The 57,671-nt window shown below is 67.4% G+C and carries 51 protein-coding genes and 2 pseudogenes (1 of these 53 running past the window's edge); 17 read left to right on the top strand and 36 right to left on the bottom strand.

Annotation, left to right across the window (positions count from 1 at the left end; translation table 11 throughout):
• On the top strand, positions 1–3,289 hold the end of the coding sequence (locus ACZY0X_RS22150) for an amino acid adenylation domain-containing protein (protein ID WP_463773467.1). Its footprint begins 3,935 nt before the window's first position; the window shows 3,289 of its 7,224 coding nt (coding positions 3,936–7,224); its start codon lies beyond the left edge, outside the window; the stop codon is at positions 3,287–3,289.
• Positions 3,286–5,820, top strand: coding sequence for an FAD-dependent monooxygenase (locus ACZY0X_RS22145; protein WP_463773465.1), 2,535 nt, complete (start codon positions 3,286–3,288; stop codon positions 5,818–5,820). The genes ACZY0X_RS22150 and ACZY0X_RS22145 overlap by 4 nt, the downstream gene beginning before the upstream one ends.
• Before the next feature lie 93 nt (positions 5,821–5,913).
• On the opposite strand, the gene tsf is transcribed toward ACZY0X_RS22145, so the two are convergent.
• Both tsf and rpsB read right to left on the bottom strand, forming a co-directional pair.
• Positions 5,914–6,729: a translation elongation factor Ts gene (gene tsf, locus ACZY0X_RS22140; RefSeq protein WP_463773464.1), complete on the bottom strand. Its 816-nt coding sequence runs from the start codon at positions 6,727–6,729 to the stop codon at positions 5,914–5,916.
• Between the two features lie 2 nt (positions 6,730–6,731).
• Positions 6,732–7,610: a 30S ribosomal protein S2 gene (gene rpsB, locus ACZY0X_RS22135; protein WP_463773463.1), complete on the bottom strand. Its 879-nt coding sequence runs from the start codon at positions 7,608–7,610 to the stop codon at positions 6,732–6,734.
• 307 nt (positions 7,611–7,917) lie between these two features.
• Here rpsB and ACZY0X_RS22130 point away from each other — a divergent pair, with 307 nt between their 5' ends.
• Positions 7,918–8,409, top strand: a complete 492-nt coding sequence (locus tag ACZY0X_RS22130) for a M23 family metallopeptidase (RefSeq protein ID WP_463773462.1) — start codon at positions 7,918–7,920, stop codon at positions 8,407–8,409.
• Here the strand turns inward: ACZY0X_RS22130 and ACZY0X_RS22125 are convergent.
• The gene (locus ACZY0X_RS22125; protein ID WP_463773460.1) at positions 8,398–9,192 is read right to left on the bottom strand and encodes an alpha/beta fold hydrolase; all 795 of its coding nucleotides are present in this window, start codon (positions 9,190–9,192) and stop codon (positions 8,398–8,400) included. The genes ACZY0X_RS22130 and ACZY0X_RS22125 overlap by 12 nt on opposite strands.
• A gap of 140 nt (positions 9,193–9,332) precedes the next feature.
• Between ACZY0X_RS22125 and ACZY0X_RS22120 the strand changes: the two are divergent.
• Positions 9,333–10,303: pseudogene (locus ACZY0X_RS22120) on the top strand (TIGR03621 family F420-dependent LLM class oxidoreductase).
• 14 nt (positions 10,304–10,317) lie between these two features.
• Here the strand turns inward: ACZY0X_RS22120 and ACZY0X_RS22115 are convergent.
• On the bottom strand, positions 10,318–11,235 hold the full coding sequence (locus tag ACZY0X_RS22115; protein WP_463773459.1) for a tyrosine recombinase XerC: 918 nt from the start codon (positions 11,233–11,235) through the stop codon (positions 10,318–10,320).
• 236 nt (positions 11,236–11,471) lie between these two features.
• Here ACZY0X_RS22115 and ACZY0X_RS22110 point away from each other — a divergent pair, with 236 nt between their 5' ends.
• Positions 11,472–12,875, top strand: coding sequence for an HNH endonuclease signature motif containing protein (locus tag ACZY0X_RS22110; protein ID WP_463773458.1), 1,404 nt, complete (start codon positions 11,472–11,474; stop codon positions 12,873–12,875).
• Here ACZY0X_RS22110 and ACZY0X_RS22105 read toward each other — a convergent pair.
• From ACZY0X_RS22105 to ACZY0X_RS22075, 7 genes are all read right to left on the bottom strand, one after another.
• Positions 12,872–14,032 carry a lactate 2-monooxygenase gene (locus tag ACZY0X_RS22105; protein WP_463773455.1) on the bottom strand — a complete coding sequence of 387 codons (1,161 nt, stop codon included), beginning with the start codon at positions 14,030–14,032 and terminating at the stop codon, positions 12,872–12,874. The two genes, ACZY0X_RS22110 and ACZY0X_RS22105, sit on opposite strands and share 4 nt — an antisense overlap.
• A 23-nt stretch (positions 14,033–14,055) precedes the next feature.
• The gene (locus ACZY0X_RS22100) at positions 14,056–14,907 is read right to left on the bottom strand and encodes a siderophore-interacting protein (protein WP_463773454.1); all 852 of its coding nucleotides are present in this window, start codon (positions 14,905–14,907) and stop codon (positions 14,056–14,058) included.
• Positions 14,908–14,945: 38 nt separating this feature from the next.
• Positions 14,946–16,070, bottom strand: a complete 1,125-nt coding sequence (gene dprA, locus ACZY0X_RS22095) for a DNA-processing protein DprA (protein ID WP_463773453.1) — start codon at positions 16,068–16,070, stop codon at positions 14,946–14,948.
• On the bottom strand, positions 16,070–17,575 hold the full coding sequence (locus tag ACZY0X_RS22090) for a YifB family Mg chelatase-like AAA ATPase (protein ID WP_463773451.1): 1,506 nt from the start codon (positions 17,573–17,575) through the stop codon (positions 16,070–16,072). Before ACZY0X_RS22090 ends, dprA begins: the two co-directional genes overlap by 1 nt.
• Positions 17,575–17,946, bottom strand: a complete 372-nt coding sequence (locus tag ACZY0X_RS22085; protein WP_463773450.1) for a YraN family protein — start codon at positions 17,944–17,946, stop codon at positions 17,575–17,577. The genes ACZY0X_RS22090 and ACZY0X_RS22085 overlap by 1 nt, the downstream gene beginning before the upstream one ends.
• A gap of 93 nt (positions 17,947–18,039) precedes the next feature.
• Positions 18,040–18,633, bottom strand: coding sequence for a sigma-70 family RNA polymerase sigma factor (locus ACZY0X_RS22080; RefSeq protein ID WP_463773449.1), 594 nt, complete (start codon positions 18,631–18,633; stop codon positions 18,040–18,042).
• Between the two features lie 253 nt (positions 18,634–18,886).
• Complete coding sequence (locus ACZY0X_RS22075; RefSeq protein ID WP_463773447.1) at positions 18,887–19,468, bottom strand: GNAT family N-acetyltransferase; 582 nt, start codon at positions 19,466–19,468, stop codon at positions 18,887–18,889.
• Positions 19,469–19,722: 254 nt separating this feature from the next.
• Here ACZY0X_RS22075 and ACZY0X_RS22070 point away from each other — a divergent pair, with 254 nt between their 5' ends.
• Positions 19,723–20,151: a DUF732 domain-containing protein gene (locus tag ACZY0X_RS22070; protein WP_463773446.1), complete on the top strand. Its 429-nt coding sequence runs from the start codon at positions 19,723–19,725 to the stop codon at positions 20,149–20,151.
• A gap of 52 nt (positions 20,152–20,203) precedes the next feature.
• On the opposite strand, the gene ACZY0X_RS22065 is transcribed toward ACZY0X_RS22070, so the two are convergent.
• Positions 20,204–20,587: a heme-binding protein gene (locus tag ACZY0X_RS22065; RefSeq protein WP_463773445.1), complete on the bottom strand. Its 384-nt coding sequence runs from the start codon at positions 20,585–20,587 to the stop codon at positions 20,204–20,206.
• 234 nt (positions 20,588–20,821) lie between these two features.
• Here ACZY0X_RS22065 and ACZY0X_RS22060 point away from each other — a divergent pair, with 234 nt between their 5' ends.
• From ACZY0X_RS22060 to ACZY0X_RS22040, 5 genes are all read left to right on the top strand, one after another.
• On the top strand, positions 20,822–21,106 hold the full coding sequence (locus ACZY0X_RS22060; protein ID WP_463773443.1) for a hypothetical protein: 285 nt from the start codon (positions 20,822–20,824) through the stop codon (positions 21,104–21,106).
• A 105-nt stretch (positions 21,107–21,211) separates the two neighbouring features.
• Positions 21,212–22,231 (top strand): iron ABC transporter substrate-binding protein, encoded by a 1,020-nt coding sequence (locus tag ACZY0X_RS22055; protein ID WP_241399784.1) that lies wholly within the window; start codon positions 21,212–21,214, stop codon positions 22,229–22,231.
• Between the two features lie 12 nt (positions 22,232–22,243).
• Positions 22,244–23,815 (top strand): ABC transporter permease, encoded by a 1,572-nt coding sequence (locus ACZY0X_RS22050; protein WP_463773442.1) that lies wholly within the window; start codon positions 22,244–22,246, stop codon positions 23,813–23,815.
• Positions 23,812–24,873, top strand: a complete 1,062-nt coding sequence (locus ACZY0X_RS22045; protein WP_463773440.1) for an ABC transporter ATP-binding protein — start codon at positions 23,812–23,814, stop codon at positions 24,871–24,873. The genes ACZY0X_RS22050 and ACZY0X_RS22045 overlap by 4 nt, the downstream gene beginning before the upstream one ends.
• A complete protein-coding gene (locus tag ACZY0X_RS22040; protein WP_463774079.1) occupies positions 24,873–27,515 on the top strand; it encodes an AMP-binding protein in 2,643 nt (880 codons plus the stop codon). The genes ACZY0X_RS22045 and ACZY0X_RS22040 overlap by 1 nt, the downstream gene beginning before the upstream one ends.
• Here the strand turns inward: ACZY0X_RS22040 and ACZY0X_RS22035 are convergent.
• From ACZY0X_RS22035 to rplS, 8 genes and pseudogenes are all read right to left on the bottom strand, one after another.
• Positions 27,396–28,202, bottom strand: a pseudogene (locus ACZY0X_RS22035) (acyl-CoA thioesterase); the annotation flags it as partial. The gene ACZY0X_RS22040 and the pseudogene ACZY0X_RS22035 overlap by 120 nt on opposite strands.
• Positions 28,199–29,404 carry a CoA transferase gene (locus tag ACZY0X_RS22030; protein ID WP_463773439.1) on the bottom strand — a complete coding sequence of 402 codons (1,206 nt, stop codon included), beginning with the start codon at positions 29,402–29,404 and terminating at the stop codon, positions 28,199–28,201. The gene ACZY0X_RS22030 and the pseudogene ACZY0X_RS22035, both read right to left, overlap by 4 nt.
• 71 nt (positions 29,405–29,475) lie before the next feature.
• A complete protein-coding gene (locus ACZY0X_RS22025; RefSeq protein WP_463773437.1) occupies positions 29,476–30,249 on the bottom strand; it encodes an HAD-IIA family hydrolase in 774 nt (257 codons plus the stop codon).
• Positions 30,250–30,270: 21 nt separating this feature from the next.
• The gene (locus ACZY0X_RS22020; protein ID WP_463773435.1) at positions 30,271–31,083 is read right to left on the bottom strand and encodes an SDR family NAD(P)-dependent oxidoreductase; all 813 of its coding nucleotides are present in this window, start codon (positions 31,081–31,083) and stop codon (positions 30,271–30,273) included.
• A gap of 2 nt (positions 31,084–31,085) precedes the next feature.
• Positions 31,086–31,391, bottom strand: a complete 306-nt coding sequence (locus ACZY0X_RS22015; RefSeq protein ID WP_066983311.1) for a DUF2469 domain-containing protein — start codon at positions 31,389–31,391, stop codon at positions 31,086–31,088.
• On the bottom strand, positions 31,388–32,167 hold the full coding sequence (locus tag ACZY0X_RS22010) for a ribonuclease HII (protein WP_463773434.1): 780 nt from the start codon (positions 32,165–32,167) through the stop codon (positions 31,388–31,390). Before ACZY0X_RS22010 ends, ACZY0X_RS22015 begins: the two co-directional genes overlap by 4 nt.
• Before the next feature lie 11 nt (positions 32,168–32,178).
• The gene (gene lepB, locus ACZY0X_RS22005) at positions 32,179–33,072 is read right to left on the bottom strand and encodes a signal peptidase I (RefSeq protein WP_463773433.1); all 894 of its coding nucleotides are present in this window, start codon (positions 33,070–33,072) and stop codon (positions 32,179–32,181) included.
• 121 nt (positions 33,073–33,193) lie between these two features.
• On the bottom strand, positions 33,194–33,535 hold the full coding sequence (gene rplS, locus ACZY0X_RS22000; protein ID WP_163798073.1) for a 50S ribosomal protein L19: 342 nt from the start codon (positions 33,533–33,535) through the stop codon (positions 33,194–33,196).
• A gap of 299 nt (positions 33,536–33,834) precedes the next feature.
• On the opposite strand from rplS, the gene ACZY0X_RS21995 reads away from it, so the two are divergent.
• The gene (locus ACZY0X_RS21995) at positions 33,835–34,779 is read left to right on the top strand and encodes a serine hydrolase (protein WP_463773432.1); all 945 of its coding nucleotides are present in this window, start codon (positions 33,835–33,837) and stop codon (positions 34,777–34,779) included.
• Here ACZY0X_RS21995 and trmD read toward each other — a convergent pair.
• From trmD to ACZY0X_RS21955, 8 genes are all read right to left on the bottom strand, one after another.
• On the bottom strand, positions 34,776–35,474 hold the full coding sequence (trmD, locus tag ACZY0X_RS21990; RefSeq protein WP_463773430.1) for a tRNA (guanosine(37)-N1)-methyltransferase TrmD: 699 nt from the start codon (positions 35,472–35,474) through the stop codon (positions 34,776–34,778). The genes ACZY0X_RS21995 and trmD overlap by 4 nt on opposite strands.
• Positions 35,475–35,484: 10 nt before the next feature.
• Positions 35,485–36,012 (bottom strand): ribosome maturation factor RimM, encoded by a 528-nt coding sequence (gene rimM, locus ACZY0X_RS21985; RefSeq protein ID WP_463773429.1) that lies wholly within the window; start codon positions 36,010–36,012, stop codon positions 35,485–35,487.
• An 11-nt stretch (positions 36,013–36,023) separates the two neighbouring features.
• Positions 36,024–36,266: an RNA-binding protein gene (locus ACZY0X_RS21980; RefSeq protein ID WP_056548932.1), complete on the bottom strand. Its 243-nt coding sequence runs from the start codon at positions 36,264–36,266 to the stop codon at positions 36,024–36,026.
• Positions 36,263–36,742, bottom strand: a complete 480-nt coding sequence (gene rpsP / locus ACZY0X_RS21975; protein ID WP_463773427.1) for a 30S ribosomal protein S16 — start codon at positions 36,740–36,742, stop codon at positions 36,263–36,265. Before rpsP ends, ACZY0X_RS21980 begins: the two co-directional genes overlap by 4 nt.
• A gap of 216 nt (positions 36,743–36,958) precedes the next feature.
• The gene (locus tag ACZY0X_RS21970) at positions 36,959–37,375 is read right to left on the bottom strand and encodes a nuclear transport factor 2 family protein (protein WP_354524969.1); all 417 of its coding nucleotides are present in this window, start codon (positions 37,373–37,375) and stop codon (positions 36,959–36,961) included.
• 25 nt (positions 37,376–37,400) lie between these two features.
• A complete protein-coding gene (locus tag ACZY0X_RS21965) occupies positions 37,401–38,636 on the bottom strand; it encodes an osmoprotectant NAGGN system M42 family peptidase (protein WP_241399802.1) in 1,236 nt (411 codons plus the stop codon).
• 79 nt (positions 38,637–38,715) lie between these two features.
• Complete coding sequence (gene ngg, locus ACZY0X_RS21960) at positions 38,716–40,422, bottom strand: N-acetylglutaminylglutamine synthetase (RefSeq protein WP_463773426.1); 1,707 nt, start codon at positions 40,420–40,422, stop codon at positions 38,716–38,718.
• A gap of 11 nt (positions 40,423–40,433) precedes the next feature.
• Positions 40,434–42,251, bottom strand: a complete 1,818-nt coding sequence (locus tag ACZY0X_RS21955) for an N-acetylglutaminylglutamine amidotransferase (RefSeq protein WP_463773424.1) — start codon at positions 42,249–42,251, stop codon at positions 40,434–40,436.
• A gap of 144 nt (positions 42,252–42,395) precedes the next feature.
• Here ACZY0X_RS21955 and ACZY0X_RS21950 point away from each other — a divergent pair, with 144 nt between their 5' ends.
• Together ACZY0X_RS21950 and ACZY0X_RS21945 are read left to right on the top strand one after the other, a co-directional pair.
• Positions 42,396–43,271: a D-alanyl-D-alanine carboxypeptidase family protein gene (locus ACZY0X_RS21950; RefSeq protein WP_463773422.1), complete on the top strand. Its 876-nt coding sequence runs from the start codon at positions 42,396–42,398 to the stop codon at positions 43,269–43,271.
• Positions 43,272–43,426: 155 nt separating this feature from the next.
• Complete coding sequence (locus ACZY0X_RS21945) at positions 43,427–44,260, top strand: D-alanyl-D-alanine carboxypeptidase family protein (protein ID WP_463773421.1); 834 nt, start codon at positions 43,427–43,429, stop codon at positions 44,258–44,260.
• Here ACZY0X_RS21945 and ACZY0X_RS21940 read toward each other — a convergent pair.
• Positions 44,257–45,174, bottom strand: coding sequence for a cyclase family protein (locus ACZY0X_RS21940; RefSeq protein WP_463773419.1), 918 nt, complete (start codon positions 45,172–45,174; stop codon positions 44,257–44,259). The two genes, ACZY0X_RS21945 and ACZY0X_RS21940, sit on opposite strands and share 4 nt — an antisense overlap.
• 84 nt (positions 45,175–45,258) lie before the next feature.
• On the opposite strand from ACZY0X_RS21940, the gene ACZY0X_RS21935 reads away from it, so the two are divergent.
• Positions 45,259–46,887 (top strand): diflavin oxidoreductase, encoded by a 1,629-nt coding sequence (locus tag ACZY0X_RS21935; RefSeq protein ID WP_463774078.1) that lies wholly within the window; start codon positions 45,259–45,261, stop codon positions 46,885–46,887.
• Between the two features lie 24 nt (positions 46,888–46,911).
• Here the strand turns inward: ACZY0X_RS21935 and ACZY0X_RS21930 are convergent, their stop codons facing one another.
• The gene (locus tag ACZY0X_RS21930) at positions 46,912–47,286 is read right to left on the bottom strand and encodes a nitroreductase family deazaflavin-dependent oxidoreductase (RefSeq protein ID WP_463773417.1); all 375 of its coding nucleotides are present in this window, start codon (positions 47,284–47,286) and stop codon (positions 46,912–46,914) included.
• A gap of 116 nt (positions 47,287–47,402) precedes the next feature.
• Between ACZY0X_RS21930 and ACZY0X_RS21925 the strand changes: the two genes are divergently transcribed.
• On the top strand, positions 47,403–48,053 hold the full coding sequence (locus tag ACZY0X_RS21925) for a TetR/AcrR family transcriptional regulator (RefSeq protein ID WP_463773415.1): 651 nt from the start codon (positions 47,403–47,405) through the stop codon (positions 48,051–48,053).
• Positions 48,054–48,070: 17 nt separating this feature from the next.
• Here ACZY0X_RS21925 and ACZY0X_RS21920 read toward each other — a convergent pair whose 3' ends face one another.
• The 6 genes from ACZY0X_RS21920 to ftsY form a co-directional block, all read right to left on the bottom strand.
• A complete protein-coding gene (locus tag ACZY0X_RS21920; RefSeq protein ID WP_463773414.1) occupies positions 48,071–49,171 on the bottom strand; it encodes an amidohydrolase family protein in 1,101 nt (366 codons plus the stop codon).
• A gap of 1 nt (position 49,172) precedes the next feature.
• Positions 49,173–50,744, bottom strand: a complete 1,572-nt coding sequence (gene ffh, locus ACZY0X_RS21915) for a signal recognition particle protein (RefSeq protein ID WP_463773412.1) — start codon at positions 50,742–50,744, stop codon at positions 49,173–49,175.
• 66 nt (positions 50,745–50,810) lie between these two features.
• Positions 50,811–53,306 (bottom strand): [protein-PII] uridylyltransferase, encoded by a 2,496-nt coding sequence (locus ACZY0X_RS21910; RefSeq protein WP_463773411.1) that lies wholly within the window; start codon positions 53,304–53,306, stop codon positions 50,811–50,813.
• Positions 53,307–53,384: 78 nt separating this feature from the next.
• The gene (locus tag ACZY0X_RS21905) at positions 53,385–53,723 is read right to left on the bottom strand and encodes a P-II family nitrogen regulator (RefSeq protein ID WP_163798060.1); all 339 of its coding nucleotides are present in this window, start codon (positions 53,721–53,723) and stop codon (positions 53,385–53,387) included.
• Positions 53,724–53,775: 52 nt separating this feature from the next.
• A complete protein-coding gene (locus tag ACZY0X_RS21900) occupies positions 53,776–55,149 on the bottom strand; it encodes an ammonium transporter (RefSeq protein ID WP_463773409.1) in 1,374 nt (457 codons plus the stop codon).
• A gap of 141 nt (positions 55,150–55,290) precedes the next feature.
• Complete coding sequence (ftsY, locus tag ACZY0X_RS21895) at positions 55,291–56,646, bottom strand: signal recognition particle-docking protein FtsY (RefSeq protein WP_463774076.1); 1,356 nt, start codon at positions 56,644–56,646, stop codon at positions 55,291–55,293.
• A gap of 56 nt (positions 56,647–56,702) precedes the next feature.
• Between ftsY and ACZY0X_RS21890 the strand changes: the two genes are divergently transcribed.
• The gene (locus ACZY0X_RS21890; RefSeq protein WP_463773407.1) at positions 56,703–57,494 is read left to right on the top strand and encodes a class I SAM-dependent methyltransferase; all 792 of its coding nucleotides are present in this window, start codon (positions 56,703–56,705) and stop codon (positions 57,492–57,494) included.
• Positions 57,495–57,671 lie beyond the last annotated feature (177 nt).

Raw genomic sequence — 57,671 nt, 5'->3', positions numbered from 1 at the left:
CGACGCCGTCCGGTACTCGGGCGTCGAGCACGTGCCGGTCAAGGCCGTGTACCTCGCCGCGAACCTGCTCGTCGTCGGCCTGTTCGCAGGACACTCCGACGTCACCTGCGGCGTTGTGACGCATGCACGTCCCCAGCTCACCAACGCCGAACTGACCGCAGGCCTGTTCCTCAACGCCGTACCGGTGCGCGTCGACACGGCCGCCGCGACGTCGCGCGCAGTCGTCCAGGCCGTCTTCGAGCAGGAACGGGAGAGTGCCGCCCACACCGCGTACCCGCTGGCCGATATCCAGCGCGATGCGGACCTGGCCGTCGACGTGGCATTCAACTACGTCAACTACCACCAGGCCGGCGCGCTGGTGCAGTCACTGGACATCGAACTGGTCAACGTCGAAGCCCACGAGGACACCAACTTCGCCCTGTTGGTCACGGTGTTTCGGGATCCCCGCGACGGAACGATGACGCTGCAGCTCGACGGTGACCCGGCGATGTACACGGGCGAACAGCTCGACCTCATCGGTGCCACCTATCTGGCCACGCTGGCGAGCATCTGCGCCGATCCCGCCGCACCGATCGAATTCACGCAGCTCGCACCCGCGGTAGCAGATGAGGTCGCCGGCGCTGTCACTCGCAGTGTCACAGACACCGTCGTCGACCTCTTCCTCGACCGTGTCAACCGCCACCCGCAGGCCATCGCGCTCGAATTCGGCACTCGCACCGTTACTTACGGCGAACTCGCCGAGATGTCAGCGGCTGTCGCCGCCGGGTTGGTCGAACACGGCACCCGCCCGGGCGACCTGGTGGCATTGACCGCGGCCCGCGGCCCGGAACAGATCGCCGCCGTGCTCGGCATCGCACGCGTCGGAGCGGCCTGCGTGCCGGTCGATCCGGCCTATCCGGCCGCGCGACGGGCTGCCATGCTCGCCCAGGCCGGGCGTGTCACCGTCATTGCCGACGCTGACATCAACGCGCTCCTCGCCACCGGCCGTGCACATCCCGTGGCGCTGCCGGCCGTGAATCCGGAGCGACCCGCCTACGTGCTGTTCACCTCCGGGTCCACCGGCCTGCCCAAGGGCGTCGTGATGCCGCACCGCGCGCTGGCGAACCTGATCACCTGGCAACTGTCCACCAGCAGCGGGCGCAGCAGGGACTCCGACGGGGCACCGTCGACGTTGCAGTTCGCCCCCTTGTCGTTCGACGTCTCATTCCAGGAGATCTACTCGACGCTGTGTGGCGGCGGTCGGTTGATCCTGTTGTCGGAGGATGACCGTCACGACCTTCCGACACTGCTGCACACGCTCGACGACACCCGCACCGAACGGGTCTTCCTGCCCTACGTGGCGCTGCAGTCGCTCGCTGAGATCGCCGCGGCGCGCGCAGTGGTGCCCGCCGGGTTGCGGATCATCGTCTCCTCCGGGGAACAACTGCGGATCACCGACGAGATCCGGGCGCTCTGCACCGGCATCGGCGGATCCGATCGCGAAGGCCTCATCGTCGAGAACCAATACGGCCCCACCGAGACTCACGTTGTCAGCCACCACACCATGACCGGCGACGCGGCTCTGTTCCCGGCGCTGCCACCGATCGGCGTACCCATCGACAATGTCGCGGTAGTGGTTCTCAACTCCGAGGGCCACCCCGTCGCCGACGGTGTCCCCGGCGAGATCTGGGTCGCTGGCGCTGCCCTGGCCGACGGCTACCTGGGCAGCCCCGATCTCGCCGCCCAGGCGTTCCAGACAGTTCCGGCGCTCCACGGGACCCGGATGTATCGCACCGGCGACATCGGACGCCGCCTGCCCGGCGGAGCCCTCGTCATCGGCGGACGGCTCGGCACCCAGGTCAAGGTGCGCGGACATCGCGTCGAACCGATGGAAGTCGAGCTGGCAGTGGGCCACGCGGCGGCTCCGCACAGCGGTGTAACCGAGGTCGCCGTCGTTGCCCGACCCAGCAGCGACGGATCAAGCGCCGGAACCCAACTCATCGCATACCTGGTGGGCCGCCCAGACGACGGCGTGGTGACCGCGATCAGCACCGCGATGTGCGACGTCCTACCCGGCTACCTGATTCCCGCCCGGTTCGAGTGGCTCGACACTATGCCACACACGCCGAGCGGTAAGCGCGACGATCGTGCGCTCGCCACGATGGCGAAGGCGATGGCGACGCGACATGTCGATCACGTCGCACCACGCGACGAACACGAAACCGTGATCGCCGCACTGATGGCCGACGCGCTCGGCGTCAGCGAGGTCGGCGTGCTCGACGACTTCTTCGCCCTCGGCGGAGATTCGCTCTCGGTCATTCGGTTGGTGGTCGGAATCGAGCAGCGGTACGGAATCAGCATCCCGATGTCGACATTCAGCGCCGGATCGACTGTGGCGGAGCTGGCGCAGCGGGTGGCGCACCGCCGCGTCTCGGCCTTCGACCCCGTGGTTCCCGTCAAGCCGACCGGAGACCGTCCGCCACTGTTCCTGGTACACCCCATCGGCGGAAATGTGCTGTGCTACAACGAACTCGGGCGCGCACTTCCTGACGATCAGCCTCTCTACGCCCTGCAGGCATCCGGTATCGAGGTCGGCACCATCGCCAGCGAATCGATTCCACAGATGGCCCACGACTACCTGGAGGCGATCCGGCGCATCCAGCCCGAGGGCCCCTACCATCTCGCGGGCTGGTCGCTGGGCGGTCTCATCGCCTTCGAGATGGCCCGCCAGCTGGAGGAAGCCGGCACCGAGAAGGGCTCGCTGGTGTTGCTGGACACCATCACCATGCGACCGGAGGCGTCAGCCGAACTTCCGGCGTCCAAGCTGTACTCCTATTTCCTGTGGGAGCTGCTGTGGGGCACGCTCGGCGCCGACACCCCGGTCAACCCGCTCCCAGACGACCTCGAGTCCGACGACGACGCGCTCGACGTCATAATCTCCCGCGCGGCCGATCACGGTGTACTACCGCGCACAGGATCTCGAGAACTGGTTCGGCGACTGCTCGATGTCTTCCGCGCGGCCTGGCGGGCGGGGGCGGCCTACCGACCCACGCCGATCGCGTTGGACGTGACACTGCTGCGCGCCTGCGAGCCGCTGCCCGAGATACTGCGCTCCGCCCATGACGTGGGTGGATCCCGCTATGCCGAGCCCACCTACGGCTGGGACACCCTGGTCGGCGGCCACCTCGACGTCATCGACGTGCCCGGTGATCACCTCACCATGGTCACCGAGCCGCACGTCGCGGTGCTGGCAGCCCATCTCGCCGATCACGTGGAGCGGCAGTCGAACTACCTCGGAGTGACGAATTGAGTAACGCGGCGGGCAACCGTTCGGCGATCGTGGTCGGCGCAGGCATCGGCGGGCTGACCGCTGCGGTGGCTCTACGGCAGGCCGGCTTCAAGGTGACGTTGTGCGAACGCTCCCCCCACCTGCGGGCCGCCGGGTTCGGGTTGGCGGTGCAGAGCAACGCGATGCACGCGCTGCGCACCCTGAACCTCGGGCTAGACGATGAGATGCTGCGGGCAGGCGGGCAGGTCACGACGTTCAGCTTCCGAGACACCAAGGGAAAGCTGCTGCGGCGGCTCGACCTGACCCCGATCGACGATGCGCTGGGCGCACCTTCGGTGGTGTTGGCGCGCAAGGATCTTCACGACATCCTCCTGCGGGACGCGGGCAGCGGACTGCGAGTCGAGGCCGGTGCCGAGGCTGTGCGTTTCACCGAGACCGATGACGCCGTCGTACTGCACCTGGCCGACGGTCGCGCGCTGGAGGCCGATGTTCTGGTGGGTGCCGATGGCATCAACTCGGTGATCCGCACGCAATTGCACGGCACCGCGGCTCCGCGTCCCGGCGGGTTCGTCTGCTGGCTGGCACTCGCACCCTTCATGCCGACCTCTCTGCGCGAGGGCGAATCGATCCACTACTGGGGACGCGGTTCGCGGTTCGGCCTGCACGACTGCGGGAACGACTCGATCTACTGGTGGGCCACCATGCCGGCCGAGCCCGAGCTCGCGGCGAACTGGCCGCATGGCAAGGATGACCTGCAGCGTCGCTTCGCCGACTGGTGCCCGGACGTCAACGAGATCATCACCCGCACAGACGAATCCGCTATCCTCGCGGTGCCTGCCCTGGATCGCCCACCCCTGAGCCGGTGGGGAACCCGCCGAGTGACGCTGCTCGGTGATGCCGCACATCCGATGCTGCCGAGCCTCGGGCAAGGGGCCAACTCCGCGATCGAGGACGCGGTGGTGCTCGGGCACGCGCTGGCCAGCCACCGCGATCCCCGGTCGGCTCTGCAGGCTTACGAACGGCGCCGGCTCCCCCGGACGACGAATCTCGTCGACGGTTCGCTGTCCCTGGGGCGCATCGAGCAGAGCAGCAACCGCGCTACGGTCACCACCCGCAGCCGAATCATCCGGCATGCACCTGATAGCAGGGTGCTCGACTTCATGTCGAAACCGATGACGTGGCCCGGATTCGGCGACGGTGGTCCGGGTGCGGGCCTTCCGCGCCCGTTGTCGACGCTGGAGCGCTGGCACTGGACGGCCGACCGGGTATCGCCGCTGAACATCGGTGCCAGGGTCCGTATCGAGGGTCGCGTCGACCCCTCCGAGGTACGCGCAGCTCTGGACGCGCTGGTGCGCCGCCACCCGCTGCTGCGCGCGGCGGTTCGCCCTGGCAAGGGCGGCCTTTCGTTCGTCCCAGGGGTGCCGCGTGCCGTTCCGCTGCGCCTCGTCGGCGAGGGGTCGTGGCGCACGGAGGTGGACCACGAGCTGCGCGAGCCACTCGATGCCGACGGCCCACTGCTGCGCGCCACGCTGATAACCGTCGAACCCGATGTGCACGATCTGATTCTCACGTCGACATATGCGCTGGCCGACGGGATTTCCATCGTGGCGCTGTGCCGTCAGGTACTCGAACTCGCCACCGACGGCGACCCCGGTGGCTGGCGACCCGAGATCGCCGCACCTGCCGGCCCAGAAGACCTGATGCCCAACCCGTTTCGGGGACTTCGCGGAAAGTGCCGCGCCCTGGGCAGGATGGCTGCCGACGCCACCGCCGGGAGCGGCGGCGTCTCGATGGAACGGCTGCCCGCCGAGACATCCGTGCCACCGCGCGACAGGCGCACCCGGCTGGCGAATCGCGTCATCAGCGGCGACGAGTTCACGGCCTTTCTCGAAGGGTGCCGCACTCGACGCATCCTGCCCGAGGCCGCAATCGCGACGGCGCTCGCGATGGCGGCGGCGGTCGACACCGACGCCCCCTCAGCAGGTTTCGCGGTCAGCGTTTCGGTGCCGTTCCGAGCCCATCTGACGAAATTGCCCGACCCCGATGCGACTGGCAGCTACCAGGCCATGGTGGCGCTGCCCGTTGCGTGCGCACCGGGACGGTCACTGTGGCAGACCGCCACACCGTTCGATGGCCGGCTGCGCACCGCGATAGACGCACGCCACCATCTGGCCAACCTCCCGCTGCTTGGCGCCATGGCGGCGGCTACGCCAAAGCACACCGACCGGGTCGTCGCCGGATTGGACGGCCACGGCCCGGGCAACCTGTGCACCAGCGTGGTGGACACCAGCGGTTTTCCCGCGCGCCTCGGCGACTGGTCGCTGTCAGGCGTTCAGGTCGTCTCCGGGATGTCCATCAGCGGTTACCTCATGCTGTACGCCACCGTGGGACGCGACGAGCTGTCGTTGAACCTCGGCTACGTCGACGGCATCATCTCGCGAGGGCGCGCAGAGGAACTGATCGAGAACACCGCCGCTGCACTGCGTGGGGCTGTCTCCGATACCGCGATGGCCGAGACAGCCGCGCCGATCGGCGTCGACACGCGTCGGTGAAACTAGAAAACCCCGCGCCGCCGGGATCACCGGGGTTGGCGCGGGGTTTTCCGTGTTGAGCGGTTGGTGCGCCGCTCAAGTTCGTTTCGGCTCCTAGGCCTGGCCGACCTCGAAGCGGACGAACCGCGTCACGGTCACGCCGGCCTCGTCGAGCAGTGCCTTGACGGACTTCTTGTTGTCAGACACCGACGGCTGGTCGAGCAGCACGACGTCCTTGTAGAAGCCGGTGATACGACCCTCGATGATCTTCTGCAGCGCCTGTTCGGGCTTGCCCTCGTTGCGGGCAGTCTCCTCGGCGATGCGGCGCTCGTTGGCCACCAGGTCGGCGGGGACGTCGTCACGCGTCAGGTACTTGGCCTTCAGCGCGGCGATCTGCAGAGCGACCGCGTGTGCGGCCTCCTTGGAATCGCCGGTGTACTCGACGAGCACACCCACCGCGGGCGGCAGGTCGGCGGCACGCTTGTGCAGGTACGTCTCAACCTGGCCGTCGAAGTACGCGGCACGCCGCAGTTCGAGCTTCTCGCCGATCTTGGCGCTCAGCGCCGCGACGGCCTGCTCGACCGTCGAGTCGCCTGCCTTGGCCGCCTTCAACGACTCGACATCGGTCGCCTTCGCCGCGGCTGCGGCGGTGACGACGAGGTCGGCGAGCGCCTGGAACTCGGCGTTCTTGGCGACGAAGTCGGTCTCGGAGTTGAGCTCGACCAGCGCGCCGTCCTTGGCGACGACCAGACCTTCGGCAGTGGCACGCTCAGCGCGCTTGCCGACGTCCTTGGCGCCCTTGATGCGCAGCAACTCGACGGCCTTGTCGAAGTCACCATCGGCCTCGACCAGTGCGTTCTTCGAGTCCAGCATGCCGGCGCCGGTCAAGTCGCGAAGCTTCTTGACGTCGGCAGCGGTGTAGTTCGCCATTCTCAGCTCTCCGGGGTCGGCTCGGTCGGGGTTTCGGTCGCTGCAGCAGCGGCCTCGGGTGCGGCGGCCTCGGGGGCAGCAGCCACCTCCGCTTCGGCGGGGGCACTCGCGGTAGCGCCCTCGAGCAGCTCCTGCTCCCACTCGGTGAGCGGCTCAACCACCGCGGCGTCGGACTTGTCGCTGGCACCCGCGCCGGCCCGTGCCTTCAGACCCTCGGCGACCGCGGAGGCCACCACCTTGGTCAGCAGTGCAGCGGAGCGAATGGCGTCGTCGTTACCCGGGATCGGGTAGTCGACGAGGTCGGGATCGCAGTTGGTGTCCAGGATCGCGATGATCGGGATGTTCAGCTTGCGAGCCTCCGCGACGGCGAGGTGCTCCTTGTTGGTGTCGACGATCCAGATCGCCGACGGCACCTTGACCATGTCGCGGATACCGCCGAGGCTGCGCTCAAGCTTGTTCTTCTCGCGGGTCAGCATCAAGATTTCCTTCTTGGTGCGTCCCTCGAAGCCACCGGTCTGCTCCATGGCCTCAAGCTCCTTCATACGCTGAAGACGCTTGTGCACGGTGGAGAAGTTGGTGAGCATGCCGCCCAGCCAGCGCTGGTTCACGTAGGGCATGCCGACGCGGGTCGCCTCGTCAGCGATCGACTCCTGCGCCTGCTTCTTGGTGCCGACGAACATGATGCTGCCACCGTGGGCGACAGTCTCCTTGACGAACTCATACGCCTGATCGATGAAGGTCAGCGTCTGCTGCAAGTCGATGATGTAGATGCCGTTGCGGTCGGTGAAGATGAACCGCTTCATCTTGGGATTCCAGCGACGGGTCTGGTGCCCGAAGTGTGCGCCGCTATCAAGCAGCTGCTTCATGGTCACTACGGCCATGTCTAGTCCAGCTTTCATTGTCGGTTGTCGTCCGGAGTCGGGGTGACGCCGGACCCTGGCGCCTGTTGCAAGCCGGACCCATCTCGAATCGTTCGAGGCGGGACCGCCCGGCGTGCGAATGCGAACCCTGGAACTACGGGGCTGCGGTGCAGGCGCGCGAAGTCAATCCACAGTTGCGGATTGCGGGACTGAGTTTACACCGTTGACGTGCATGCTTTTGCCACGGCGATATCCACAGTGGCGAATTCGTCCACAGCGGGCGGTTTCGGCCCTTGGCATCGCTGTCTGCACCCACTGAACTGGGACTATGCGAATACTAGCCCTGTGCTGGCTGCTCTGCCTGGTGTGCGCGACCCCGGCCTGGGCGTCCGACGGACGGTTGGAGTGGCCGCTGCGGCCCCGGCCTGCGGTGGTCCGTGAGTTCGACGCACCGTCGCCCAACTGGACGCGGGGCCACCGTGGTGTGGACCTCGCCGGGTCCGCCGGTCAGATCGTCCACGCCGCCGGCCCCGGGACCGTGGTGTTCGCGGGAGAACTCGCCGGTCGGCCGGTGGTGTCGATCGCACACCCCGGTGGGCTGCGGACCAGTTATGAGCCGGTGCGCGCGTCGGTGCGACCCGGCACGCTGGTCACCGCCGGCACCTCGCTCGGCGAGTTGATCGCCGGTCACGCGGGCTGCCCGGTATCGGCGTGCCTGCACTGGGGCGCGATGTGGGGTCCGGCGGCGCGGGCGGACTACCTCAATCCGCTGGGACTACTCGCCACGGCGCGGGTTCGCTTGAAACCCCTACATCCCTAGTCGTCCGAGGAAGCCGAGCATCGCGTCGACGACGACATCGGGTTGGTCCCGCTGCACCCAATGACGGGCGCCTGCGACGACGTTGAGTTCCGCGTCGGGGATCAGCGACGCCGCCTGTACCGCGTGGGCGACCGGCACGCCTGGGTCGCAGCTGCCGTGGATGATCAGGGCCGGGGATGTGAAGCTCGGCAGTTGCGCGGTGTAGTCGGTCGCGAGTCGATTCCATCGCACCTGGTCTCGCTGCCAGCTCTCGAACGCCTCGAAACCATCACCACGCGCGGCCGCCGACGCGACCTCCGCCATCAGCGCGTCGGTTCGTTGCGCGGGGTCACCGATGAGCGCCGTCATGCTCCACGCCATGGCCCGCGGGCTGCGCGCCATCCATTGCGTTGTCGCACCGAGCAGTCCGGTGCGCAGTGTCGCCCAGGTCAGCATCTGTCGCGGTAGCGACATCGGTCCATCGGACAACCTCGGCATGATCCCGTAGCTGCCGAGCAGCATCGCGCCGGCGACCCGGTGTGGCCGGTCCAGTACGTGGCCGATGGTCATACCGCCGCCCAGCGAGAGGCCGCCGAGCACGTAGGAGTCCAGCGCCAGCGCGTCGGCCAGCTCCCCGACGTAGCCGACGAGGCGCTCCTGGGTGACCTGCCATGGCGCGGAGGCGCTCTCACCGAAGCCCGGATGATCGGGGGCAATGACGCGGTAGCCTGCGGCCGCGAGCCGTGGTCCGACGCCACCCCATGACAGTGACGCGTTGTCGACTCCACCACCGTGCAACAACATGACCGCCGGCGCCTGCGGACTCCCGGATGACCATTCAAGGGCCGAAACCGAACCCCAGGACATATCGATAGTGGACCGAATGACGCTGATAGAGGGCTCCTCTGCTCCCCCGTGATCCTACGCGGGCTTACCGTCGAGACATGGGCTCGGCATCGCAGTCGCACACCTCTCGTCCGATGCGCTTCGGATTGACCACGGCGCTGCCGCGCGGTCGCGAGTTCGGTGACTTCGCCGTGTCGGTGGAGGCAGCCGGTTTCGACGTCATGACGTTCGCCGATCACCTCGTCCCACGCTGTCGCCGTTCGTCGGTGCCACCGCCGCGGCCATGGCGACCACGACCCTGCACACCGGGACCCTGGTGCTCAACAACGACTTCCGCCATCCCGTCGACGTGGCGCGTGAGACGGCCACCCTTGCGGCGGTCTCCGGCGGCCGCTTCGAACTGGGCCTTGGCGCGGGTCACATGCGGTCGGAGTACGACGCCGCAGGCCTGCCGTTCGACGTAGGCGGTGTCCGGGTGTCGCGCCTCGAGGAGTCTGTCGCGGTGATCCGCTCGCTGCTCGACGGCGATGCCGTTGACGTCGACGGCACGCACTACCGGGTGCACGCACCGGGCGGCGCCCTGGTCGCTGCCCCGCCCACGCGGGTCCCGATCCTGATCGGCGGCAACGGGACCCGCGTACTTGCGCTCGCGGGGCGGATCGCCGACATCGCCGGGCTCGCGGGCATCACCCACAACCACGACGCCTCGCGTGTGCGGCTGACCCACTTCGACCCCGAGGGACTCGAGGACCGCATCGCGGTCGTGCGGGATGCGGAAGGGTCCCGCTTCGATGCCATCGAACTCAATGCACTGATCCAGTTCGTCGTGCCCACCGACGATCGCGGCGCTGCCGCCGCGGAGCTGGCCGCCACGGTTGATGGCACCGCGCCCGAGCTGCTACTTGAGTCGCCGTTCGTCCTGATCGGCACGCACGAGCAGATGGCACAGACACTCGCCGACCGGCAGCGGCGGTTCGGCATCAGTTATTGGACGGTGTTCGACGAGCTGCCCGGACGCGCCTCGGCGCTGCCCGATCTCGCGAAGGTCATTGCACTGTTGCGGAATTGAGTGCTGCTGCGCGATTACGCGCGTGGGTGCGCCTGGTCGTGCACGGCGCGCAGCCGAGCGACGGTGACGTGCGTGTACAGCTGGGTGGTGGCCAGCGACGAGTGGCCCAGGAGCTCCTGAACGACGCGCAGGTCGGCACCGCCCTCGAGCAGGTGGGTTGCCGCACTGTGCCGCAGACCGTGGGGGCCGATATCGGGCGCACCGGCTACCGCAGCCATGGTTTGGTGCACGACGGTGCGCGCCTGACGCGGGTCGATACGTCCACCGCGGGCGCCGAGCAGCAGGGCTGGGCCGGACGCCGGGGTGGCCAGCGCGGTCCTGCCGTCGGAAAGCCATGCCGCCAAGGCTCTTCCGGCTGGCTCACCGAAGGGCACGGTGCGTTGCTTGTTGCCCTTGCCCAGCACCCTCAGCAGCCGCCGCGACGAGTCGACGTCATCGACGTCGAGACCGCACAGCTCGCTGACACGAATTCCGGTGGCGTACAGCATCTCCACGATGAGGCGGTCGCGTAGTGCGAGCGGGTCGCCCTGCTGGGCTCCTGAGGTCGCGGCATCCATGGCGTCGAGCGCCTGGTCCTGGCGTAGCACCGCGGGCAGTGTCCGATGCGCCTTGGGCACCTGCAAGCGCGTCGCCGGGTCGGTGTCGAGCAGGCCGCATCGCGACGCCCACGCGGTGAACGTCTTGACCGCCGAGGTGCGCCGAGCCAGCGTCGTACGAGCCGCGCCGCCGGAGGCCTGTGCCGAGAGCCAGGAGCGGAGCACGGGCAGCGTCAGTTCTGCCGGCCCGCCGTTGGGGTTCCGCTCTCGTACGAATGTGAACAGCGCCCTGAGATCGCCGAGGTAGGCACGGCGAGTGTGCTCGGATCGGCCGCGTTGCAGCGCGAGGTACTCGTCGAACTCCTCGAGCACCGCCTCGACCTGAACCGTCGTCACCTCACCACCGTTGCAGAGATTCGCCCGAGACCGCGTGAGGCGGTCGGGGGTGTGATGGTTTCGAGACTTTCCCATGCCACGCCCACCCGCGAGTGCGCGTGTCTGCGGGCGACACGCCGGTCTCAGATCCGACTCTGCGCGCGCTCACCAAATTGGCGAAAACTCTTCTGTCCCTTTGGTTTCACTAGTCACAAACCAGGCCAAACCTGTCGGTGCATCGAACTAGTGTTCGAGATATGTCAGTGGCGGAGTTGCATGACTACGAGGGCCCGGTCGCCGCGGCCCTCGACGTCCTCGACACCGCCCTCGATGACCTGGACCAGGCCTGCCTCGACACGATGAGCCACCGCCGACTCCTCGACGTCATGGACCGCCTGGAGCGGGTGAACCGCAGACTGCCCGTCACCGAGCAGCGCGTCCTCAACCGGCTGGCCGCTGAGGCCAACCCGCTCGAACTCGGTGACACCACCCTGCCAAGGCTGGTGGCATTCCGGTTGCGGATCAGCGTCAACGAGGCCAGCAAGCGCATCCGCTGCGCCGCCGACCTGGGCCCGCGCCACACCCTGACCGGCCAACCCCTGCCACCAGTGCTCGAGCACACCGCCGCCGCCCAGGCCCGCGGCCAGATCAACACCGAACACATCGCGATCATCCGCAAGTTCTTCGCCGACCTACCCGAGCACATCGACACCCACACTCGCCAGGACGCCGAGACCGATCTGGTGCGAGTGGCCGTCAAACAGAGCCCCGAGGGTCTGCGCAGTGCCACTGCTCTGCTGCTGGCGCTGCTACACCCCGACGGGGACTACACCGACACCGAACGCGACCGCCGCCGCGGCATCTCGATCGGCAACCAGGGCGCCGACGGGCTGAGCCGCATCAGCGGACACCTCACCCCACAGGCGCGGGCCACCCTCGAACCCATCTTCGCCAAATGGGGCAAGCCCGGCATGTGCAACCCCAACGACCCCACACCCACCATCGACGGCGAACCCACCGACGCCTCCATCGACGCCGATGACCGCACCCAATACCAACGCAACCACGACGCCCTACTCGCCATGGGCCGCAACCTGCTGTGCTCAGGACAGTTGGGTCAGCACCACGGGCTACCGACCACCATCATCGTCACCACCACCCTGCAGGAACTGGAATCCGGCACAGGCCACGCCATCACCGCCGGCGGCACCCGGCTACCCATGCGCGACCTGATCGCACAGGCCTCCCACTCTTTCCACTATCTGGCGGTGTTCGACAAGCACACCGAAGCGGCCCTCTACCTCGGGCGCACCCGCCGCTGCGCCACCGGCGCACAACGCGTCGTGCTCTACGCAAGAGACCGCGGCTGCACCCGCCCCGGCTGCACAGCATCGGGCTACAAATGCCAAGCCCACCACGCCGTCACGGACTGGAAGAACGGCGGCCAGACCAACATCGACGAACTGTCACTGGCCTGCGGACCCGACAACCGCCTCATCGAACAAACCCAGTGGATCACCCGAAAACGCAAAGACGGCCGCACCGAATGGATCCCACCCCCACACCTCGACACCGGCCAAGCCCGCACCAACGACCTGCACCACCCCGAACGCATGCTGCACCCACCCGAGGACGACGACCAAGACGGCGACCCCGTCTAGGTGACGGGCCGCAACACATCCGGTGTGAGGTCGGCGAGCGAACGGTAGCCGTCGATGCCCATGATGAGGTCCGCCTCGGCGAGGAGTGACCTCAGCACGTGCACCACTCCGTCGGTGCCACCCAAAGCCATGCCATAGGCGTAGGGCCGCCCGATGCCCACGGCCGTCGCACCGAGCGCCAGCGCCTTGACGATGTCGGCGCCGCTTCGGATACCCGAGTCGAACAGCACCGGCACTCCGTTGGCGGCCTCGACCACACCGGGTAGGCAGTCGATCGCGGGCAGTCCCCCATTGGCCTGTCTGCCACCGTGATTGGAGCAGTAGATGCCGTCGACGCCGTCGTCGATGGCGCGGCGTGCGTCATCAGGATGACAGATACCCTTCACCAGGAGGGGCAATGTGGTCAGGGATCGCAGCCAGGGCAGGTCCTCCCACGACAGTGAATTACCGAACCACGACACCCACTGGAGCACCGTGGCTTGCGGGTTCTCCTCCGGTGACTGCCCCAGCGCGGCGCGGAAGACCGGATCGCTGGTGTAGTTCGACAGGCACTTGCCGCGGAGCTGCGGGAAGTTCGACGTCGACAGATCGCGTGGCCGCCAACCCGGTACCCATGTATCCAGCGTGACGACGATGCCCTTGTATCCGGCGGCCTCGGCACGTGACACCAGGCTCGCCGCCATGTCGCGGTCGGTGGGCGTGTAGAGCTGGAAGAACCCTGGGGTGTCACCGAATTCGGCGGCGATGTCCTCGAGGGGATCCTCGGTCAGCGTTGACACCACCATCGGCACCCCGGTGCGTGCCGCCGCGCGTGCGGCCGCCAGGTCGCCGTGGCCATCCTGTGCGCACAGCCCGATCACACCGATCGGCGCCATGAACACCGGTGAGGGCAGCGTGAGGCCGAACAAGTCCACCGAGAGGTCGCGCTCCTTGGCCCCGACGAACATGCGGGGCATCACGCCCCAGCGTTCGAACGCGGTGACGTTGACGCGCTGTGTGCGCTCGTCCCCCGCGCCGCCGGCGACATAAGACCACAGCGACGGCGACATCGCCGACTGGGCCCTGCCCTCCAGATCCTCGAACGACATCGGCAGTGCGGGCACGATGCCGGACAGGCCCTGGAGGTAGATCTCTAACTGATAGTCACCGAACGCCATGACCTAAGGGTGCCAGTTGATGGTCAGCCGTCGGTGCCGGATTCTGCTTTCGCCAGTTCAGCCTTCCACTGACGGAACGTCTCCTCAGTGCGGCCACGACGCCAGTAGCCCGAGATGGACGCCGACTTCGCACCAACGCCACGCTCCTTGCGGATGTAGTGCCGCAGGTTGTGCATGACAGCCTGCGCCTCGCCGTGGATGAACACACTCACCCGGCCGGGCAGCCACGACGCCTCAGTGACCGCCGCGACGAGCGGCGCGTTGTCGCCCGCGATGTCATCGGACACCAGGTCGGCACGACCGCCTCGGTAGATCCAGCGCACCTCGACACCATCGGGCGCTGCCAACGGCACCTCGTCGTCAGGGCCGCTCACCTCGATGAACGCCTGTCCAACGGCATTGCGTGGCAACGCTTCCAGCGCCGCACTCAGCGCGGGCAATCCGGCCTCGTCACCGGCTAAGAGGTGCCAGTCGGCTTCCGGATCCGGTGTGTAAGCGCCGCTGGGACCCATCAGGTATGCGGGTTGGCCGGGTTTCACTGAGGCCGCCCACGGACCGGCGACACCCTGCTCGCCGTGGACGACGAAGTCGATCGTGATCTCGCGCTTGTCGGTGTCGGCACTGCGGACGGTGTAGGTCCGCACGACGGGACGGCGCTCCTCGGGCAGTTCGTTGAAGCTGTCCAGCGTGAGTGGCGTGGGCAGCTCGCTGACGTCGACGTCGTCGCGCACAATCACAATCTTTACGTAGGAATCGGTGAACTCGCTGGGTACGAAGGTGTCGAAGCCGTCACCACCCAGCACCAGCCGGATCATGTGCGGGGTCAGCTGCTCGCTGCGGATCACTTCGAATGTATGAATCGGTCGTCCAGCCACGCCTTGGACTATACGAGCGGGCCATGAGAGGTGGTGGTCTACCGTGGCGCGATCTTCCAGCGGCCCTCCTGCCGGATCACCAGACCCGCCAGCTCCAGCACCGTCAACGGGCCGAACAGCTGCTGAGCCGGGATGCCCGAGGCCACCGCGATCTGGTCGGCGGTGCGCGCACCACGGGAGGGAAGCGCCTCGTACACCCGCCGCTCGACATCGTCCAGATTGTCCAATGGGGTGGCGGGCCGATCGAGTTCCGGCGCGAGCTCACCGATCCTGCCGATCAGTTCGACGACCTCGGCGGCTCGCGTGACAAGCTGCGCGCCGCCACGCAGCAGCACGTGACAACCCGCCGAGGCCGATGATGTGACCGGCCCCGGTACCGCGCACACCGGTCGGCCTATCGAGGCAGCCCAAGCCGCGGTGTTGGCCGCACCGCTGCGCAGACCGGCTTCGACCACCACCGTCGCCCCGGACAACGCGGCGACCAGACGGTTGCGAGTGAGGAACCGGTAGCGCGCCGGCCGAACTCCCGGCGGATACTCGCTGACCACCGCGCCCTGCTCGGCCACGCGTCGCAGCAATGCAGTGTGGCCCGCGGGGTAGGGCACGTCGATACCGCCGGCTAGGACCGCGACAGTGCTGCCCTCGGCGGCTAGCGCCGCACGGTGCGCGACGCCGTCGATGCCGTAGGCGCCGCCGGAGACCACCGCGACATCGCGTTCGACGAGCCCGGTCGCGAGGTCTCCGGCGACAAATTCGCCGTAGGTGGTGGCAGCCCGTGTTCCGACGATTGAGCAGGCGCGTTCGGCGACGTCGATGAGCCGCTCGGGCCCGTTCACCCACAACACCAGCGGTGGTTGGCTCTGCGGCTTCGGCCGACCCATCGCACGACCCAGACCGGCGAACGCCAGGAGCGGCCAGTCCTGGCAGTCGGGTGTCAGCAGCCGGCCACCGAGCCGATCCAGAACAGCCAGATCCTCAACAGCGCAGTCGATCTCACGACGCGCCTCGGTCAGCACCAACAGATCGGCGCCCACCGCACCACGTCGCACCCGCTCGGCCGCATCTACCGCACCCACCTCGACGACAAACGACGCCAGTTGGGCGCACGGCGGTTCCGCGACCCGGGACAGGTAGGCCCACGCGCGGCGCTCGTCATCGCTCATCACGCACCTGCCTGGCGGAAGCTCAGGGCGGTGGTGATCTCGCCCAGCCCGGGTGAGTTCCGCCCGGCCAAGTCCGTCAATGTCCACGCGACGCGCAAAGTCCTATCGACACCTCGGATGCTCAATGCGCCCCGGTCAAGTGCCATGCGCAACGGCGCCATCGCCGCGGGCGCGGGGCGATACCGCCTTCGCAGAAGGGGGCCGCTGACCTCGGCGTTGGTTCGGATGCCGTGCGGCGCCCAGCGTGCGGCAGCGGCACCACGTGCGGCAGCGACGCGGTCCCGCACCGTCGCCGTGGCCTCCCCCTCCCCTGCCGCGAACGCGCTGGATCGAATCGGATGCAACTGAACGCGCAGATCCACACGGTCAAGAAGCGGGCCCGACAACTTGCCCAGGTAGCGACTCTTGACCAAGCCCGAGCACACGCAGTCGCGTGGATCGGCGGGCGCGCACGGGCAGGGATTAGCCGCCAGGATCAGTTGGAAGCGCGCCGGATACCGCGCGACGCCGTCGCGTCGCGCGAGCCGGATCTCGCCGTCCTCCAACGGTGTTCGTAATGCCTCCAGCACACTGCCGCCGATCTCGGCGCACTCGTCGAGGAACAGCACACCCCGGTGGGCGCGGCTCACTGCACCCGGTCTGGCCATGCCCGAACCGCCGCCGACCATGGCGGCCACAGTCGAGGTGTGGTGCGGCGCCACCAACGGCGGCCGGGTGATCAGCGGTGCGCTACCCGATAGCAGGCCGGCCACCGAATGGATGGCCGTCACCTCAAGCGACTCACCATGAGTCAGGGGCGGTAGCAGACCCGGAAGCCGTTGTGCCAGCATTGTCTTGCCGATGCCCGGCGGCCCGGTGAGCATGAGGTGGTGCGCACCCGCTGCGGCGACTTCGACGGCGTACCGGGCGTGGGACTGGCCGACGACGTCGGACAGATCGGCGGCGGTCTCGGGCGCGGTCTGCGGCGCCTCGATCCGGTCGTCGAGCGCACACTTGCCCTCCACCCAGGCCTGCAACTGACCCAGAGTGCCCGCGCCGTAGACATCGATGCCGTCGACGAGGCTGGCCTCGGCGAGGTTGGCCCGTGGCACCACCACCGTGGGGATGCCCTCGCGTTTGGCTGCTAGCACTGCGGGCAGCACGCCCTTGACCGGACGCACCCGTCCGTCGAGCGCCAGTTCCCCCAGTAGAACCGTCTTCTCTAGCCGCGACCACGCCTTCTTGCGGTCTGCCGACAACACGGCCAGCGCAAGCGCGATGTCGTAGACCGATCCAACCTTGGGCAGCGTCGCCGGCGACAACGCCAGCGTCAGGCGCGCCTGCGGCCAGGTGTTTCCGCAGTTGGTGACCGCGGCACGCACCCGGTCGCGCGATTCCTGCAACGCCGCGTCGGGCAGCCCCACCAAATGCACCCCGGGCAGCCCCGAGGTGATGTCGGCCTCGATCTCGACGAGATGGCCCTCCAACCCGCACACCGCCACCGAGAACGCCCGGCCCAGCGCCATCACCCCACCCCCTGCACGTGCGATATCTCCGGGGCCGCGCCGGGCGCGATCCGCACCCCCAGCACGTCAATCCGAATCTGGGACCAACTCCGCGTTTGGCCAGCGAGCCACAACCCGGCGAGGCGGCGCAGACGGCGCACCTTGTCGGGCGAGACGGCCTGCGCGACACCACCGAACTGATCGCTGGTGCGCGTCTTGACCTCAATGAACACCAACGCGGCCGCCCCAGGATCGAAGGCTATGACGTCGAGTTCGCCATACCGGCACCGCCAATTGCGCTCGAACACCCGCCAGCCCAGCGCACACAGGTGATCGACTACCAGTTGTTCACCGAGCGCCCCGATCTGGGCGCGGGTCCGTGATTGCGTCATGACGACCACAGTCAGGGGCGGGCCCGACAGAACAGGCGTCTGCGCTAGCGGTTATCCCCAGACGCGATTTCATCCACAGGTCGGCGTCTCCAGTTACTGCCGCGAGCCGGCCGCTGCGTCCGCCGCGTGTGCCAACCCGCGCTCGCGAGCGACCTCGACCAGCGAAATCCGAAGTCTCTGTCTGCCGCGATGCAGCCGCGACATCACTGTTCCGACCGGAGTGCCCATGATCTCGGCGATCTCCGCGTACCGCAGACCCTCGACGTCGGCGTAGTAGACCGCCATCCGAGAGGCCAGCGGCAATTGCTGCAGTGCCTCGACGATCCGTGCGTCGGGTAGCGCTTCCAGGGCCTGAACCTCCGCCGAACGCAGCCCGGGCGGCATGGGCTGCTGCGGCCTGATCTGCCAGTCCGCGGGCTGGTCGGTAAGCCACTCCGCTGGTCGACGCTGCCGGCTACGGTGCCTGTTTATGTGGGTAGTGGTAAGGATGCGGTACAACCACGCCCTGATGTTCGTGCCCTCGGCGAAGGACCCAAATCCCTTATAGGCGCGGAGCATTGCATCCTGGAGTAGGTCCTCCGCGTCGGCACGATTGCCGACCATCCGCATCGCAGAGCGATAGAGCTGGTCGAGCAGTGGGATCACATCGCGGTCGAAACGAGCGGACAGGTCAGTCGAGTTCGGCATGACGGGCCCCTTTCATTCGCGACGCTGAGCCGTGATGGGTCAACGGTGTGGAGAGAGGCCGGTGTGGATGCCATCGGCCAGCCCGTCGTCGAGGTCGTCAGCTGCTCCCTCTGTCAGCAGCCATGCCCCCTGGGGGTATCTGACCAGGCCCACGCTACAGCGCCCGCTGGCGATGCGCAAGTACCCCCTGGGGGTACTTGATACGGGGCCCAGACCCCGGAGAAGGCAACCTACCTAGGGCCCGCCGCACACCTCAGTCGCGGCTCGCGTGCTTGATCCACACCATTCCCCGGCCGGATTCGGCCGGGGCGCGCACCGGCCGCGGCTCAACACGGTCCAAGCGGTAGCCAAGTCGGCGCGCCACGGCCGCGCTGCGAATGTTCGCCTCGTCGCAATGGATCTCCACCCGCTCTACGCCCGGCAGTGACAGCGCGATGTCGGTCAGACGCGAGGCCGAGCGAGTGATGAACCCACGCCCCGCGTAGACGATGTGGCACCAGTACCCGATCGCGAGCGCTCGCGGCCCAATATCGTCGTGCAGGCCGATTGCCCCGACCACGGCACCAGAACCATCGAATATTCCGTAGTGACACCCGCCGTCAGCGTCGGGCCAGCTCTCAGCCACTGTCGCGCCGAAAGCGCGTTGGCGCTCCAGTGTGGCCGGCTCGGCGAGCCATTCCATCCACGGATGAATGGCCACGTAGGACTTCGTGATGGCCTCGAACCGCGCCGCCAGATCGCCGGGCTGCCAGCGGCGCAGCACGATGTCGCCGAGGTCGATCCGCTCCGGCGGTGCGACTCCAGCGCCTAGGGCCCTCCCACGCTGCACATCCATATCCGAGACAGCCTAGTGACGAATATCCTTGCGGCATATCGAATTAATTCGAGAACACGCCACCTCACCGACGTCGATATGGGCCCGTATCGGAGGTGAGGCATCTTCACATGAGGACAGTCAGGCTCCGCTCACGAAACGCATAGCGTGCAAATCGTGTCCGCGTCGTGTTCCAAATGTTACAGAAGTACAGCAGTGTTCCAGAAGTTACGGCAGTGATTTCAATTCGTGATTCAAACAAGGGAGTAGGACCCATGAACGTTATTCCGGTCTTACTGGACGTTTCCGCACGAGCCACCGCGGCGGTGGCACTCTCGGTCGGCATCGTTGCCGTCGCAGCCGTCTCCCCCGCCCCGGCCAATGCCGACGTGGTCAGTGACAGATTCCTGGCCGCGCTCGCGGACTCCGGCGTGTCATACGGCGATCCCGGCACGGCGGTCAGCATGGCTCAATCGATCTGTCCCATGCTCGTCAAACCGGGCGGCGACTTCGCGTCCATCGCGTCCCAGATGGGCGGCACCAACGGTGTCTCACCCGGTATGTCGAGCCTGTTCACCAGCATCGCGATCTCGATGTACTGCCCACAGATGATGGCCTCGATCGCCAACGGCGACTGGTTGGGCCAGGCCGCTCAGATGAACCTGCCCGGCCTGTCCGGGCTGAGCGGCATTCCCGGCTTCTGATCGCCACGCCCGCCGCCGCAACGTGTGGTGGCGGCGGGCGTGGTGACGACTACTAGATCCCGTCCAACAGCACTGCCAGCTGACTCGGTGTCACCGAGACGCCGCACTGCCCGCGCAGATCCTTGAGCGGGGCGACGATCCCCTGAAGGTCGAAGTACTCATTCGGGTGTGCGGTGAAGTAGGCCCGCACCGAGGTCTCCGCCTCCCCGGCCGGCTGGCTGGCTGCGGCGGTGAGGACATCGTTGGCCCCCGGATGCGCATCAAGGTAGCCACCCGCCGCTCCGAGCACGCCGCTGGCGGTGGTGGCGAAGCCACTGGCCGAGCACGGTGCCGCACTGGCCGCAGGCATCGCGACAGCACCGGCGACCACACCGAGGGCACAAGTGCCCAGCACGCCGGCGACTCCCCGACGCACGGATGTTCTGATCGTCTTCATTGTCTTCCCTTGCATGTGTCTCGACAGGATTCCCCGTACCGACAGCTAACGTAGCGCCGATCCACGCTCCCAAAACCGCATTTCGGATTTCCTGGGCGCGGCCTCGGCCGCGGGTTTCTCCCACCGATTAACCGGCACAACCGATTTCGCTGTCCAACTTGTCACACCCTCGCGCTAGGTTGCGCGTCGGACCGTCGCCACGTCCCCCAGCACCACACCTCGAGGAGATCGTCGATGCACTCGCCCATCCGTCACGGAGACGTCCTGCTGCTTCCGGTGAGGTCCGCACCGGCGGGCGCCACCGAACAAGTCACCAGTTGCATCGTCGGCGGCAGCGCGTCGGGTCCGCACCACGTACTCGCCAGTGATCACGCGTTCGACAAGATCATCGCTGCCGACGGTGACCTCTATGTCGACCTCCACGCCCCGACGCGACTGGTGCACCTGCGTGACCACGAGCGACGTCCCGAACTTGAAGTGCCCGCCGGCACGTGGCGGGTCCTTGGGAGGACGGCGTAACCGGGGCGCGCAACCTGTGAACCCACATGTCACCGTCGCCGCCCTGACCGCGAGGCTTGACGAGTATGTTGGCTAGGCAATCCTCAGTCGCGAAAGGACCCGTCGATGGCATCCCGCTGGACTCGAATGGCCGCACTTCTGTCCTCTGTGGCGCTGGCCGCTGGCCTCACCGCCTGCTCCTCGTCCTCCGAGGAGGCCGACGGGCTGCTGATCTACAACGCGCAGCACGAGTCGCTGACCAAGGAGTGGATCGACGCCTTCACCAAGGAGACCGGGATCAAGGTCACCTACCGCCAGGGCGGTGACACCGAGCTGGGGAACCAGTTGATCGCCGAGGGATCATCGTCGCCCGCCGACGTGTTCCTCACCGAGAACTCACCGGCGATGGCGGCCGTCGAGGATGCCGGCCTCTTCACCGACATCGACCAGGCGACCATCGCGCAGGTGCCGGAGCAGTACCGTCCGTCCACCAACAAGTGGACCGGTGTCGCCGCGCGGACAACGGTGTTCGCCTACAACAAGTCCAAGCTGACCGAGGACCAGCTGCCGCGCTCGATCATGGATCTCGAGAAGCCGGAGTGGAAGGGTCGCTGGGGCGCTCCGCCCGTCAAGCCCGACTTCCAGGCCATCGTCGCGGCAATGCTGGAACTGACCGGTGAGCCGGCCACCTCGGCCTGGCTGGCGGGCATGAAGACGAATGCCGAGATCTTCTCCGACAACATCGCGACGTTGCGCGCCGTGAACGACGGTCAGGTCGACGGTGGCGTGATCTACCACTACTACTGGTTCCGCGATCAGGCAAAGACCAAGGAGATCAGCAACAACACCGCACTGCACTACTTCCGCAACGAGGATCCGGGCGCGTTCGTCTCGATCTCGGGCGGCGGCATCCTGGACTCGAGCAAGAAGAAGGATGACGCGCAGAAGTTCCTGACCTTCATCACCAGCAAGGCCGGCCAGGAGGTTCTGGAGAAGGGCACCTCGTTCGAGTACCCGGTGGCAAGCGGCGTCCCCGCCAACCCCGCGCTGGTCCCGCTCGCCGACCTTCAGGCGCCTGCGGTGAACCCGTCGAACCTCGACTCGAAGAAGGTCACCGACCTGATGACGAAGGCTGGCCTGCTCTAGATGGTTTCCTAGGTGGTCACCGCCGAGACGGTTCCCGACACAGCGCCGACCGCCGCGTCCGGTTCCTCACGGCCAGGCCCGGTCATCACCGCGGGCGTCGTCCTCCTGGTGCTCGCGACATTCGTACCCATCGGCTTCGTCGCGTGGTCGATAGTGTCGATGGGACCGGCCCAGGTCTACGAACTACTCGCCCGGCCGCGCGTCGGCGAACTCCTGGTCAACACGGTTGGCCTGGTCGTGGTGACGGTGCCGATCTGCCTGTTCCTCGGTGTTGCCACCGCATGGCTGGTGGAGCGCACCGATCTGCCCGGTCGCGCGATCTGGCGACCGTTGTTCGTGGCACCGCTGGCGGTTCCCGCCTTCATCAACAGCTACGCCTGGGTCAGCGTCGTGCCGACGCTGCACGGTTTCTGGGCCGGCGTGCTGGTGGCCAGCATGTCCTACTTCCCGTTCGCCTACGTGCCGGTGGCGGCCACGTTGCGTCGCCTCGACCCGGCCATCGAGGAGTCCGCACGCGCACTGGGATCCAGCCCGGTGGCCGTCTTCTGGCGCGTCGTGCTCCCCCAGCTGCGGCTGGCGATTCTCGGCGGTGCGCTGCTCATCGCCGTCCACCTGCTCGCCGAGTACGGCGCGTTCGCGATGCTGCGCTTCTCGACGTTCACCACGGCGATCTTCGAGCAGTTCCAGGCGACCTTCAACGGTGCCGCGGGCAGCACGCTGGCCGGCGTGCTGATCCTGCTGTGCCTGGTGCTCATCGTCGGAGAGTCCGCGGCGCGTGGTAACGCGCGCTACGCGCGGATCGGCTCCGGCGCACAACGCGCGTCGGCGCCACGCCACCTCGGCGCGTGGGCGATACCCGCCAACGTGGGCCTGATCGCACTCGCCGTGCTCGCGCTCGGCGTGCCCGTATGGACCATCATGCGGTGGTTGTGGATCGGCGGTGCGGCGGCCTGGACGTCCAGCGAAGTCGTGACATCCACCCTGCAGACGGTCGGCCTGGCCGCCGTGGCCGCAGCGCTGACCACCGTGCTCGCCTTCCCGTTCGCCTGGGTCGCGGTGCGCTACAGCGGGTTCTTCGCCCGCTTCGTCGAGGGCTCCAACTTCATCACCAGCTCGATGCCCGGCATCGTCACAGCACTCGCCCTGGTGACGGTCGCGATTCGGTATGCCCCGCCGCTCTATCAGACGGTATCGCTGGTGTTGGCCGCCTATGTGCTGCTGTTCCTGCCACGCGCCATGGTGAACCTGAGATCGGGCCTGGCGCAGGTGCCACCGGGTCTGGAGGAGGCGTCTCGGTCCCTCGGGGTGTCGCCGACGTGGACGTTCCTGCGGGTGACGATGCGACTCACCGCACCGGCGGCCGCGGCGGGTGCGTCGCTGGTGTTCGTCGCTGTCGCCACCGAGCTGACGGCCACCTTGCTGTTGGCGCCCACCGGGACCAACACCCTCGCGATGCGATTCTGGTCACTCTCAAGCGAATTGGACTATGCAGGCGCGGCACCGTACGCATTCCTGATGGTCGCACTGTCCGTCCCGGTGACGGTCGTGCTGTTCAAGCAATCGACGAAGGCGGCTGCCCTGTGAACGACAACGCGTTGGAGGTGACGGGGCTCGCCAAGTCGTTCGGTGGCCACACCGTGCTGCACGAGGTTGACCTCGCCGTCCGCACGGGCACCATCACCGCCGTCGTCGGGGCCTCCGGATGCGGCAAAACCACGCTGTTGCGGCTTGTCGCCGGATTCGAGACACCCGATGCGGGAAGCATTTCCATCGCTGGACGTCAGGTGGCCGACTCCAGCCTGTGCGTGCCGGCTCACCGGCGCGACGTCGGCTACGTCGCCCAGGACGGCGCGCTGTTCCCGCACCTCACGGTCGGCCAGAACATCGCCTACGGGCTCGACGGGCCCGCACGCCACGCCACCACCCGAGTCGACGAACTACTGGCCACGGTGTCGCTCGACGGGTCGTACGCGCGGCGCAGGCCACACGAACTGTCCGGCGGTCAGCAGCAGCGTGTCGCACTGGCCCGCGCGCTGGCCCGTCAGCCCGCGCTCATGCTGCTCGACGAACCCTTCAGCGCCCTGGACACCGGCCTGCGCGCGTCCACCCGCAAGGCCGTCGCGAAGCTCCTCTCCGATGCGGGTGTGACGACACTACTGGTCACCCACGACCAGGAGGAGGCCCTGTCAATCGCCGACCAGGTCGCGGTGATGCGCAACGGGCGTTTCACCAAGGTCGGTACGCCACAAGAGGTCTACCTCGAACCCCACGACCGGTTCACCGCCGAGTTCCTTGGCGACTGCGTGCTGTTGCCGTGCACCGTGTCCGGTGACACCGCGGAGAGTGTGCTGGGCCGTCTGCCGGTGCGCTCGACGGGCGTCGACGGCCCGGCCACGCTGATGCTGCGCCCGGAGCAGCTGGTCGCCACCGTGGTCTCCGACCACGAGGCACCGGCCGTCGGCCTGGCCACGGTGCTCGCCTCGGAGTTCCGCGGTCATGACGTGCTGCTGACCGTCGATCTCGGCGGTGACACCGAACCCGTCACGGTCCGCCAGCACAGCGTCGCCCCGCCATCGGTTGACGCCAAGGTCCGCATCCATGTCAACGGTGCCGCAGTCGTGTTCGGCGACCACCAGCCGTGATGATGTTCGACCGGCTCGTCGAGCACCTCGCGTCATTCGGCGATCAGATCGCGGTGTTCACCGACGAGGCCCACATCAACGACGGGAAACTCACCTACGCCGAACTCGCGGACCGGGTCGCCGCGAAGACGGCCGAACTCGGCCGTCGACGCCGACTGCTCCTGCTCGAGACCCGCAACGATCTGCCCACGCTGGTCACCTATCTGGGCGCACTCGCGGGCAGGCATGTGGTGCTGCCGATTCCGGCCGACGGCGACGTGACGGCGGTGATCGACGTATACGATCCCGACACCATCGTGGCTGACGGCACCGTCGAGTACCGCCACCGTCCGCGGCATGACCTCCATCCCGATCTGGCGCTGCTGCTGTCCACATCGGGCAGTACGGGCTCACCGAAGCTGGTGCGGCTATCGCGCGACAACCTGAGCGCCAACGCCGAGGCGATCGCCACGTACCTCGACATCGGCCCGACCGATCGGGCGATGACGACGCTGCCGATGTCGTACTGCTACGGCCTGTCGGTGATCCACAGCCACCTCCTTCGCGGCGCCGGGCTGATCCTCAGCGAACACTCTGTCGTGGACGACGGGTTCTGGGATCTGTTGCAACGCCATGCCGCAACGTCGTTCGCGGGTGTACCGCACACCTTCGACCTGCTCGAACGGATCGGCTTCGAGGACATGGCGCTGCCGCATCTGCGCTACGTCACACAGGCCGGTGGTCGGTTGGCACCCGATCTAGTTCGCCGATACGCCGCGCTCGGCCGGGCCCGGGGTTGGCAGCTGTTTGTCATGTACGGGGCGACCGAGGCCACTGCGCGGATGGCTTATCTGCCACCGGAACTCGCCCATGATCATCCCGGATCGATCGGCATCCCGATCCCCGGTGGGTCGTTCTCCATTGAGCCGGTCGACGGTATGGCCGATGACGTCGGCGAGCTCATCTATCGGGGTCCCAACGTCATGCTGGGCTATGCACAGGAAACGGCCGATCTGGCCCTGGGCCGTACCGTCGAGGAACTGCGCACCGGCGATATCGCCCGCGCGGGCGCAGACGGAGTCTACGAAGTGGTCGGGCGCAGCAGCCGTTTCGTGAAGCTGTACGGGCTGCGGATCGACCTGCAGCGAGTGGAGTCGGCGCTGCAGGCCGCCGACATCGAGGCCATCTGCACCGACGGCGACGGCCTGCTGCTGGTCGCCGCGGTGCGGCCCATGTGCACGGCCGCGGTGCGGCCAACGTGCACGGCGGCGGTGCAGCCCCGCGGCATCGATGTGGCGCAGCTGGCCGCTAACGCGTCCGGTCTGCCGCGCGCCGCCATCCGCGTCGTCGACGTCGACGAGGTGCCGCGGCTGTCCTCCGGCAAGCCGGACTACCCACGGTTGGCCGAACTCGCCTCCGACCGCACAGCACCCGACGCACAGCAATTGGACCTGCGCGGTCTGTTCGCCGACGTACTGCAGATCGATGAGGCGTCGATCGATCCGGGCCAGAGCTTCGTCGATCTGGGTGGCAACTCGTTGTCCTACGTCGCCATGTCGGTGCGCCTGGAACGAGCACTTGGATACCTACCTTCGGACTGGCAGCGGATCTCGTTGCGGGACCTGCAGGCCACCACCCGCCCCCGACGGTGGTGGGGCGCGACGCTGGAGACCAGCGTCGCGCTGCGCGCCGCGGCGATCGTCCTCGTGGTCATCTCCCACGCCGAGCTGTACACGGTGTGGGGCGGTGCGCACATACTGCTCGGCATCGCCGGCTACAACTTCGGCCGGTTCTGCCTCACGCCCCTCCCACGCGGCGACCGTACGCGTCACCTGCGCAACACCATCGCGTGGATCGCCGTGCCTGCGATCATCTGGGTGGCCGTTGCCCTGATCATCACCAACGACTACACCGCGTCGAACCTATTGCTGGCCAACAAGTTCCTCGGGCCGGCCGACAGCATGACGGCCGGACGCCTGTGGTTTGTCGAGATCATGGTGTGGACCCTCGTCGCGTTGTCACTGGTGTGCTGGACACCGATCTTCGACCGGGCCGAGCGGCGCTGGCCCTTCGGGATCGCGCTGGCATTTCTGGGGTTGGGCCTGGCGTTGCGGTGGGACGTTTTCGGTTTCGGGCTGGGCCGCGACGCGTGGTTCACCGTGCTGGCGTTCTGGTTCTTCGCGATCGGCTGGGCCGCAGCGAAGTCCACGACCGCGTGGCAGCGCACGGCGGTGACGCTGATCCTCGCCATCGGCATCATCGGCTACTTCGGCAACCCCGACCGCGAGGCGCTTGTGTTCGTGGGCCTGGCGTTGTTGATCTGGTTGCCCGCGATCCGCTGCCCGTCGGCGTTCACCGTGGCGGCAGGCACCATCGCCGAGGCGTCACTGTTCATCTACCTGACGCACTACCAGGTCTATCCGCTGTTCGGCGACCACAAGGTGTTGGGCGTGACGGCCTCTGTCATCGTCGGGGTGCTCCTGACCCAGCTCGTCACCCTCGTGCGGACGTGGAACCGCCGTCGCACACGCGGTCGGTCAGACGTGCGGCGCGGGCTCGCGCTCGGCGATGAGCCCCTCCTGGACCAGGGTCGCGGCGATGACGCCGTCGGCCCCGATCAGGCTCCCGGTGATCACGCCCCGCCCGCGCGCCGCGGCCGGTGACCGGGTCTCCAACAGATTCCACCGGTCGGCGTGCACCCGACGGTGAAACCAGATCGACGAGTCGGTGGTGCCGCTGCGATGCGTGCGGCCTGCCATCGAGTGACCGTGCACCTGTAGTGCCGGGTCGATCATGTAGACGTCGGTGATGTAGGCCGCGACGACGGTGTGCAGCAGTGCGTCGTCAGGTACCGGGACGGTGACCCGCCACCACAACCGTCGCACGAACTCACCGTCGCGGCGGTCATCGGAGATGCGAATGTCGATCTCATCCAACGGCATCGACGGAGCAGGCCCCGCCGGTCCGGTGCGAGGCAGCGCCTCGGGGTCCCCCGGCGGCGCCACGCCGTGCTCGGGACCGGCCATGGGCGCGGCGAACGACACACTGGCCGTGGTGAGCAGCCGACCCGCCTGGCTGGCGTCAACCCGGCGTGCGGCCGCGGTGCGCCCGTCGAAGACGGTTGTCACGGCGTAGTCGACGACCTCGCCCGCCTCACCGCCGCGCAGGAACTGCAGATGCATGCTGGTCGGCAGTTTCGCCGGGTCGACCGTGCGGGCCGCCGCCGCCAGGCTCTGCGCCATGAACTGGCCGCCGAACGAACGCTTGCCCGCCGGACCGCTCGCGGGGCCGACCCAGTTACCGGTGCCCTCATCCGCGCTGACGTCGAGCAGATCCAGCAGCGCGCTCACGCCACCGTCCCCGCATCCAACAGGTGCTGCACCTCATCGTCGCGCAGCCCCAACCGGTCGCGCAGGACGGCGACGGTGTCATCGCCCAGCGCCGGCGCCGGTACGGCCGGCGGGTAGATGCCGTCGATCGACAGCGGCAGCCCGGGGGCCAGATAGCGTCCGATCCGGGGCTGATCCAACTCGGTGAACAGCGGGTTGTCGGTCACCTTCGGGTCAACCACCACGTCGGCGAAGGTGCGGTACCGCTCCCACAGGATCGACGTCCCCGACAGCGCCTGGGACACCTCCTCGGCCGTGCGATCGGTGAACCACACGGTGAACAGACCCGTCAGCGCATCTCGGTGCCGGTAGCGGTCACCCTCATCGGAGAAATCCGCACCGAGCGAGTCACCCAGTGCGGCAACGGCTTTCTCGGTACCGGTGAGTTCGGTCAGGTCCCGGAAGTGCCGCCCGGTCAGCGCGACGATCATGAAGGATTCGCCGTCACCGCTGGTGAAGTGCTGGCCGTACTGGCCGTAGATCGAGTTGCCGATCCGTTGTCGCGACGTGCCGTTGACCATGACCTCGGTGAGGAAGCTGAGATTGCCCGCGGTGGCCAGCGCGACGTTCTCCAAGGGGATGGAGATTCGCTGTCCCTCCCCTGTGGCGTCGCGATGCCGCAGCGCGCTGACGACGGCCAACGCCGCGTAGACGCCACATGCCACGTCCCACGCGGGCAGCACGTGGTTGACCGGGGCGGCCAGGTCGGCGGGTCCGGTCACCGAGGGAAACCCGACGCCTGCGTTGACGGTGTAGTCGACCCCGGTGCCGCCGTCCGCACGACCGGACACCTCGACGTGGATCAGGTCGGGCCGCACCCTCACCAGGGTGTCGTAGGAATGCCATTGTCGGCCTGCGACGTTCGTGATCAGAATCCCGGCGTCGGCGATCAGCCGCTGGATCAGATCCTGTCCCTCTGCCGATCGCACGTCGACAGCAACGGACCGCTTGCCCTTGTTCAGCCCGGCCCAGTAGATGCTGTCACCGTCGTCGGTCACCGGCCAGCGGTTGTAGTCGGCGGCACCACCGACCGGATCGACGCGGATCACCTCGGCGCCGAGCTGGGCCAGCGTCATCCCGGCCAGAGGCACCGCGACGAAGCTCGAGATCTCGATGATCCGTACCCCGGCCAGCGGTCCACTGCCGTGCAATCCGTCAGTCATGCGCCCAACGATATTGGGCACGTCCCGGGCCGTGTCGCCACCCCCACGCCCGCGACGTCACACGAGATCGGTCACACGAGATCGATGGCGTCGGCGATCGAATCCAGAACACGGCTGGGTCGAAACGGGTAGCGCTCGATATCTTCGACGTCCGTCGAACCCGTCAGCACCAGGATGGTCTCCAGGCCCGCCTCGATGCCCGCGACGACGTCGGTGTCCATCCGGTCGCCCACCATGACGGTGTTCTCCGAGTGCGCCTCGATGCGGTTGAGCGCGCTGCGGAACATCATCGGGTTGGGCTTGCCGACGAAGTACGGCTCGCGTCCGGTGGCCTTGGTGATGAGTGCGGCGACGGAACCCGTGGCGGGCAGCGGTCCCTCAGCGGACGGCCCGGTGACGTCGGGGTTGGTCGCGATGAAGCGGGCACCGCCGAGGATGAGCCGGATGGCCTTGGTGATGGCCTCGAATGAATAGGTCCGCGTCTCCCCCAGCACAACGAAGTCGGGATCGATATCGGTCAGCGTGTACCCGACCTCGTGCAGTGCCGTGGTGAGACCGGCCTCGCCGATCACGTACGCCGATCCACCCGGCAGCTGATCGTGCAGGAACGCCGCCGTCGCCAGCGCCGAGGTCCAGATCGCCCACTCCGGCACCGTCAGACCCGATCGCGCCAGTCGGGCCGCGAGGTCGCGCGGGGTGAAGATCGAGTTGTTGGTCAGCACCAGGAACGGCCGCCGCTTGTCGGTCAGCGTCTGAAGGAACTCGGCCGCACCGGGTAGGGCGTGCTCCTCGCGGACCAGGACGCCATCCATATCGGTGAGCCAGCACTGCGGTGTGGTGCGCATGCTTGAATCCTCACCCGGATGTCAGCGAATAACCACTGTGGACGGTGTCCGTGGGCTGCCGAGGGCGTCCCGGTGCGACGGTGGTTGGCGACCGTCGGCGTCGGTGATGCCGTATCGCGACGCGAGTTCGGCGCCGATGACGGTCTGCCCGGTCAGCTCTGCCAGCGCCGGGTCCCGGTACAGCGCATCGATCAAATAGCCGGTGAACTCCGGGGTTTCGGCGTGCTGCGCGGTCTTGGCCAGCGCTTCGGGGTGCCCGTCGAAGGCGCTGCGGAACTTGTCGGTCAGGAGGATGCCCATCCAGATCGACACCGTGCACACGCCGGTTCCCTTGAAGTCGACGGCCATATCGGCGGCGAGCTTGTCGACACCGGCCTTCTGTGCGCCGTAGGCGGGGCCGTGCATGTAACACACCGATCCCGGGGATGACGTGAACGCGATCAGTGCGCGGTCGCGGTCGACCATCAGCGGTGCCGCGTGCCAGGACGCGACGTAGGCGGATCTCAGGCCGACGTCGAGCACATCGGCCAACGTCAGCGGCTTGCGCCAGAACGGCTCGGAGCCGGTCAACTCGTCGTGAATCGCGGCGGCGTTGTTGACCAGCAGGTCCAGCCTGCCGGACTCGTCGGCGACCCGCTCGAACAGCGCGGCGACCTGCGCATCGTCGCGGTGGTCCACTGCGACGGCAATACCGCCGTCACCGGTGTCGGTGATGGTGCGGCCGGTCAGGTAGACGCGCCACCCGGAGGCCAGTAGCGCGTTCGCAATACCGCGGCCGGCGCCCCGGCTCGCGCCGGTGACCACAGCGACGCGGCTGTCATCGTCAAAGGTCATGGTTACTCGGGAAGCCGAAGCTCCGGCTTCTCCACCTCTTCGATGTTGACGTCCTTGAAGGTGATCACCCGTACCTGCTTGACGAACCGGGCGGGGCGATACATGTCCCACACCCACGCGTCGGCCAGTCGCAGCTCGAAGTACACCTCGCCGTCGGCGTTGCGGGGAACCATCTCCACGCTGTTGGCCAGGTAGAACCTTCGCTCCGTCTCCACGACGTAGCTGAACTGCCCCACGATGTCCTTGTATTCGCGGTACAGCGAGAGTTCCATCTCGGTTTCGTACTTCTCGAGATCCTCGGCACTCATCGGTTACGCGATCCTTCTGTCGGTGTGGCGTTCATCTTTCCCGATTTTCCTCCACCCGGTGAGGCGGGCCCACCCGACCCGGTGCCGGACACACCTTCGGGCACCATAGCCGGGTCCGCCCCGATGACGGCCATCCTGCGGACATTGATGAACGAGTATCTGTGCTGCCTGCAGGGACCCAGCTCGGCGAGCGCGGCAGTGTGCGCGGCGGTGCTGTAACCCTTGTGCTCGGCGAACCCGTAACCAGGGTGTTCACGCTCCATCTCGACCATCAGCCGGTCCCGGCTCACCTTGGCCAGCACGCTGGCCGCCGCGATGCACGCAGCCGCCGCGTCACCGCCGATCACCGGCAGCGACGGCACGGGCAGACCGGGCACGCGGAAACCGTCGCTCAGCACGTACCCCGGTCGCAGCGACAGGCCCGCGACGGCACGCCGCATGCCCTCGATATTGGCGATGTGCACACCTCGACGATCCACCTCAACCGAGGGGATGAACACCACGTGGTAGGCCAGCGCATAGCGGCGGATGATGGGGAACAGCCGCTCCCGCTCGCGCTCGGTGAGCTTCTTCGAGTCATCGAGTGCGGCCAGGCTCTCCAGCCGATTCGGCCCGAGCACACAGGCCGCCACCACGAGCGGACCCGCACACGCACCGCGACCGACCTCGTCGACACCGGCCACCGGTCCGAGACCACCCCGATACAGCGCCGACTCGAGCGTTCGGAGACCCGCTGACTTGCGAATCACCGTTCGGGGCGGCCAGTTCGCCGGCAAAGCGGTCTCTCCTACTGCGCGGGCTGGGGTTCGGCGGTCTGGGCTTCGGCCGTCTGGGGGTTGAAGGAGCTGACGCCACCCCAACGCCCCGGGGGCCATGCGATGAAGCGCGCCTTGCCGATCACGTTCTCCACCGGGACGGTGCCCGACATCGGGTCACCGGTGCACAGCAGACCGCGCTGAGCGTCTGCGGGCAGGTTGGTGCAGTGCGCCCGGGAGTCCGCGGAGTGCGTGCGGTTGTCGCCCATCACCCACACGCGATCCTTCGGCACGGTCACCGGGCCGAACTCGTTGCCGAGGCACGGGTAGACCGTGGGGTCGGCCATCATCGTGGCGGGATCCAGGTAGGGCTCGACGAGTTTCTTGCCGTCGACGGTCAGACCAGTGTCGGCGCGGCACTGCACCGTCTGCCCACCGGTGGCGATGATGCGCTTCACCAGATCGTTCTCGTCGGGCGGCACGAAGCCGACGAACGACAACGCGTTCTGCACCCAGCGGACGGCGGGGTTGTCGGAGCGAATCGACTTGTAGCCGACGTTCCATGCCGGCGGTCCCTTGAAGACGACGACGTCACCCGGTTCCGGCGACGAGAACCGGTAGGTCATCTTGTCGACCATGATCCGGTCACCCACACATCCGGGGCATCCGTGCAGCGTCGGCTCCATCGACTCCGACGGAATGAGGTACGGCCGCGCCACGAACGTCAGCATCACGTAGTAGAGGACCAGCGCGATGGTCAGCAGGATCGCGGCTTCGCGCAGCGCACCGTGCTTCTTCTTCGGTGGCTCGCCGTCCGTGTTTTCGACACCGTCCGTGTCGTCGACGCTCTTATCCTCGCCGACGTCGTCGACACCCTTGGTGTCGTCAGTGTCGGCTGTATCGGCAGCGTCGGTGGGTCCGGTCACGCCATCAGAGTAGTCAGAGTGACCGGCGGGGCGATGCGCCCCGCCGGAGTCGCTCCGGCGGCGACATGAGCCGTAGGAGTCGCTCCTGCGACCCAACGGTCAAGACCGTGGGAAGACGACGTCAGCGCTTTTCCTTGATCTTCGCCTTCTTGCCCCGCAGCTCGCGCAGGTAGTACAGCTTGGCGCGACGGACGTCACCGCGGGTGACGACGTCAAGGTGATCGATGTTGGGCGAGTGCACCGGGAAGGTGCGCTCCACGCCGACGCCGTAGCTCTCCTTGCGCACGGTGAAGGTCTCGCGCACACCGCCGCCCTGGCGGCGCAGAACGACACCCTTGAAGACCTGGATGCGCTCCTTGGAGCCCTCGATGACCTTCACGTGAACGTTCACGGTGTCGCCGGGGCCGAAGGTCGGAATGTCGTCGCGCAGCGACGTCTGGTCGACGAAGTCCAGCGTGTTCATCGGGGACACTTCCTTGTTGTGGTGGGTCCGGCTGTCGCTCGTCGCGTTGCGACGCAGCACCTAGCCGATCTCCTGGGCGTACGTTCGAGATGCATTCCGCAGCACACCGTGGCCAATTGGCCCTAGTCGTGCGCAGACAACTGCCCAATTGTGCCAGACGGCCCCCCCACCGGCGAAATCGCACCGTTCCGGCAGGCTGTCCAACACCCCGAGGTTGAAGCGCGGCGCCATGTTCGAACGGCTAGGCTCAGGGAAGTTCTCGCGTCACGTGAAGACCACACACTCAATCGAGGAGGACCATGTTCCGGCGGCCGTCAAAGCTGCTGATGGTCACTGCTTCGACGGTAGCCGTGGTCACGGTGGCCGCAGGGTGTGAGGCCAAGGTGTATGGCAATCCGCCGCTGAACCCCGAAGCACCGCAGCTGACCGTCGTCGCGCCGCTGGGCAGCATGGCCCCGCTTCCCGACGCACCCCCCGACGAGCCGGCTGCGACGTTCAACGGCCTGGCGCAACGCGAGCAGCTGGCCACTGACGAGGCGGCCGACGCCGGCGCCGAGATCACGGCCGCGATCCTCGACCGCAATACCGGGCAGCTGGTGACCAACGGCAACGACATGTCGATCGCCATCGCCTCGGTGGTCAAGCTCTTCATCGCCGATGACCTGCTGCTGCAGGTGTCCAAGGGCGAGACCACGCTCTCGCCCGAGGACCGCAAATCGCTCGACGTCATGCTGCGAGCGTCCGACGACAGCGCCGCCGAGGTGTTCTGGAACCGCAGCGACGGCAGCGCGATCATCGACCGAGTCGTCGCCCGCTACGGGCTGGACTCCACGCGTCCGCCGGACAATGGGCGGTGGTTCAACACCGTCAGCACAGCCACCGACCTGGTGCGTTACTACGACATGCTGATGGCGGGCACCGGCGGTCTACCGCCCGAGCAGGCCAGCATCATCCTGTCCAATCTGGCGGCCTCGACGCCGACGGCAGTCGATGGAATGGTGCCCGGCGGTGTGTACCCGCAGCGGTTCGGCATTCCCGAGGGCCTGCCCGGCGAACCTGTGGCGGTCAAACAGGGCTGGATGTGCTGTGTCGGCGCCGACTGGATGCACCTGTCCACCGGTGTCATCGGCCCCAGCCGCCGCTACGTCATGGTCATCGGCTCCATGCAGCCCGCCAGCGCCGACGTCGCGCGCCAGACCATCACCCAGGCCGTCAGGACGATGTTCCCCGAAGGGCACGTCTAGTCCAGCAGATCCGGGCTCTGATCCAACAGATCCGGGCGACGAGCCCGCGTGCGCTGCAGTGACTGCTCCCGGCGCCACGCCGCCAACTTCGCATGGTCACCCGATAGGAGTACGGCGGGCACGTCGAGATCCCGCCAACTCGGTGGCCGGGTGTAGCTCGGCCCTTCGAGCAGACCATCGGAGTGTGAATCGTCCTGGTGGGAAGCGGGATTGCCGAGAACCTCAGGCATCAACCGGACGACCGCCTCGATCATGACCAGCGCCGCAGACTCGCCGCCGGGCAGCACGTAGTCACCGATCGACACCTCCTCGACCCGCATGCGGCGTGCGGCATCCTCGGCCACCCGCTGGTCGATACCCTCGTAGCGTCCACAGGCGAACACCAGGTGGCTCTCGGTGCTCCAGCGCTGCGCGTCGGCCTGCTTGAACAGCCGGCCCGCCGGTGTCGGGACGACGAGAAGCGTTTCCTCTGAACAGATCTCATCGAGCGCCGCACCCCACACGGGCGCCTTCATCACCATGCCGGGACCACCGCCGTACGGCGAGTCGTCCACCGAGCGGTGCACATCGTGCGTCCAGCGCCGCAGATCGTGCACGGCGACATCGACGATGCCCGCCTCGATCGCCCTGCCCGGCAACGACTGACGGAGCGGATCGAGATAGTCCGGGAAGATCGTGACGACATCAATACGCATGGCAGCGCACCTAGATCGAGTCCAGGTCCAGCAGACCGTCGGGCGGTTCGATCTCGATGACGCCGTCCTCCCGGGACACCGACGTCACGATCGCGCCCACGAACGGCACGAGTATCTCGGCGCCGGCCTCGTTCTTGACCGACAACAACTCCCCCGCCGCGGTGTGCAGCACTTCGGCGACGACACCCACGTCCGCACCGGCGACGGTACGCACCAGCAGACCCTCGAGTTCGTGGTCGTAGAACTCGTCGGGGTCATCAATGGGCGGCAGACTCGTCGAGTCAACCAGGAACAGGGTGCCGCGCAACGCCTCGGCGGCGTTGCGGTCGGCCACCCCGGCCAGACGAATCAATAACCGTCCCGCGTGCTCTCGGACCGACTCGACGGTGAAGTCGCGCTCGGGACCGTTGCGAGCGGCCCTGCCGCGCAACGTCGCCCCGGCCGAGAAACGTGCGGCGGGATCATCGGTGCGGATGTCGACGACAACCTCACCGGTGATGCCGTGTGCCTTTGCGATTCGCCCGACGACGAGGTCCACTGCCTGCCGTACTACTGGTCGGTGTCAACCACGTCGACGCGGATGCCGCGGCCGCCGATGCCGGCCACCAACGTGCGCAGTGCGGTCGCGGTACGGCCACCACGGCCGATCACCTTGCCCAGGTCGTCAGGGTGCACATGCACCTCGACGGTCCGGCCACGCCGGTTGGTCACCAAGTCGACCCGAACGTCGTCGGGGTTGTCGACGATTCCGCGCACCAGGTGCTCAACGGCGTCGACGACGACCGTGCTCATTCGGCGGCGGGTGCTTCGGACTCGGCAGCCGCCGACTCGGCGGGCTCAGCTGCGGCCTCAGGAGCGGCTTCCTCTGCCTTCTTGGCAGGAGCCTTCTTCTTCTTGGCCGTGGTCGCGTCACCCGTGGGCGCGTCATCGGCTGCGGCGAGTGCGGCGTTGAACAGGTCGAGCTTGCTGGGCTTGGGCTCCTTGACCTTCAGCGTGCCCTCGGCACCCGGCAGGCCCTTGAACTTCTGCCAGTCACCCGTGATCTTCAGCAGGGCCAGCACGGGCTCGGTCGGCTGTGCGCCGACGCCCAGCCAGTACTGCGCGCGCTCCGAGTCGATCTCGATGAGGCTCGGCTCTTCCTTCGGGTGGTACCGGCCGATGACCTCGATGGACCGGCCATCGCGACGGTTGCGCGCGTCAGCGACGGAGATGCGGTACTGGGGGTTACGGATCTTGCCGAAGCGGGCGAGTTTGATCTTGACAGCCATATCGGGCTACTTCTCCTGTGATTGCCACGCTTGCAATTCAAGCGACACGTGCGGGATGCACGGTCCGGTTTTGCCTTGCGTGTGTGACCGGCACCCAAGCGCCCAGCGAGAAGCCGAAGGCGGATCGCTCAGAACGGGTCGAGTGGCGGACAGCCGCCCATTGTGCCAGAGCGTGCTGGTCAAAGAGAAATCGCGACCAGGCTCCTGCGCCGGCGCTCAGACGATCTTGTCGAAGCACTTGGTCTCGACCCGGCGCGTCATCCGCCAGCCTGCATCGGTGCGGACGAACTCGTCGTCGTACCAGAGCCCGCAGAACAGGATCTGACCGTCGGCCGAGAGCGTCATCGGGTTGAAGCAGATCACCCGCGATGACGCCGTGTCCCCCGAGATTCGCACGTCGAAGTTCCCGATCAGGTGCGAGTACGCGGGAAAGTTCGGCAGGACCTCTGCCAGCCACGCCTTGACGTCGGGAAACTGGCCGTCGATACCGCCCATCGCGCGGTAGTCGATATAGGCGTCCTCGGTGAAGACGCGGTCGAGATCGTCGAATTTGCGAGTGTCGATCGCAGTCGAGTAGTCGACGAGCAACTGCTGAATTTCCAGGCGGTCGGAGATCTCTTCGAGGCTCAGCACTCCCCGATTGTGCCCTGCGCCACAATCAGGCCTGCGGGCCCTCCGCCGGCGGCCAGTGCTCCCCTGGCGACACGTCACCCGGCTCGGCGTGCTCGCCACGCGCCAGCGGTACCCACTGCTCGCTGGGCGCGGGCTGCTTCGAGGACGGGAAGTCGCGCAGGTTGCCCGTCGGGTGGGCGTCCCACTTCGCGAACGTGAGCGGCGTCTGCAGCCAGCAGTGCAGCAGGTTGTAGGTGGCCTCCAGTGACTCCAAGTGGGTGCGCTCCCAGCCGTGGCTGCCGTCCAACCCGAACCCGACGAGCGCGGCTCGCGTCTCCGCGCCCGCCTCGATCGCCGCAGCCGCATCGGACCGGTAATAGCGGAACACGTCGCGCGCATAGGGGATCTTGTGCTCGTCGGCGAGCCGGCACAGCTTGCGGGTGAGGTGGTAGTCGAAGGGGCCGTGCAGGTCTGCCATCGGGATGGTCACGCCATCCTCCATCGAGTGCTGCCCGGGAGCGCACACCGCGTTGTCCACCGAGATGAGTTCTGCGACGTCCGGCGGTAGCCCATGGCTGGCGCCGTGCCCGACCTCCTCGGTGATGGTCACCATGATGGTGGTGCGGTGCGGAAGCACGAGCTTGCCCTCGGCGGAGTTCTTCGCCAGCGCGAGCGCCACCGCGACACCGGCCTTGCCGTCAAGGTGTCGCGAGACGATGAACCCGTCCTCGGTGAGTTCGGGACTCGTGATGAACGCGACGAAGTCACCGACGTTGACCCCGAGCCGCTCGAGGTCCTCGCGCGACGAGACCCTGCGGTCGACGCGGACCTCGACGTGCTCCCAGTCGGTGGGCTGCGTGTCGATCTCATCGCCGAACGCGTGTCCGCTGGCCTTGAGTGGCATGACGGTTCCGGTGATGAACTCGTCAGGATCGTCGCAGAAGATGCGCACCCGGGCGCCGGTGGCGAACCGCGCCGAGAAGGTGCCCACCGGGATCAGCTCGAGCCGCCCGTTGTCCTTCAACGCTCGGACCATGCAGCCGATGGTGTCGGCGTGGACGACGAGCGCACGATCCGTGGTGTCCGACTCACCGGGCAGTTCGGCCATCAAGGCACCGCGGCGCGTCAGCAGGAAGGGCACGCCCATGTCGTCGAGCAGATCGCCGATCAGCTGCATCACCGCATCGGTGCGCCCCGAGGGGCTCGGCGTCTGCAACAGCGCGAGCAGCGTGTCGACCATCCATGTGCGGTCCTCCACGGGCATCGCAGCGATCTCGGGCACAGCTCTCCCTTCGGGTGTCACGGTCAGAGGTCTTCCGACTCAACTCAATATCTTGCACAACCAACGGCGCGACCCCTACTCAGCCGTGATCGACGGGACCGGGTTGCCACGCCCAGGGTGTCGCGGCAGTCCGCGGAAAGAGCAGATCCACGAACGCCTGGGCCGTGGGCCGCGGCTCGTGGTTGGCCAGCCCGGGCCGCTCGTTGGCCTCGATGAAGACGTACTCCTCACCCTCCACGCTGGGCACCATCAGGTCGATGCCGGTGACGGGGATGCCGATGGCGTCGGCGGCGTCGACCGCCACCTTGGCCAGCGCGGGGTGCAGATCGTCGGTGACGTCGCGGATGGTGCCACCGGTGTGCAGATTGGCCGTCCGCCGCACCACCAGGTGTTCGTTGGTCGGCAGCACGTCGTCCAGCGTCCACCCGGCCTCGGCGACGGTGTCCTGCGTGAGGTCGTCGACCGGGATCACCGACTCACCCTGAGTGGCCACCGATCGCCGACGGCTCTGCGCCTCGACGAGCTGGCGGATGGTGTGCCTGCCACTGCCGACCACCTCGGGTGGACGACGGATCGCGGCCGCGATCACCTTGCCACCTATCACGACGACCCGCAGATCCTCACCCTCGCAACGCTCTTCGATGATCACTTCGGGGCAATGCTTGGCGGCCCACGCCAGCGCGCGGTCCAGGTCCTTGGGACTGCTCACCCCGACGGTGATGCCCGCGCCCTGTTCACCGCGGGCCGGCTTGACCACCACCGAGCCGACCTCGGCGAGGAACTCGTAGTCCTTGTCGGTGAAGGTGGCGTCGCGGCCACGGGGTACGCGAATACCCGCTTCGGCCACCACCTTCCGCGCGACTCGCTTATCGTCACAGCGGCTCATGGCGACGGCGTTGGTCAGCTCCGACAGCGACTCCCGGGTGACCACGCTGGTGCCGCCGTGAGTCAAGCGCAGGTAGCCGCCCCTGCCGTCGAGCACCTCGACGGTGATCCCGCGCATGATGGCCTCGTCGGCGATGATCCGGGCGTACGGGTTGAGTTCAGCCAGACCCTCCTCCTCCTGCACGGGCGCGAACAACTTCTCGTTGATGGCGTTCTTGCGCTTGATACCCAGCGCCGGAACCCTCTCGAAACCCATTCGCTCGTACAGCGCGATGGCGCCCTCGTTGTCGTGCAGCACCGAGAGATCCATCTGTGCGCGGCCACGCCTGACGAACTCCTCGACCAGCGACCGCACCAGCAGCCCTCCGACCCCGGGGCGTGACACCGTCGGGTCGACCGCAAGACACCACAGGCTGGAGCCGTTCTCCTCGTCGCCGAAGAGTTGTCGGTGGTCGATGCCAGTCACGGTGCCGACCACCGCACCGGTTTCATCGTCGACCGCGACCAGATACACCATGTGCGGTTCGGACTCACAGTTGCGCCACATCAGATCGACGTCGGCGGGCACCATTCGGCACTGCAGGTAGATGTGATTGATCGCCGAGCAGTCCTGGGGCGAACTGACCGCTCGCACCGACATTCCCGGCACGTCGTCCGGCCGGTACTCGCCTGGGTGATCGAATCGCAGCCGGTAGGTGAAGCTCGGATCGATGAAGAACTCGTGCGGATGCAGCGCGACAAAGACATGCGGCGCGTCGAGGTACATGCCGATATCGCGTCTACCGCTGCCCTCGGCCCGCAACGCATTGCCGAACTGGTCGGGGTCGGAGAACGTCTGGCCGAACACCAGCCTTCCCCAGCCGAGGTCTTGGATCACACCTTGGGTGGATTCTTCGCGCACGGCCTCGGATATCACGCTAGAGCGGCCCCGTCCACGTGGCGGGCCAGCCACAGCTCCAACAAACCCAACTGCCACAGCGGGTTTCCGCGCAGTGGGGTGAGATTTCCATTGGGCTCATTGAGCATCGAGTTGACCGTACCCGAATCGAACAGTCCGCGGGTTCGCGCCGAGTCTGAGTGCAGGGCATCGCGGACGAGATCGAGGTACGGCCCCTCCAGATGCTTGAGCGCGGGCACCGGGAAGTAGCCCTTGGGGCGGTCGATCACATCGGCCGGAATGACCTGGCGGGCAGCCTCCTTCAGCACACCCTTGCCGCCGAACGCGGTCTTGAGCTCGGGCGGGCAGGTCGCCGCCAGTTCGACGAGTTCGTGATCGAGGAACGGCACCCGGCCCTCAAGCCCCCACGCCATCGTCATATTGTCGACGCGCTTTACCGGGTCGTCCACCAACATCACCGTGGTGTCCAGTCGCAGCGCGCGATCGGTGGCCGTGGCGGCACCAGGATGGCTGAAGTGCGCTCGCGCGTACTGTCCCGCCACGTCGTCGTCGAGACGCCAACTCGGCTGCAGCAGCGCGTTCGTCGCATCGTGGTCACGGTCGAAGAACGCCGCGCGATAGCGAGTGAGCGCGTCATCCGGGTCCGCATCCGCGGCGTGCGCCATCGGCGGGTACCAGTGGTAGCCGGCGAAGATCTCGTCGGCGCCCTGCCCCGACTGCACAACCTTGACCTGCTTGCTGACCTCCTCGGACAACAGGTAGAACGCCACGCAGTCATGGCTCACCATGGGCTCGCTCATGGCCCCGATGGCGCCTGAGAGCGCAGGCAGCATGCGCGCGGTGTCGATGCGGATCTGATGGTGATCGGTGTCGAAGTGGCGCGCGATGACGTCGGAGTACTTGAACTCGTCACCCTCCTCGCCGCCCGCCGCCTCGAAGCCGATGGAGAACGTCTTCAGGCCATGCTGTCCCGCCTCCGACAGCAGGCCGACGATGAGACTGGAGTCCAGCCCACCGGACAGCAGGCAGCCAACGGGCACATCCGCGACCAGGCGGCGCTCCACCGCGGTGCGCAGCGACGCCAGGATCGCGTCCTGCCAGTCGCGTTCCGACCAGCCGTCCCGCTCGGATGACCGCTCGAAAACCGGCTCCCACCACGTCTTCTCGGTACGTGTGCCATCCGGATCGATGCGCATGATGGTGCCGGGCGGCAGCTTGTGCACACCCCGCAGGATCGTGCGCGGCGCGGGAACCACGGAGTGAAAGCTCAGATAGTGATGCAGTGCGACGGGGTCGATGTCGGTGTCGACTCCCCCGGCGGCCACCAGCGCAGGCAGCGACGAGGCGAACCGCAACGCGCCCGTACCGTTGCCGTCGACGACATCGGACCAGTACAGCGGCTTGACCCCGAGTCGGTCGCGGGCCAGCAGGACGCGTCCGCTGTCGGTCTCAGCCACCGCGAAGGCGAACATCCCGAACAGGTGCTCCACGACGCGGTCGCCCCACTCCTTGTAGCCCTTGAGGACCACCTCGGTGTCGCTGTGTGAGAAGAAGCGGTAACCCTTGCCCAAGAGTTCGCGGCGCAGTTCGGCGTAGTTGTAGATGCACCCGTTGAACGCGACGGTGAGGCCGAGTTCCGGGTCGTGCATGGGCTGATGCCCGTGGCTGGACAAGTCGATGATGGCCAGCCTGCGGTGGCCCAGAGCAACATCCTCGCGGGCCCAGATGCCGGAGCTGTCCGGTCCGCGCGGGACCATCGAGTCCGTCATGGCGGCTACTGCCGCGAGATTGGCGGGACGCCCGCGGGCGACCTCTCCAGCGATGCCGCACATGGTGTCCAGTCACCCTCTCGTTCGGGGGCGACAAGCCATGGTGGTACCCAGAAACGTCGCCCGCGTCCACTACGTAGCCCGTTGGCGGCGGCCCCAAACACGATCTGCGTCACACACAGGTAAGCGGGTTAGGCTCCTGTCTCCATGGGGAAGTTCGTCACCGCAGTCCTGGCCGCCACAGCAGCCGTGTTCACCCTCGCCGTCCCGGTGGCCTCGGCGGATGTGGAGGTGACGCCCGTCGGATCCGTTCCGATGCCCGACTGGCCCGCACCCGCGTGGATCGTGGCCGACCTGGACACCGGGCAGATCCTGGCGGGCCGCGACCAGTACGTCACGCACGCACCGGCCAGCACGATCAAGACGCTTCTGGCGCTCGTCGCCATCGACGAACTCCCGTTGACCGCCTCCGTGGTCGCCGACGAGGCCGAGGCCACAGTCGAGTGCAACTGCGCCGGCGTGGAGGCGGGCCGGACCTACACCACTCAGGAACTGCTGGACGGTCTGCTGCTGGTCTCGGGCAATGACGCCGCCAACACCCTGGCGCACATGCTCGGCGGCAGGGACGCGGCGGTGGCGAAGATGAACGCCAAGGCCGCCGCGCTGGGTGCGGCAGCCACCCACGCGGGGTCACCGTCGGGACTCAACGGCCCCGGCATCGATGGCTACACGACGGCGCACGACCTGGCGCTGATCTTCCGCGCGGCGCTCGCCAGTCCGGTCTTCGCCGCGATCACCGCGGCGCACTCGGCGCCGTTCCCGGGCGACACGGGACCGGCGACGCTGGTCAACCAGAACGAGATGATGTTCCGCTATCCCGGCATGCTCGGTGGCAAGTCCGGTTTCACCGACGTCGCCCGCAAGACCTATGTCGGCGCCGCGCAGCGCGATGGTCGACGCCTCGTCGTCGCGATGATGTTCGGCCTGGTCAAAGAGGGTGGGCCCACGTACTGGGATCAGGCGACCGCGCTTCTCGACTGGGGCTTCGCCCAGGACCGCTCGGTGAGCATCGGCGCGCTCTAGCGGTTGCCGTCGCCGAGACCTACAAAGTGGTCGTGATCCGCCGCCCCACAACAACCATTGTGTAGATCTCGCGTCAACCACGTGACCGCGCTCGATACCTGACGGAGACCTGATCGCGCGCTGTCCGAGTCCTGGCAGCCCTACGCTCGCATTTCGTGCGAGGACTGTTCGCGGCGACGGCGCTCGCCCTCATCACGGCGCTGACAGTGTCCACCGCACCTCCGGCCACGGCTGCGCCGGACGTGGCGGCGGTCGGGGTTGTCGGCGCGCCGCCCGACGGGCCCGCCCAGGCCTGGCTGGTCGCCGACCTCGACACCGGTCAGGTGCTCGCGGCGAAGAACGCCACCGGCCGGTATGCGCCGGCCAGCACCATCAAGGTTCTGCTGGCGATGGTCGTGGCCGACAACCTGCGGCCCGGTGACTTCGCCCGTCCCAATGCCTCGCACACCAAGATCGAGTGCTCGTGTGTGGGCCTGAAACCGGGCCAGCCCTACACCACCCGCCAACTACTGGAAGCCCTCCTGATGGTGTCGGGCAACGACGCCGCCAACATGCTGGCCGACATGCTCGGCGGACAACCTGTCGCGGTCGCGGCGATGAACCGCAAGGCCGCCAGCATTGGCGCCACCAGCACCAGGGCATCGTCGCCGTCGGGTCTCGACGGGCCCGGCTGGGAATCGATCACCACGCCCCATGACCTCGCGGTGATCTTCCGGACAGCATTGGGCTATCCGCTGATCGCGCACATCCTGCGGCAACCCTCGGCCGAGTTTCCCGGCAAGGTCATCACTAACCAGAACGAGTTGTTGGCGCGCTACCCGGGCGACCTCGGCGGCAAGACCGGCTACACCAATCTCGCCCGCAAGACCTACGTCGGCGCCGCGCAGCGCGGTAACCGCCGCCTGGTCATCGTGCAGATGTACGGCACGGGCGACCTGTACGGCCAGGCGATCGGCCTGTTCGACTGGGGCTTCTCCCAGTCCCGCTAGTCGCCCTGCACCTCGGCGAACGCACGGACCGGGAACGTCCCGAATCCCTCGATGGCCGGCGGCGCCGCCGTGAACCGTGCGCCCCGGGGAGGCAGCGCCTCCAGACGGGTGAGGTGTTCGACGACGTGGACACCTGCACCGAGCAGCAGGGTGTGCGCGGGGCGCTCACCGCCCGACTCCGTGTCGTCGATGTTGACCGAGTCGATGCCGACCAGCACCGCACCCGCGTCGATCAAGTACTGGCTGCCCTCGGCGGTCAGGAACGGCGCGCCGACACCGTAGGCCTGTGTGCCGAAGTGCCGGTCCCATCCGGTGTGCAGCAGCACCGCGGCGCCGGACACGTCTCGATCGGCCAACGTCTGGGCACCGATGCCACGCCGTGTCGCGTCCCACGCGTCGGTCAGGTGAAATACCTCGGCGCGCAACCCCACCAGCGTCGTCAGGTCCAGCCCGGCCAGGTCGGCACCATCGGCGTAGCGGTGAAACGGCGAGTCGAGGTAGGTGCCGGTGTTGCCGATCATGGTGATGACGTCCATGGCGAACTCGGTTCCCGGCGCGTACTTCGACCGTGAGTCCACCCGCGTGAGGTGCGGTGCGATGACGGGGGCCGGCAGACCCGGATAGGTGATCAACCCCGCGCGGATCGGGTGGCTGAGGTCGATGACGCGGGTCGACGAGTCGGCGGGCTCCCGTTTCACCCCGCGGCTGCCGCGGTGGGGTTCCTCCACGATCCGAAGCTCGCGCAGTTCCACGGTGTCGACGAGGGTGAGGCCGAGGTGGGCGATCAGCAGCCGGCCGATCGCTGTCGTGTCGAGATCAGCCGAGGGCAGGTCCAGCCGGAACCCCGTGCCGGTCAGGTCCCCGCCATTGGCGAAGTGGATCTCGAAGTCGAAGTGGGCGCGATGGTCAGCCATGTCAGTGAGCGTGCCAGAGGGACGCCCCCACCACCGCCCACACACAAGTAAGGTCACCCTAAATCTTCACCGAGGGGGACGATCATCACTGGCCAGAGCGATGTGTCGCTGATCGTTGGCTACGGCACCGATATGGGCAACGCCGAGGACGCGGCGATGACGTTCGCCGAGTCCGTCGCCCCCATCGGCATTGATGTCGAGGCGATCGAACTCAACCAGGTCGAACTCGCCGACCTGAGCACCGCGACCCACTTTGTCGTCGTCACCTCGACGTTCAGCGAGGGCGAGTTTCCGGATAACGCGACATTGTTCTGGGAGGCGATCAGCGCCGAGACGGATCGGCTTGAGCACCTGAGATTCGCGGTCCTCGCGCTCGGAGACACCTCGTATGAACTGTTCTGCCACGCGGGCAAGCTTCTCGACGAACGCCTCGGGGCACTCGGCGGCACCAGGATGGTCGACCGCGTCGACGTCGACGGCTACTACGAGAAACCCGCCGCCGCATGGACCGCCGACGTCATCAAGGTGCTGCAGTCCGATATGGCCGGCGCCGCGTCCGCCGAAACAGCCGATACCCCTGTCGCCGTCGGCGTCCCCGAGCCGTCGGCCCGGGAGCGCCATCTACCGGTTGACGTGCGCCTGGTCGTGAACCGGCTGCTCAACTCGCCGGAATCCGACAAGGAGGTCCGCCACTACGAGTTGGACCTGGCCGGCTCCGGAATCAGTTACCACGCAGGTGATTCGATCGCCGTGCACGCCACCAACGATCCCGCGCTCGTCGATGCCCTGCTGACCCATTTGGGTGTCGGCGCTGACCACGCGGTCCCCGATCACGACGAGCCACTCGGTGTCCTGCTCACCGAGCGGCTGGAGATCCGGACACCGTCGCGTGCATTGCAGGCGCTGGTGGCGGCGCGCACCAGCGACACCGATGCCGCGGCCGCGCTCGGCGGTGCCGAGCCTGCCGTCGCGGCGCCGGGATCGTGGGCCTACGGCAAGGACGTGCTTGACCTGATCCGGCTGGCCGACCTGAGTGTCGACGACGTCGTGGACACGTTGCGGCCGTTGCAGTTCCGTGACTACTCCATCGCGTCGAGCCCCGTCACGCATCCCGATCACGTGCACCTGACGGTGGCGACCGTGCGGTACGACGCGGGTGACCGTCAGCACGGCGGCGTGGCCTCGACGTTCCTGGCCGAGCGCGGCGACCAGCTGCGCGTGCACCTGCGTCCCAACCACAGTTTCCGGCTGCCCGCCTCCGACGTGCCGATCATCATGGTGGGACCGGGAACCGGCATCGCCCCCTTCCGCGCGTTCCTGCAGGAGCGCGAGGCCACCGGCGCAACGGGGCGGTCATGGTTGTTCTTCGGCGATCGACGCCGGGCCACCGACTTCCTCTACGGCGACGAGTTAGAGGCGTTCGCGGCGTCGGGCACTCTCACCCGGCTTGACACTGCCTTCTCACGCGACCGCGCCGACGGCTCGAAAGTCTATGTCCAGCAGCGCATGCATGAGAACGCGGACGAGTTCTTCGGCTGGCTACAGGACGGTGCACACCTGTACGTGTGCGGTGACGAGAAGCAGATGGCCAAGGACGTCGATGCGGCGTTGCACGATATCGTGGCGCGTTGTGGCGGCATGGACGCCGCTGCCGCGCACGCCTACGTCAACGACCTCATCAAGACCCACCGGTACGTGCGCGACGTCTACTAGCGCCCTGGCGGCCGGGCGCCTTCTTCAGCCTGCGACCAGATCCATCCGGAGGAACTCGGTGATGCGGAGCAGCCTCGGCGGACGCGCCACCTCGTCGGAGAGGGCCTGGAACGCCTCGACTTTGGAGACCAGGCGTGGGGCGGTGAGTTTCACGTCGCGCCCACCGATCCGGAGTTGTGCGGCGCCGGCCTTCACGGTGTTCTGCACCCAGTCCGAGCCCGATCCGTACACCAGAATGAACAGGTAGCCGTCGTCGACCGGATGGGCATCGAGCGGCGTGCGGTACTCCGCGCCAGAGGTGCGACCGACGTGTGTCAGCACCGGCCACTTCCCTCCCGCGATTGCGCGCGGGTTGAACACCCGCTTGTTCACATGCCCCCACCACCTCGGCATCGGCATTGCGACCTCCTCCTCTCACCCCAGCGACGCTGATTCGCATCCGCACGATCAGCCTTACGCTTGTAAGGTAGGCTTACACCCGTAAGGCTGTCAACACGTTCACATCGGGAGTTGCCGTGTCACGTCCAGCGCTACCGCTCAGCAGTGATCGCGTACTGGAAGCCGCGATTCGTGTCGCGGATCACGGTGGCGTGGAGGCGATCACGATGCGGCGGGTCGCGAAAGAGCTGGGCGTGGAGGCAATGTCGCTCTACCATCACGTGCCCACCAAGGACGCGATTCTCGACGGGGTCGTCGACATGGTGTTCGCGGCCATCGAGCTACCCCCTGCCGGATGCGGGGACTGGCGCGACGCGATCCGTGCCCGCGCCGCCTCCGCGCGTGTGGTTCTGTCGCAGCACAGGTGGGCACTTGGCCTGATGGACTCTCGGCGCAACCCGGGGCCGGCCACGCTATGTCATCACGACGCCGTCCTCGGCGTCCTCAGATCAGCGGGTTTCACGCTGCCGATCGCCGCGCACGCCGTCTCCCTCATCGACAGCTACATCAGCGGGTACGTCCTCCAGGAGGCAAGTCTGCCGATCACGACGCCTGAGGATGTCGAGGAGGTGGCGGGCGGCATCCTCGAGCACCTGCCGCCCGACCAGTGGCCCTATCTGAGGGAGATGATCGTCGACCACGCCCTACAGCCGGGCTACGACCACACGGGAGAGTTCGACTACGGCCTCGATCTGATTCTCGACGCGCTCGAAGCCCGCAGGAATTAACCCGCGAACACACGACGTCAGCGAAAGACTCTGCCGCGCAACAACACCAGATCGGGGTGGTCGAGCACGCCCGGGGTCCGGGGGTCCTCGGCGTAGCAGACCAGATCCGCCGAGGCGCCGTGCTCGAGTGCCGGCCTGCCCAGCCAGGCGCGGGCGTCCCAGCACGCTGCTCCCAGCGCATCGGTCGCGCTCATGCCGACGGTCTGTAGTGCGGCGATCTCGTCGGCGATTCGGCCGTGGGCGACCATGCTGCCGGCGTCGGTGCCCGCGTAGATCGGCACACCCGCGTCGTGCGCCGCGGCCACCCGATGATGACAAGACCGGTACAGGTCACGCATGTGCTTGGCGTAGTTGGGGTACTTACCTGCGGCGTCGGCGATTCCGGGAAAGTTCTCGATGTTGATGAGCGTCGGGACCAGCGCGGTGCCGTGCTCGAGCATCAGCGCGATGATGTCATCGGTGATCCCGGTGCCGTGCTCGATGCAGTCGATGCCCGCGTTGATCAGACCGGGCAGCGCGTCCTCGCCGAACACGTGGGCCGTGACCCGCGCACCCTCCGCGTGCGCGGCGGCGATCGCCTCGACGAGAATGTCATCCGACCACAGCGGCGCGAGATCCCCGACGCCGCGGTCGATCCAGTCGCCGACGAGCTTGACCCAGCCGTCACCCCAGCGGGCCTGCTCGGCGACCGCGGCGGGTAACTGCGACTCGTCCTCGATGTCGATCGGCAGACCCGGCGAGTAGCGCTTGGGTCGGGCCAGGTGTCGGCCGGCGCGGATGATGCGGGGCAGGTCGTCCCGGTCATCGAGGCTGCGGGTGTCCAACGGCGAACCGGCGTCGCGCAGTAGCAGGGCCCCGGCGTCCCGTTCGGTCTGCGCCTGGCTGATCGCCTCGTCGAAATCCGTTGCACCATTGTGCCCGAGCCCCACGTGACAGTGCGCGTCGACGAGGCCGGGAATGATCCAGCCGCCGTCGAACACGGTGTCGGCGTTGTTGATCCGCTCCGCGCTCAGAACACCGCGGTACCCATGCCCCTCGCGCGAGCGCTCGTCGGTCACCCACCACTCAACGGGCTCGCCGTCGGGCAGCCCCCTGCCCCGCAGATGGAGGGCCGTCACGTTACTTCTGGCCGGGGAACTTCAGCTTGGAGAGATCGAAGTCGGCCAAACCGGGCGGCAGCTCGTCAAGGCCCTTGGGCATGTTCGACAGATCGGGGAACCCTGCGGGCATGCCGCCGGGGTCCATGCCGAACGGGCTGCGCACCTTCGGCGGCGTCGGCCCACGTGCGCCCTTCTTGCCCTTCTTGTTCTTGCCCTTCGCAGCCTTACGCGTGGCGCTCTTGCGGGCGAACGGCATACCCATCTGACCGGCCATCGACGACATCATCTTGCGTGCCTCGAAGAACCGGTCGACGAGCTGGTTGACCTCACCAACGCTCACGCCCGACCCGTTGGCGATACGCAGCCGGCGCGACCCGTTGATGATCTTGGGGTCATCGCGCTCCGCAGGCGTCATGCCCCGGATGATGGCCTGCACACGGTCGAGCTGCTTGTCATCGACAGCGGCCAGCGCATCCTTCATCTGCCCCGCGCCCGGCAGCATGCCCAGCAGGTTGCCGATGGGACCCATCTTGCGGATCGCCAGCATCTGCTCGAGGAAGTCCTCCAGCGTGAGTTCGCCCGAGCCGATCTTCGCCGCGGCGGCCTCGGCCTGGTCGGCGTCGAACACCTGCTCGGCCTGCTCGATGAGCGACAGCACGTCGCCCATGCCGAGAATCCGGCTGGCCATGCGGTCGGGGTGGAAGACGTCGAAGTCCTCGAGCTTCTCACCGCTGGACGCGAAGAGGATCGGCACCCCGGTGACCTCGCGCACCGACAGCGCGGCGCCACCGCGGGCGTCGCCGTCCAGCTTGGTCAGCACGACACCGGTGAACCCGACGCCCTCGCGGAACGCGCCTGCGGTCGCCACGGCGTCCTGGCCGATCATGGCGTCGAGGACGAACAGCACCTCGTCGGGATTGACGGCCGCGCGGATAGCCGCGGCCTGGCTCATCAGTTCCTCGTCGATGCCGAGGCGGCCGGCGGTGTCAACGATGACCACGTCGTGGTGCTTGGCCCTGGCCTCGGCCAGGCCTGCCGCGGCGACCTCGACGGGGTTGCCCGCCGTCATCTGCTCGATGGTCTCGCCGTCGGGCGACACACCGGGATGCGGTGCGAACACCGCGACGCCGGCCCGTTCGCCGACGATCTTGAGCTGCGTGACCGCACCGGGCCGCTGCAGGTCACACGCCACCAACAGCGGCGTGTGGCCCTGCGCCTTGAGCCACTTCGCGAGCTTGCCGGCAAGCGTGGTCTTACCGGAACCCTGCAGGCCAGCCAGCATGATCACCGTCGGCGGCGTCTTGGCGAACGTCAGCTGCCGGGTCTCCCCGCCGAGGATGCCGATGAGTTCGTCGTTGACGACCTTGACAACCTGCTGGGCGGGGTTGAGCGCGCCGGAGACCTCCGTGCCCTTGGCACGTTCCTTGATCCGGTTGATGAATTCACGGACGACGGGCAGGGAGACGTCGGCCTCGAGCAGTGCCAGTCGGATCTCGCGAGCGGTGGCGTCGATGTCGGCATCAGAGAGCCGCCCCTTGCCACGCAGGCCCGTGAGCGCCCCGGTCAACCGGTCAGACAGCGATTCAAACACCCGACCAGCCTAACGTGACGCGCTCGATGGCCGGCCGTTGAGAGGAGTCGAGAGGATCAGCACGCCTCAGCTGGCCTCGGGTACCGGCTTGGCCGGCGGCGGAGCGGGCAGCACCGCATACATCTCGCGCTCCAACTCCTCGCGAGCCTCCAGGTGGTGAGCCGCCGCGTCGGGGCTCGCCTTGGGCACGACGAGCCCGAAGACGTCGACGACCGAGGAGCCCAGCGTGGTGACCTTGGCCCAGGCGATGTCGAGTCCGTCGCGATCGATGACGGCCGTGAGCCTGGCCAGAAGACCGGACCTGTCCACGCTTCGGATCTGGACCACGTACTCCCCCGGCGAGGTGCCGTCGAACCACAGGATCCGGGGCGGCGCGGGCGCCGGGGTGACCGGCACGGCGGCGGGGATATCGCCGGCGCGGGTGGTGTTGATCGCACCGGCTTCGGCGTCGCGCTGATCGAGGGAGCCGATCACGTCCAGGTCGCCGTCGAGAGCCCGAATGAACTGCTGGCGCAGGAGCTCGGCCGCTGGCGGCTCACCGAAGCGCGGCGAGACCGCGAAGGTGTTGATGGCCACGCCGTCGCGACTGTTGACCGACGCCGAGTGCACCCGTAGCGAGTTCAGCGCCAGGATGCCGGCTGCCTTGGACAGCAGGCCGCGACAGTCCGGGGCGATCATCGTCACGTTGTAGACGTGGGCGTCGACCACAACCATGTCGACGTGTACGCCACCGTCGGCGGCCAACGCGACATAGCGCGGCTCGACAGGATCGGGCTGCGGCAGCGGCTCACCGGCCATCACCATGCGGCACCGGCGCACCAGATCCCCGATGAGCGAGGCCTTCCAGTCCCCCCACACCCCGGGCCCCGTCGCCAACGAGTCCGCCTCCGCGAGCACGTGCAACAGCTCCAACAGCACCGGATCACCGCCGAGTGCGTCGACAACGCCCGAGATCACCTTGGGGTCACCCAGATCGCGTCGGGTCGCGGTGTTGGGCAGCAGCAGGTGGTAGCGCACGATCTTGGACAGCAGCTCGACATCGTCGGGCCACAGCCCCAGCCGGGTGCCGATCTGCGTCGCCAGGTCGGCACCGATGTCGCTGTGGTCTCCGCCGCGCCCCTTACCGATGTCGTGGCACAGGGCCCCGAGCACCAGCAGGTCTGGTCGTGACACCCGCGTCGTGAACGCACTTGCGCGGGAGACGGTTTCGACGAGGTGACGGTCGACGGTCCAGATGTGCACCACGTCGCGTGGCGGAAGGTCGCGCACCGCACCCCATTCGGGAAACAGCCTGCCCCACAGTCCGGTTCGATCGAGCGCCTCGATGGTGGCCACAGCGGGTGACCCGGCTGCGAGCATCACCAGCAGATCCTTGAGTGCCGGCCGCGGCCACGGTGTGCGCAGTTCCGGTGCCGCCTCGGACAACCGGCTCAGCGTCGAGGCTGCCATCGGCAGCCCGGTGGTGGCCGATGCCGCGGCGACGCGCAGGATCAGGCCGGGATCACGTGCGGGTCGTGCATCCCGGGCCAGGATGACCTCACCGTTGAACTCGATGACGCCCTCGTCGAGTGGCCGGCGGACGGGCCGGCGCAGGGCGGCGAAACCCCGGCGCGGCAGCGCGTTGGCCGCCGTGCGCAACCCTGCGTCGACGTAGTAGCTGATGGTGCGGGCCGCGTCGCTCAGCGTGCGAGCCAGGTCGAATCGGTCCCCGATGTGCAACGACGCACCGATCTCATCGGCGTACTGCGCCAACAACATCTCGCGTCCGCGGCGCGAGACGCGGTGGAGTTCGGTGCGGACGTTCAGCAGCGACAGATGGGCTCCGCCCAGCGTTCCGGTCGGGGAGGCCAGTGACCGGCTGGGATACACGTCGGCCAATTGCGCGATGGCCAACGCGTTGAGGAGTTGTACGTCGCGCAGCCCACCGCGACCATTCTTCAGGTCGGGTTCGGCGCGGTGGGCGATCTGACCGCTGCGCTGCCAACGAGATTCGGCGTGCTCGACCAGTTCATCGAAACGCGAGGCGATTCCGGTGCGCCACTGACGTCGGGCGCCACCGATGAGCAACGCCGACAGGTCGGCGTCGCCCGCGATGTGTCTGGCGTCGAGCATGGCCAGGCCGGCGGAGATGTCCGCACTGGCCACATGCAGCGCCTCCGGCACCGTCCGCACACTGTGGTCGAGTGAGATGTTGGCGTCCCACAACGGGTACCAGAGCAGTTCGGCGACCTGCGTGACGATCTCGCGTGGCATGTTGTCGTGCAGCAGCGTCAGGTCCAGATCCGAGTAGGGCAGGAACTCGCCGCGCCCCAGCCCGCCGGTGGCGACGATGGCGAAGCCGCTCGTGTCGGTGATGCCGATCTCAGCCGCCTTGGTGGTCAGCCAGAACTCGTGCAGATCGAGCAGTGCCTGGCGCAGAGCACCGGAATCCAGTTGCCTGGCACCGCCGGTGAGCAACTGTTCGGCTGCGGCGGTCAGATCGTTGGCTGGACGCGACGATCCCGCCGGCGGAGCCTCCCAACGAGAGGCCCCGGCGGCGGGATCTGGTGTCTGCTTTGCCATCTCAATCCTTCCCCGGACGTGCGGTCAGTTGTCGCTCGTGCCCGTCCGGGAGACGGAGCTAGAGAATCTCACGGCGCATCAGATGGCGTCGGTCCCCCGCTCACCGGTGCGGACCCGCACTACGGTGTCAACGGAACTGACCCAGACCTTTCCGTCACCGATCTTTCCGGTGCGGGCGGCCTGAACGATGACGTCCACCACCTTGTCGACGGCGGAGTCGTCCACCAGCACCTCGACTCGCACCTTCGGGACGAAGTCCACGGAGTACTCCGCGCCGCGGTAGACCTCGGTATGGCCCTTCTGACGTCCGTAACCCTGGACTTCACTGACGGTCATCCCGAGGATGCCGGTCTGCTCGAGGCCAGTCTTGACATCCTCGAGTGTGAACGGCTTGACGATCGCTGTGATCAGCTTCATTTAGTCGATCCCTTCCCGGATAACCTTGTGTGCTCCTGTGAATGATTCCCGATCAGACGAGTTCATAAGCAGTTTCCGCATGCTGGGTCTCGTCGATCCCGGTGTGCTCGTCTTCCTTCGCGACCCGCCATCCAAGCGGCTTGACGATGAAGGCGATGATCACGGTCATGATGCCGGTGAAGGTCACCGCAGCGAGCGCGATGATTGTCTGAACGACCAACTGCTTGTAGTCACCACCATAGAACAGGCCCGGTGAACCATCGGCGGAGTAGGCCAGGAACCCGATGCCGATGGTGCCCCACAGACCTGCGACCAGGTGAACACCGACGACGTCGAGCGAATCGTCATAGCCGAACTTGTATTTCAGGCCGATGGCCAGTGCCGAGAGCACACCGGCGACCGCACCGAGGATCAACGAGCCGACCGGCGTCAGGGCGCCACACGCCGGGGTGATGGCGACCAGCCCGGCGACGACACCCGAGGCGGCGCCGACGCTGGTGGCGTGGCCGTCGCGGATGCGCTCAACCACCAACCAGGAGAGCATCGCCGCGGCGGTGGCCGCGGTGGTGTTGACCCACACCTGACCGGCGATCATGTCGGCCGCGCCCTCCGAGCCCACGTTGAAGCCGAACCAGCCAAACCAGAGGATGGCAGCACCAAGCATGACGAACGGAATGTTGTGCGGCCGGAAGGCGGTCTTGCCGAAACCTGCGCGCTTGCCCAGCAGAATTGCCAGAACCAGTGCGGCCATACCGGCGTTGATGTGGACCACGGTGCCACCGGCGAAGTCGATCGGCGCCACGTTGGCCGCGCCCTCCTCGTCGACGCCGAACAACTTGGCCGCAATGCCCTTCTCGCTACCCGAGAGGAGACCGCCGCCCCAGACCATATGCGACAGAGGGAAGTACACCAGCGTGACCCAGATGCCACCGAACAGCATCCAGGTGCCGAACTTCATGCGCTCGGCGACCGCACCACTGATGAGTGCGACGGTGATGACCGCGAACGTCAACTGGAAGCCGACCCAGACAATGGCCGGCACGGTGCCGAAACCGCCGGTCACAAAACCAGTCGTCCCGTCGGGGAGTTCCTTGGACTCAAGCAGTTGGCTCACACCGAACAGCGAGAACGGATTGTCGAAGACTCCGGCGATATCGCTCTCTCCGGTGTGTGCCGAGGAGAAGGACATCGAGTAGCCCCACAACACGTAGATGACGCTGACCAGGCCCAGGGACCCGAAGGACATCATCATCATGTTCAGGACGGATTTCTGCCGCGACAGGCCGCCGTAGAAGAACGCCAGGCCCGGTGTCATGAACAGCACCAGCGCGGCCGCGGTGAGGACCCAGGCCGTATCCCCGGAACTCAGCATGCCGTCGCCCGCGCCGAAGGGCGCGAACATTTCGTCAGGTAAGGCTAAGACCACTTTGCGTGAACCTCCTCGAGAATGGCGCCGACGCGAATCGGCCTCCCGATGAGACTCGACGGCCGCGGTTTCATCCGTGGTTCACGTGCGTTTCGTCCAAGTGAACGGATCGGCCGTACCTGTTACACCTGTGTTTCCCGGCTAACCGAGGAGTGCGTCGACAAACGCGGCGGGCTCGAACGGTGCCAGATCATCGGGGCCCTCCCCGAGCCCGACCAGCTTGACGGGCACGCCGAGTTCCTGTTGCACGCGAAAGACGATTCCGCCCTTCGCCGTTCCGTCCAGCTTCGTCAGCACGACACCGGTGATGTCGACGACTTCAGCGAACACGCGGGCCTGTGGCAGCCCGTTCTGCCCGATCGTCGCGTCGAGCACCAGCAGCACCTCATCGACCGCGGCGCGCTTGCTGACGACCCGTTTGACCTTGCCGAGCTCGTCCATCAGGCCGGTCTTGGTGTGCAGGCGCCCCGCGGTGTCGACAACGACCACGTCGGCCCCGGAGGCGACACCCCTGTCCACGGCGTCGAAGGCCACCGATGCCGGATCGGCGCCCTCCGGCCCGCGAACCACCTCGGCTCCGACCCTGGCCGCCCAGCTCTGCAACTGATCGGCAGCGGCGGCGCGGAAGGTGTCTGCGGCACCGAGGACGACCCGCCTGCCATCTGCCACCAGGACCCGCGCCAACTTCCCGACGGTTGTCGTCTTGCCGGTCCCGTTCACCCCGACCACCAGAAGCACCGACGGCTTGTCATCGTGCGGTAGCGCCTTGATCGACCGGTCCATCTCGGGGTGAAGCTCGGAGATGAGCACCTCGCGCAGCACGGCACGGGCTTCAGCCTCGCTGCGCACGCTGGCGCTCGCCATCCGCGAGCGCAGGGCCTTCACAACGGACTCCGTGACGACGGGGCCGAGGTCGGCCATCAGCAGGACGTCTTCGATCGCCTCCCAGGAGTCCTCGTCGAGGTCGCCACCACCCAACAGGCCGAGCATGCTGCGGCCCAGCGCCCCCTGCGACTTGGCGAGCCGTCCGCGCAAACGCTCCAGCCGGCCCTCGGCGGGCGCGATCTCCTCCACCGCGGGCACAACGGCATCGGCGGGCGGGGCCGACACCGTCTCGACGGCCGGGGTATCCACAGCGGGCTCCGAAGCGGGCTCCGCAGGGGGCGCTTCCGGAGCCTCTGGAGTCGTTACGGGGTCCGGTAGCGCGACATCGGCGATCGGACGCTTCGGCGCATCACGCGGAATGGTGGCATCGTCACCGACTGCGGGCAGACCGCTGGTGTCCAGCCGCCCGGCAGGCGGTGCCGTGGTCGTCGATGACTGACTGAACGTGATCCCCGAGGACGCGTTGTAGCCGCCGGACTTGTCCAGCGACGTGGTGGTATCGGGTGGCGCGAGGCTGATTCGGCGGCGCCGATAGCGCATCAGCCCGACGACCAGGGCGACGAGGATGAGCACCGCGACGACCGCAATCGCGATCCACACACCTAATGGCAGAACTTGGGTCACGGCCTCATTGTCTCAGGGGACATCGAACGCGAGACACTGGCCGGGTGACCTCACCCGACCCCGCAGCCGATCCGGCGTTCGAGAACCTAGTCGAACTCGGCGCCAGCGCCGACATCACCGGGTGGGACTTCTCCTGGCTGCAGGGCCGCGCCACCGAACAGCGCCCGCCGTGGGGCTACGCGCGCCTGCTCGCGACGAGGCTCGGTGGGGCCGGGGCCGCGCTCGACGTCCAGACCGGAGGCGGCGAGGTGCTGCGAGAGGCTCTTGAGCACGCCGTCGAGGTCCCGCTCGTCGCGGCGGCCACCGAGGCGTGGCCTCCCAACGTGGCCACCGCGACCCGGCTGCTGCACCCCCACGGCGTGGTCGTCGTATCGGCGGACCAGGACGCACCGCTGCCTTTTGCCGACGCGTCGTTCGACCTCGTCACCAGCCGCCATCCCGCGACGGTTCGATGGGATGAGATCGCTCGCGTACTCCGGCCGGGCGGCTCATATCTCGCCCAGCACGTCGGTCCGGCAAGCGTTTTCGAGCTGATTGAGTTCTTCCTCGGCCCACTGCCCGAGGGCCGGGCAAAGCGCCACCCCGACGACGAGGCCGCGTCGGCGCGCGCGGCGGGTCTGGACGTCGTCGATCTTCGAGTGGCGCGGACGCGAATTGAGCTTCACGACGTCGCCGCGGTGGTCTACCTACTGCGCAAGGTCATCTGGTGGGTGCCGGACTTCACCGTCGAGCGCTACCGCGACCGGCTGTGGGACCTGCACCGGCGCATCCAATCGGACGGTCCGTTCGTGGCGCACTCCACTCGGCATCTCATCGAGGCGCTCCGACCCGGTTAGTGTCCTGAGCCACTAATGCGGGTGAACATGTGACTGTCGATGCCAGGTCGTCAATACGGTCACCACTACGCCGAACGTGCACGCACTGCGAAAAAGTCGCGGCGAATTCAAGTGGTGATCGCAACACCTGATTGAAGGGTGTTGTGTGATGGGTGGGGTTCGGTTTCGGTATCCCGA

This window comes from Mycobacterium sp. IDUB_39, from assembly GCF_055419205.1.
This window is presented reverse-complemented; position numbering and strand designations above follow the sequence as displayed.

Bases quoted from the DNA above. Each gene is read 5' to 3' on its own strand.
- ACZY0X_RS22085 (WP_463773450.1), bottom strand. From the start codon at position 17,946: ATGACGCAATCACGGACCCGCGCCCAGATCGGGGCGCTCGGTGAACAA.
- ACZY0X_RS21940 (WP_463773419.1), bottom strand. From the start codon at position 45,174: ATGGCTGACCATCGCGCCCACTTCGACTTCGAGATCCACTTCGCCAAT.
- ACZY0X_RS22075 (WP_463773447.1), bottom strand. From the start codon at position 19,468: ATGGATGTGCAGCGTGGGAGGGCCCTAGGCGCTGGAGTCGCACCGCCG.
- ACZY0X_RS22130 (WP_463773462.1), top strand. From the start codon at position 7,918: ATGCGAATACTAGCCCTGTGCTGGCTGCTCTGCCTGGTGTGCGCGACC.
- rpsB (WP_463773463.1), bottom strand. From the start codon at position 7,610: ATGGCCGTAGTGACCATGAAGCAGCTGCTTGATAGCGGCGCACACTTC.
- rplS (WP_163798073.1), bottom strand. From the start codon at position 33,535: ATGAACACGCTGGACTTCGTCGACCAGACGTCGCTGCGCGACGACATT.
- ACZY0X_RS22105 (WP_463773455.1), bottom strand. From the start codon at position 14,032: ATGGCGTTCGGTGACTATCAGTTAGAGATCTACCTCCAGGGCCTGTCC.
- ACZY0X_RS22110 (WP_463773458.1), top strand. From the start codon at position 11,472: ATGTCAGTGGCGGAGTTGCATGACTACGAGGGCCCGGTCGCCGCGGCC.
- ACZY0X_RS22030 (WP_463773439.1), bottom strand. From the start codon at position 29,404: ATGACTGACGGATTGCACGGCAGTGGACCGCTGGCCGGGGTACGGATC.
- ACZY0X_RS21910 (WP_463773411.1), bottom strand. From the start codon at position 53,306: ATGGCAAAGCAGACACCAGATCCCGCCGCCGGGGCCTCTCGTTGGGAG.
- ACZY0X_RS21905 (WP_163798060.1), bottom strand. From the start codon at position 53,723: ATGAAGCTGATCACAGCGATCGTCAAGCCGTTCACACTCGAGGATGTC.
- ACZY0X_RS21955 (WP_463773424.1), bottom strand. From the start codon at position 42,251: ATGTGCGGCATCGCTGGAGAGGTCGCCCGCGGGCGTCCCGCCAATCTC.
- dprA (WP_463773453.1), bottom strand. From the start codon at position 16,070: ATGAGCGATGACGAGCGCCGCGCGTGGGCCTACCTGTCCCGGGTCGCG.
- ACZY0X_RS21995 (WP_463773432.1), top strand. From the start codon at position 33,835: ATGTTCCGGCGGCCGTCAAAGCTGCTGATGGTCACTGCTTCGACGGTA.
- ACZY0X_RS22080 (WP_463773449.1), bottom strand. From the start codon at position 18,633: ATGCCGAACTCGACTGACCTGTCCGCTCGTTTCGACCGCGATGTGATC.
- ACZY0X_RS22055 (WP_241399784.1), top strand. From the start codon at position 21,212: ATGGCATCCCGCTGGACTCGAATGGCCGCACTTCTGTCCTCTGTGGCG.
- ACZY0X_RS22015 (WP_066983311.1), bottom strand. From the start codon at position 31,391: ATGAGTGCCGAGGATCTCGAGAAGTACGAAACCGAGATGGAACTCTCG.
- ACZY0X_RS22065 (WP_463773445.1), bottom strand. From the start codon at position 20,587: ATGAAGACGATCAGAACATCCGTGCGTCGGGGAGTCGCCGGCGTGCTG.
- ACZY0X_RS22025 (WP_463773437.1), bottom strand. From the start codon at position 30,249: ATGCGCACCACACCGCAGTGCTGGCTCACCGATATGGATGGCGTCCTG.
- trmD (WP_463773430.1), bottom strand. From the start codon at position 35,474: ATGCGTATTGATGTCGTCACGATCTTCCCGGACTATCTCGATCCGCTC.
- ACZY0X_RS21930 (WP_463773417.1), bottom strand. From the start codon at position 47,286: ATGCCGATGCCGAGGTGGTGGGGGCATGTGAACAAGCGGGTGTTCAAC.
- ACZY0X_RS22060 (WP_463773443.1), top strand. From the start codon at position 20,822: ATGCACTCGCCCATCCGTCACGGAGACGTCCTGCTGCTTCCGGTGAGG.
- tsf (WP_463773464.1), bottom strand. From the start codon at position 6,729: ATGGCGAACTACACCGCTGCCGACGTCAAGAAGCTTCGCGACTTGACC.
- ACZY0X_RS22090 (WP_463773451.1), bottom strand. From the start codon at position 17,575: ATGGCGCTGGGCCGGGCGTTCTCGGTGGCGGTGTGCGGGTTGGAGGGC.
- ACZY0X_RS22070 (WP_463773446.1), top strand. From the start codon at position 19,723: ATGAACGTTATTCCGGTCTTACTGGACGTTTCCGCACGAGCCACCGCG.
- ACZY0X_RS22040 (WP_463774079.1), top strand. From the start codon at position 24,873: ATGATGTTCGACCGGCTCGTCGAGCACCTCGCGTCATTCGGCGATCAG.
- rpsP (WP_463773427.1), bottom strand. From the start codon at position 36,742: ATGGCTGTCAAGATCAAACTCGCCCGCTTCGGCAAGATCCGTAACCCC.
- ACZY0X_RS21950 (WP_463773422.1), top strand. From the start codon at position 42,396: ATGGGGAAGTTCGTCACCGCAGTCCTGGCCGCCACAGCAGCCGTGTTC.
- ACZY0X_RS22125 (WP_463773460.1), bottom strand. From the start codon at position 9,192: ATGTTGTTGCACGGTGGTGGAGTCGACAACGCGTCACTGTCATGGGGT.
- ACZY0X_RS21980 (WP_056548932.1), bottom strand. From the start codon at position 36,266: ATGAGCACGGTCGTCGTCGACGCCGTTGAGCACCTGGTGCGCGGAATC.
- ACZY0X_RS22020 (WP_463773435.1), bottom strand. From the start codon at position 31,083: ATGACCTTTGACGATGACAGCCGCGTCGCTGTGGTCACCGGCGCGAGC.